The following is a 57,357-nucleotide window of genomic DNA, read 5'->3' on the forward strand; positions in this document are numbered from 1 at the left end:
CCCGCCGCCGCGCCCGCCACGCCCGCCGGGTCGCCGGCGTCCGCGGCGGCCTCAGCGGTCTGAGCCGGGGCCCGGAATCCGGGGCCCGGGACGCGGAGCCGTCAGGGGCCGGACGGGCCGGGCTCGTCGTCCGGGCCCGCCTCCTTGTCGTGCCAGCGGGGGTCCGTCTCCCACTGGAGGTTGCGGTCGGCCGCCGTCTGCATCGCGTGCTCGGCCTCGGCGCGGGTGGCGTAGGGGCCGAACCGGTCCTTGGCCGGGCAGTCGGGCCCTTCCTCGACCTTCTTGTGCTCCAGGCAGTAGAACCATTCGCCCGGCTTGCCGGCCGGCTTCTTCGCCCTGAACAGCGCCATGACTGCCTCCTGATGTACGAGTACCTGCCGCCAGCCTGCCCGATCGCCCGCCGATACACTCGTCGGCATGTCTGGTCAGTCGCTTCTCGTTCCCGGCAAGCTCTCCCCGCCGCGCCCGGTACCGTCCTCGATCCCCCGGCCCGAGTACGTGGGCAAGCCCGCGCCCACTCCGTACACCGGGCCGGAGGTGCAGGACGCCGAAACCGTCGAGAAGATGCGGATCGCGTCGCAGATCGCCGCGCGGGCGATGGTCGAAGCGGCCAAGCACATCGCTCCGGGGGTGACCACGGACGAGCTGGACCGCGTCGCGCACGAGTACATGTGCGACCACCGCGCCTACCCCTCGGACCTCGGCTACCGGGGCTTCCCGAAGTCGCTGTGCGCGTCGATCAACGAGGTCATCTGCCACGGCATCCCGGACTCGACCGAGCTGCGCGACGGCGACATCGTGAACCTGGACGTGACGGCGTTCATCCATGGGGTGCACGGCGACACGAACGCCACGTACCTGTGCGGTGACGTCGACGAGGAGTCGCGGCTGCTGGTCGAGCGCACCGAGGAGTCGCTGAACCGGGCGATCAAGGCGGTCAAGCCCGGCCGGGCGATCAATGTGATCGGGCGGGTCATCGAGTCGTACGCCAAGCGCTTCGGCTACGGGGTGGTCCGGGACTTCACCGGGCACGGCATCAACACGTCGTTCCACTCCGGGCTGATCGTGCCGCACTACGACGCCCCGCACGCCACCACCGTGATCAAGCCGGGCATGACGTTCACCATCGAGCCGATGCTCACGCTGGGCACCCACGACTACGAGATCTGGGAGGACGGCTGGACGGTGGTCACCAAGGACCGCAAGCGCACCGCCCAGTTCGAACACACCCTGGTCGTCACCGAAACCGGCGCAGAGGTGCTCACGCTGCCATGACGGGAGCGGGGGCGCGCCGCGACGCGCCCCCGCATGCGACCGGTGAGACCCGAATCACTGGACTTCATGCGACCCCGCGGGTACTACAAAGGCAAGGCTCAGATAAGTTAGGGCAGCCTCACCGGCCAGAACCCATCTCGAGCGTCCTTGAACAGCCTGGAGCCCCGTATGTCCGCAGCCCGTCTCTCCGTCGTCACCGCCGTCGCGGTCGTCGCCGCGCTCGCCGCTGTCAGCGGGTGCTCCGAGAAGACGGACGCCAAGGCGTCCGACGCGATCCAGGTCACCGCGACCGACGACTCCTGCAAGGTCTCGAAGACCAGCTTCCCGGCCGGGCACGTGAAGTTCGCGTTCGAGAACAAGGGCTCCAAGGTCAACGAGCTGTACGTCTACGCCCCGGGCGACAAGATCGTGACCGAGCGGGAGAACATCGGCCCCGGCACCAAGGCCGACATCTCCGCCGAGCTCAAGGCCGGCGACTACGAGGTCACCTGCAAGCCCGGGATGAAGGGCGACGGCCTGCGCACCAAGGTCAGTGTCACCGGCGCCGGCGCGCCGAAGAAGAACGACCCGCGGCTGGACACGGCCGTCGCCGAGTACCGCAAGTGGGCGCAGAGCGAGGCCGACGCCACGATCCCGAAGGTCAAGGTCTTCACCGACGCGGTCATCAAGGGCGACATCGAGGGCGCCAAGGCGGCCTTCGCCCCGTCCCGTACCGGCTGGGAGTCCACCGAGCCGATAGCCGAGTCCTTCGGTGACATCGACCCGAAGACGGACACCCGCGAGGACGGCCTGGAGCCCGGCCAGAAGTGGACCGGCTGGCACAAGCTCGAGAAGTCGCTGTGGGCCACCAAGGCGATCTCCGCGGAGGACAAGACGCTCGCCGCGCAGCTCCTCACCGACCTCACCGGCTGGCAGAAGCGGGTCGGCACGGCGGAGATCACCCCGACCAGCATGGCCAACGGCGCCAAGGAGCTGCTGGACGAGGTCGCCACCGGGAAGATCACCGGTGAGGAGGACCGCTACAGCCACACCGACCTCTCGGACTTCAAGGGCAACGTCGACGGCGCGCAGAAGGCGTACGAGCTGCTCAAGCCGGTCGCCTCGCAGAACAACCCCGAGCTGGCCAAGGAACTGGACAAGCAGTTCACCGCGATCAACACGCTGCTCGCCAAGTACCGCACCGGCGACACGTTCGTCTCGTACGACACCGTGAACGCGGCCCAGCGCAAGGAGCTCTCGGACGGCGTCAACGCGCTGGCCGAGCCGCTCTCCAAGCTCGCCGCGGCCGTCGCGAAGTAACGGAGTCCTCCATGTCTGACGAGAACACCACCGAAGCGGCCGCCCCCCAGCAGGACGGGGCGGACCGGGACACCACGGCGGAACGGGCCAGGGGCCCGGTCTCCCGGCGGGCCGTCATCGGCTGGACCGGCGCCGGCATCGCGCTCGGCGCGGCCGCCGCGGGTGGTGCCGCGGCGGCGGTGCGCACCGGCAATGACGTGCAGCCGGCCGGCTCCGCGGGCAATGTCATCGCGTTCCACGGCACGAACCAGGCCGGTATCACCACCCCGGTCCAGGACCGGCTGCACTTCGCGGCCTTCGACGTGAAGACCGACGACCGCGCCGAACTCGTCGCGCTGCTGAAGGAGTGGACGGCGGCGGCCGCCGCGATGACGGCCGGCAAGCCGGTCGGCGCGGGCGCCGTCGGCGGTCTGCCCGAGGCCCCGCCGGACGACACCGGCGAGGCGCTCGGCCTGCCGTCCTCCCGGCTGACCATCACCGTGGGCTTCGGCCCGACGCTGTTCGAGAAGGACGGCAAGGACCGCTTCGGCCTCAAGGCGCAGCGTCCCACCGCGCTCGTCGACCTGCCGGCGTTCCCGCACGACAACCTGGACGCGACCCGCAGCGGCGGCGACATCTGCGTCCAGGCGTGCGCGGACGACCCGCAGGTGGCCGTGCACGCGATCCGCAGCCTGGCGCGCATCGGCTTCGGCAAGGTCGCCGTGCGCTGGTCGCAGCTGGGCTTCGGCAAGACGTCCTCGACGACACCGGACGAGCAGACCCCGCGCAACCTGATGGGGTTCAAGGACGGTACGCACAACGTCGCGGGCAGCGACCGGGCCACCCAGGACGAGCATGTGTGGGCGGCCGCGAAGGACGGCGCCGCCTGGATGACCGGCGGCTCCTACCTCGTCGCCCGGCGCATCCGGATGCACATAGAGACCTGGGACCGCACTCCGCTCAAGGAGCAGGAGGACATCTTCGGGCGGAACAAGGGCGAGGGCGCGCCGGCCGGCAAGCAGCGCGAGCACGACACCCCGAACCTCAAGGCGATGCTGCCGACCGCGCACGTCCGCCTGGCGCACCCGGACAGCAACTCCGGGGTGACGATCCTGCGCCGCGGCTACTCCTTCACCGACGGCACGGACGGTCTGGGCCGGCTCGACGCCGGGCTGTTCTTCCTGGCCTACCAGCGCGATGTGCGCTCGGGTTTCATCCCGGTGCAGAAACGGCTGGCTGCGACCGACGCCCTCAACGAGTACATCCAGCACGTCGGTTCCGCGCACTTCGCCTGCCCGCCCGGCGTCCGCGACAGCGCCGACTGGTGGGGCCGCGGCCTCTTCGAAGGGAAGTGACCGGCGGTGATCGGCAACTATCTGATCGGGCTGCGCGAAGGGCTCGAAGCCAGCCTGGTCGTCTGCATCCTGATCGCGTACCTGGTGAAGTCCGGGCGCAGGGACACACTGCTGCCGATGTGGGCCGGTGTGGCCGTGGCCATCGTCATCAGTGCCGCCTTCGGCGCGCTGCTGCAGTTCGGCTCCTCGTCGCTGGACTTCAAGGCGCAGGAGGCGCTGGGCGGTTCGCTGTCGATCCTCTCCGTCTGCCTGGTCACCTGGATGGTCTTCTGGATGCGGCGCACCGCGCGGCATCTCAAGCGCGAGCTGCACGGCAAGCTGGACGCCGCGCTCGCCATGGGGACCACCGCGATCGTCGCGACCGCGCTGCTGGCGGTCGGCCGCGAGGGCCTGGAGACCGCGCTGTTCGTCTGGGCCGCGGTGCAGGCCGCCGGTTCCGAGGACGGGTCGACGCAGCCGCTGATCGGCGTCGCGCTGGGCCTGGCCACCGCGGTGGTGCTCGGTTGGCTCTTCTACCGCGGCGCGCTGAGGATCAACCTGGCGAAGTTCTTCACCTGGACCGGCGCCATGCTGGTCGTGGTCGCGGCGGGCGTGCTCGCCTACGGCGTGCACGATCTGCAGGAGGCCGACTGGCTGCCCGGCCTCGGCTCGGTGGCCTTCGACATCAGCTCCACTATCCCCCAGGACAGCTGGTACGGCACCCTGTTGAAGGGCGTCCTCAACTTCCAGCCGGATCCGACCGTCGTCCAGGTCACGGTGTGGGCGCTGTATCTCGTACCGACGATGGCCTTCTTCCTCGCCCCCGGTAGGGTTGCGCCGACCGCAGCAGCCCCGAAGGAGCCGACGCCCAATGACCCGCCGCAGGTTGTCCCTGACAGCCGCAGTTCTGCTGCTCGTGCTGATGCCGGTGACGGGGTGCGTGACCGTGCACGGGGAGCAGGCGCTCGTACCGGCGGTGACGAAGGCTGAGGCCGCCAAGGCCCTCGCCCGTTTCACCCAGCTCAACAACGACGCCAAGCGGAGCTACGATCCGGCGACGCTGGCGAAGGCGGAGACCGGCGCGCTCGGCGCGATGGACAACGCGGGTCTGACGGCGCGGCACACCAACCACCCGGAGGGCAATCCGGCGGCGGTGCCGCTCAAGCTCACCGACGCGCGCTACCTGATACCGAAGCAGCGCGGCTGGCCCAAGTGGTTCGCCGCCGACGCCGTCAGCAGTGCCGGCAACGGCGCCCACTGGCTGCTGCTCTTCCAGCGCTCCGCCGTGAGCGACCCGTGGAAGGCCTCGTACCTGGCGGTGGTCGCCGCCGACCGGATGCCGAAGTTCGTGCTGGACCAGGACGGCTACGCCGAGCCGGTGCCGCTGGACGGCTCGGGGCTGCTGGTCGAGCCCGGCCGGCTCAGCGCCGCGTACACCTCGTATCTGCAGACCGGCACCGCGGCGACGCTGGCCTTCGCCGACGGCACCCAGACCTCGCAGGTGCGCCAGCAGCGCCGCAAGGGCGCGGGCACCTCGGCCGCGGTCACCGAGTACGCCGACCAGCCGGTGGGCGCGGGCGAGTTCCCCCCGGTGGGGCTGCGGACCACGGACGGCGGGGCGCTGGTGTTCTTCGCCTCCCGCCACCAGTCGCGGCTGACCACGCCGGGCAAGCCGTTGAAGGTCGACGACCCGGACACCAAGGCGCTGATGACCGGCACCCCGAAGAACTCGGTCACGCTGATCCGGGTGGCGGAACAGGCCGTCACGGTCCCGCCGGCGAACGACGCCCAGGGGAAGGTCGTCTTCCTGAGCCGTCTGCTGGGTCTGGTCTCCGCCAAGGGCGAGTGAACCGGTGGCCGGGTCCCGCGCGGAGCCGGCCTCGGGCGGTCAGAGCCGCCAGCCCACCGTTTCGGGGACGTACTCCACCTGGGCGCAGGAGTCCATGAGGACCTCCAGGAGCGGCAGCGGGTCGGGCAGCGGGCGGTCGGGACCGCGGCCGGGCAGCCAGGTCACGGCGCCGCCGGTGGGCAGCTTGGCGGGCGGCAGCAGGACGTAACTGCCGCGGCAGTGCCAGCGCAGACCGGGGTGTTCGTCGACGGTCTCGGGATGGCAGTCCAGCTCGCAGGGCCACCACTCGTCCTCGTCGACGGGGGTACCGCGGGTGGCGGTGAAGAACAGCAGGCGGTCGTCCCCGTAGGCGGCGACCGGACCGGCGTCCCCGCCCTCGGCCGCGAGCCGGTCCAGCGCGATGCCGCCCGCGTCGGCCGGCACGTCCAGGACGTCATGGCTGGCGCCGGTGGCGGAGATGAAGTTCGCGAGCGGCTGGGTGCGCAGCCAGTGGTCGATCTTCTGCGGATCCGTGGTGGCCTGGGTGTGCCAGGCGAACGAGACCGGGTGCATGCCCGGGGTGGGACAGCCCACGCGGTCGCACGAACAGCCGTATCCGGAGGGGTGCGCGGCCGGTGCGACGGGGAAGCCTGCGGCGGCCGCGGCCTTGATCAGATCCTCGCGGGCCAGGGCGGGAGCAGATCCGGGATCGGTGTCCGAGCCTGCCGATCGGCGGCGCAGCCACTCGGACAACCTGCTCTTGCCTGCCATCGGGCTCCTTCCCTCGCCCCCGCGTCCATGGTCCACGGTACGCGGGTGGTGGGCATCATCCTGCCTCTTGTCCGGAATGAACGCACAGCCGGGGTGGAAGAACTGGAGTAGCGTTGTTCCCGACAGGCTGTCGGCATCCTCTTAACTTAGGTATACCTAAGTTGCAAGGATCGCGGCACGCCCGAAGCAGGAGGTTCCCTTGACGCCGTCCCCGTTCTCCACTGTGATCCGCACCGCCAGCCACGCTCAGCACACCGAGGCCGAGAACTCGACCTTCATGAGCGACCTGCTCGGCGGACGGCTCGGCGTGGACGCGTACGCCCGTTACACCGAGCAGTTGTGGTTCGTCTACCGGGCCCTGGAGGACGCGGCGCAGTCGCTGGCCGCAGACCCGGTCGCCGGCCCCTTCGTCCGCGCCGAACTGCTGCGCGTCGCGGAGCTGGAGCGCGACCTGGACCATCTGCTCGGCGCGGGCTGGCAGCAGCGCTCGGTGCCGCTGCCCGCCACGGCGGCGTACGCGGAGCGGGTCGCCGAGGTCGCCAGGACGTGGCCCGCGGGGTATGTCGCACATCACTACACCCGCTATCTGGGGGACCTGTCCGGCGGACAGGTGATCCGTGGCATCGCGGAGAAGACCTGGGGGTTCGAACGCAAGGGCGACGGCGTGCGCTTCTACGTCTTCGAGGGGATCGGCAACCCGGCCGCGTTCAAGCGCGAGTACCGCGAGCTGCTGGACGCCCTGGCCGTCGACGACCTGGAGAAGCAGCGCGTGGTGGACGAGTGCCGCACCGCCTTCGCCCTGAACAGCGCCGTCTTCGCCGACCTCGGTGCCGCCTACCCGCTGAGCGCGTAGGGAGTGTCTTCGAAGTAGCGTCGTCCGCCCGGAGGGCGGGGCCGGCGGGGTCTGGTGCCCGGCAGCGCGCTCGGCGGTGCGCTGGTGCTGGTCGCCGCCGACCTCGCCGCCCGCACCCTCGCGGCCCCCGCGGAACTGCCGCTCGGTGTTCTGACCGCCCTCGTCGGCAGCCCGTTCTTCTTCTGGCTGCTGCGCCATACCCGCAACCGGCAGGGAGGCTGGGCGTGAACAAGCCGCTCGTCAACAGGTTCTGGAGCCGCCGCGCCCAGGCCGGCGGGGGCCGCGCCGTGGTCGTGGTGCTGCACGACCTGGGCCTGGCGGCCGCGCACGCCGACCGGATCGCGGTGCTGGCGGACGGCCGGATCGCGGCCGACGGCGCCCCCGCCGACGTCCTGTCCGAGGAACTGCTGAGCACGGTGTACCGGCATCCGGTCGAGGTGTTCGCCCACCCCAGAACCGGCGAACCGCTCGTACTCCCCCGCCGCTGACGGTCGCGGCGTGGGACAGGGCCGGTGCGATAGGCCGCCGTGTATGAAAACGATCGTGCGAACCACCCAAATGGTTCGATGCGTTTCGGCCGCCGAGGGTGGACGATTTGTGCGCGTACGTGACCCCGATGCGCGTACGCAGCCCCATCGGCGTTCCGCCGGAGCCTCAAACGACGAGGAGCCCGCATTGCGCACAGTCCGCACCGCCACACCCCGGCGGTACCTGATGTGCCCGCCCGAGCACTTCCGGGTGACCTACTCGATCAATCCGTGGATGGACCCGGCCAAGCCGGTCGACCCCGTACTCGCGCTCTTCCAGTGGGAGGAACTGCGGGACCGCTACCGCTCCCTGGGCCATACCGTCGAGGTCCTCGACCCGGTGGCCGACCTACCCGACATGGTCTTCGCCGCCAACGGCGCCACCGTCGTGGACGGCCGGGTGCTCGGCGCCCGGTTCTTCAACGCGGAGCGGACCGACGAGGCGCCGGCGCATCTGGCGTGGTTCCGCCGCAACGGATTCACCGAGGTGCGCGAGCCGCAGCACATCAACGAGGCCGAGGGCGACTTCGCCGTCACCTCGCAGTGGATCCTGGCCGGAATGGGATTCCGCAGCAGCCCGCTCTCGCACTCCGAGGCCCAGGAGTTCTTCGGCCGGCCCGTCATCGGGCTGGAACTGACCGACCCCCGCTACTACCACCTCGACACCGCGTTCGCCGTTCTCGACGACGCGGCGGGCGAGGTCATGTACTTCCCTGACGCGTTCTCGCCCGGCAGCCGCAAGGTACTGGCCCGGCTCTTCCCCGACGCCCTGCTCGCGACGGCGGCGGACGCCGCCGCACTCGGGCTGAACGCCGTCAGCGACGGACGCCATGTGGTCCTCCCGCGTGGCGCCACCGGCCTGTTCGCACCGCTGCGCGAGCGCGGTTTCGAACCGGTCGCGGTCGATCTGTCGGAGCTCCACAAAGCGGGCGGCAGCGTGAAGTGCTGCACCCAGGAGCTGCGGTAGCTACCGTGCCTGCATGTCCTCCACCACCGCATCGTCCCGCGTACCGAAGCGTTCCTCGTACGACGCCGTGATCGTCGGCGGCGGCCACAACGGTCTGGTGGCCGCCGCCTACCTGGCCCGCGCCGGCCGCAGCGTGCTGCTGCTGGAGCGGCTGCCGGCCACCGGCGGCGCGGCCGTGTCCGCCCAGGCGTTCACGGGGGTCGACGCCCGGCTGTCGCGCTACTCGTACCTGGTCAGCCTGCTCCCGAAGAAGATCACGGAGGAGCTGGGGCTGCGCTTCGCGGTGCGCCGCCGCCGGATCTCCTCGTACACGCCGTACGGGTGGGGGTCCCCCCGGCCGGAGGTTGGGGGAGGCCTGCTGGTCGACTCGCAGGATCCGTCCAGGACCCGGGAGGGCTTCGTGCGCCGCACCGGCTCGGAGCGGGACTTCGACGCGTGGCAGCGGTTCTACACGATGACGCGGCAGGTGGCGGAGCGGGTCTTCCCGACGCTGACCGGGCCGCTGCCGTCCCGGGCGGAGCTGGAGCGGATCGTGGACGATCCGGCGGCCTGGGAGGCGCTGTTCGAACGTCCGCTGGGCGAGACCGTGGAGGCGGTGTTCGAGGACGAACTGGTCCGGGGCATCGTGCTGACCGACGCGCTGATCGGCACGTTCACCCACGCCCACGACGAGACGCTGCGGCAGAACCGCTGCTTCCTCTACCACGTCATCGGCGGCGGGACCGGGGACTGGGACGTGCCGGTGGGCGGTATGGGCGCGCTGACGGACGCGCTGGCCGGGGCCGCCCTGGCGGCCGGCGCGGAGATCGTCACCGGCTGCGAGGTGACGGGCATCGCGACGGACGGCGGCTGCGCCGAGGTCTCCTTCGAGGGGGGCCGGGTGGGCGCCGGGCACGTGCTGGTGAACGCCGCCCCGCACACCCTCGCCGGACTGCTCGGCGAGCCCGAACCGTCCCGGCCGGAAGGCGCCCAGCTCAAGGTCAACATGCTGCTGCGGCGGCTGCCGCGGCTGCGGGACCGTTCCGTCGACCCGCGCGAGGCGTTCGCCGGCACGTTCCACATCGCCGAGTCGTACGGCGAGCTGGCGACCGCGTACGAGGAGGCCGCGGCGGGCCGGATCCCGGCCGCCCCGCCGTCCGAGATCTACTGCCACTCGCTGAGCGACCCGTCGATCCTCTCCCCCGCCCTGGCCGGCCAGGGCGCGCACACCCTCACCCTCTTCGGCCTGCACGCCCCTGCCCGGCTGTTCGCCGCCGACCCGTCCGGTACGAAGGAGGCGCTGCTCAAGGCCACCCTCGCCCAGCTCGACGCGGTACTGGCCGAGCCGCTGGCCGACTGCCTGGCGCTCGACGCCGACGGCCGGCCCTGCATCGAGGCGAAGTCCCCGCTGGACCTGGAGCGCGAGGTCGGCCTGCCGGGCGGCCATATCTTCCACCGCGACCTGAGCTGGCCGTACGCCGCCCCCGGCACCGGCCCCTGGGGCGTGGAGACCGGGGACCCCGCCGTGCTGCTGTGCGGCGCGGGCGCGGTGCGCGGCGGCGGTGTCAGCGGGATCCCCGGGCACAACGCGGCGATGGCGGTCCTGCACGGGACGCCGGGAGCCTGACCGGGGCCGCACGGCAGGGCGGACGGACGGGCCACCTGCCCGATCGGCGATACTTCCTCGGATACGTACCGAGGAGGGCACGATGACCGGTCGGCAGTGGCGCAGAAGCGGGAGCGGGGGCAAGTGGCACACCCTCGACGAGAGTGGCGGCGCGCTGCCCGCGCCCCGCAAGTGCACCGCGGACGTGATCGTGGACTGCGCGGTGTACGAGGACGGCAAGCGCTCCGCGACCCTGCCGCCGCGTGAGGCGCTGGCGGCGGCGAGGGAGCGGCCGGGCGGTTTCGCCTGGATCGGGCTGTACCAGCCGGACGCCGAGCACCTCGTGGAGATCGCCGATGTGTTCGGCCTGCACCCGCTCGCCGTGGAGGACGCCGTCAAGGCGCACCAGCGGCCGAAGCTGGAGAGCTACGGCGACACGCTCTTCCTGGTGCTGAAGACGATCGTCTTCGTGGAGCACGAGAAGCTGACGGCGACCAGTGAGGTCGTCGACACCGGCGAGATCATGATGTTCCTGGGCAAGGACTTCGTCGTGGTCGTCCGGCACGGCAGCGCGCCGGGCCTGTCGCGGGTGCGCAGTTCCCTGGAGGCGCGGCCGGACCTGCTGGCGCAGGGTCCGGCATCGGTGCTGCACGCGATCGCGGACCAGGTCGTCGACGACTACCTGGACGTCGCGGACCGGGTGGAGCTGGATGTGGACCAGCTGGAGTCCGATGTGTTCTCGGCCGGGCACGGCGACGACGCGGAGCGGATCTACCAGCTCAAGCGCGAGCTGATCGAGTTCAAGCGGGCCGTCCATCCGATGGCGCGGCCGCTGCAGCGCCTCGCGGAGGACCCGCACCCCGCCATCGGGCCCGAGGTGGGCCGGTATCTGCGGGACGTCGCCGACCATCTGTCCCATGTCCGGGAGCGGCTGGCGGGCTACACCGAGTTGGTGGACGGGCTGTTGTCGGCCAATCTCAGCCAGCTCGCCGTGCAGCAGAACACCGATATGCGGCGTATCAGCGCGGCGGCCGCGATCCTCGCGATCCCGACGATGATCGCCGGTTTCTACGGGATGAACTTCGAGCACATGCCGGAACTGAAGTGGACCTTCGGCTATCCGCTGATGGTCGGGGTGACGGCCGTGCTGTCCGCGGTGGTCTACCGGGCCTTCCGGCGCTACGGCTGGCTCTGAGCCGGCCGGCTCAGGAGTCCGTCGCGTCTGCCGCGGGCGGCCAGGGGTCGCCCGAGTCCGCGTCGCGGGCGGCGCGGTAGAGGTCGCCGTGCCGCTTCTTGGTGATGATGCTGCGGGAGAGTCCGTCGTCCCGGGTGCACAGGTCGAGCAGCACCTGGCCCTTGCGGATCTGCGGGTGCCGCACGACGCGCCCGGCCGCGGGCGCGGCCGGGAAGCGGGCGGCCGCGACGTAGCTGAACTTCTCGTCCTCGTACGGCAGTGAGCCGCCCTTGATCTGGCGGTGCAGCGAGGAGCGGTTCACCCGGGCCGCGAAGTGGCACCAGTCGGTGCCCTCTATCGGGCAGGTCCCGTTGTGCGGGCAGGGGGCGAGCACGGTGTACCCGGCGCCGAGGAGCTGGTCGCGCGCGGCGATGACCCGGGCGTAGCCGTCCGGGGTGCCGGGCTCGACGATCACCACGGCGCCCAGTGCCGCGCGGGCCGCCTCGGCGACGACGGAGACCCGGGCGGCGGCGTCCAGTTCGCCGAGCACGTACGAGACGGTGACCAGGTCGGACTCGGGCAGCCGTACGGCGCCGCCCAGCGGGGCCCGGCGCCATTCGGCGTCCCGTACCGCCGCGGAGTCGGCGCCCGCGGCCAGTTCGCGGCCGAGGGTGAGGGCGGCGTCCGACCAGTCCAGGACGGTGCTGGTGTGGGTGTCCTGCTGCCAGGTGTCGGCGACCGCCCAGGTCGCCGCTCCGGTGCCGCCGCCCACGTCCAGATGGGTGGCCGGGGCCCAGGTGCCCGCCCGCGCCTGGAACTCCGCGAGCGCGGAGCGCACGGCGGCGTAGGTGGCGGGCATCCGGTACGCGGCGTACGCGGCGACGTCGGAGGCGTCCCGCAGGATCGGGGCGTCGGTCGGCGTGGCGCCTCGGTAGGCTGCGATCAGCCGGTCGACCGCCTGGGCCGCCCGGTTCGGCGGCAGACCGTCGAGCAGGCCGTTCAGCGCGGCGCGCAGGTCATCGGGGGCTTGCAAGGTGGACACAAGCGACAACTGTAAGGGGCGCCGTCCTGGGCGCCGGACGCTTACCCTCCGCATGCGGTCCGGTACCGGGACGGTACGTTCCGGAAGGTGTCCCTCCCCGGTGGTAACCATGATGTGGACGCCCGCCATACTCCGTATGGCCACGTTGTGCAGCTGAGCTATTAACTTGGACACAACAACGGCTCGAATATACGTAAACCGCAGCGGATGACCACCCTTTTGGCCTAGCGTTCCGGTTTATCACGGCGCACTGCTGCTTGGGGAAGTGGCAACCGCGCTCAGTCGGTCGCGATGTGCCTGGGGGGTCCATGCGGCGTGTCGAAGTACCCAATGGTCTGATCGAAGCCGAACCGAAACCCGTGCGGAGCAAGGCTCCGCGCGGACTCAGTGACAAACCGACGTGGTACCTACCGGTGGCGCTCGCCGTCGACCTGGTGGGTATCGCGCTGCCCGTGGCGCTCGTGTTCCAGGCGACGCGTCAGCCGTACCCATGGGCATGCGCAGTGGTGGCCGCGGTGGCCTGGCTGTGTGTGCAGGCGGGCAGGCACCGCTATGCGGCGCGCTCCCTGGGCGAGTCCCGGGCCGCGTTGCCGGTTCTGTACGACTGGCTGATCCTGCTCGGAGTGCTGGCCGTCGCGCGTACCGCCGTCGGCGAGATCTCCGAGCCCTCACTGGCGCTGCTCGGGCTCGCGCCCGGACTGCTGCTGACCGCCTCCTGCCGCAAGATGACGCACCGGCATCTCGCGGCGGCCCGCCGCGAGGCGCACGCGGTCCGCAAGGTCCTGGTGATCGGCGAGCCGAGCGCCGCGGACCATGTCGTCGGCCACCTGGCCGGACGCACCGACCACGCCTATGTGGTCGTCGGTGTCGTCCCGGTCGGGAACGCCAACCTCGAATGCGGCGCGCCGGTCAGTGCCCGGCTGGGCTCCGTGATGCCCAGCGCCCCGAGCGGCGACTCCGCGCTCGTGCTGGGCGCCGCCCGGGACCACCGCGCGGAACTCGTGCTGGTGGCACCGGGACCGCGGATGGCCGGAGAGCGGCTGAAACGTTTGTCCTGGGCGCTGCACGACGCGGGACTGCCGCTGGCGGTCCTGCCGGGACTGGTGGACGTGTCCATGCGCCGCGTCCAGCTCGCCGCGCCCGCCGGGCTGGCGATGCTCCACATCGCCCCGCCCACCCGGCGCGGAGTCCAGATCCAGCTCAAGTCGGCCATGGACCGGGCCGGCGCCGCCGCCGGGCTGCTGGTGCTGGCACCGCTGTTCGGGCTGATCGCCGCCGCCATCCGGCTCGGGTCACCCGGCCCGGCCTTCCACAAGCAGGTCCGGCACGGCCAGAACTGCGCGCCTTTCACCATGTGGAAGTTCCGCACCATGGTCGTGGACGCCGAGGCCCGCAAGGCCGAACTGACGGCCGCCAACGAGAACGACGGCCTGATGTTCAAGATGCGCCGGGACCCCCGGGTCACCAGCGTCGGCCGGCTGCTGCGCCGCTGCTCGCTCGACGAACTGCCGCAGCTCGTCAATGTGCTGCGCGGTGAGATGTCACTGGTCGGGCCGCGCCCGCCGCTGCCGGAGGAGGTGGCCCGCTACGACGAGATCGAGCTGCGCCGGCTCGCCGTCAAGCCGGGTATCACCGGACTCTGGCAGGTCAGCGGACGTTCCGACCTGTCCTGGGACGAGACGGTCGCACTCGACCTGCAGTACGTCGACAACTGGTCGTTCACCAGTGATGTCGACGTGATGGCCCGCACGCTCCGTGCCGTGGTCGACGGACGAGGAGCGTATTAGACCGGTGCCCTTCGTTCCTCCATCCGCCAACCCCTCACGCCTCGGACCGCCACTGGGTGTACACCGAGGCGATGCCGTCCCGCAGCGGGATCGTCGGCTTCCAGCCGAGATCCGTCAGCCGGGACACGTCCAGCAGTTTCCGCGGGGTCCCGTCGGGCTTGGTCGAGTCCCAGGCGATGGCACCCTCATAGCCGACGACGTCCCTGACGGTCTGCGCGAGTTCGCGGATCGTCAGGTCGTCGCCGCAGCCGACGTTGACCGGCTCGTCGCCGTCGTAGGTGCGCAGCAGCAGCGCGCAGGCGGCGGCGAGATCGTCCACGTGCAGGAACTCGCGCCGCGGGGAGCCGGTGCCCCAGAGCTCGACGCTCTCGCGCCCGTCCCGCTTCGCCTCGTGGAAGCGGCGGATCAGGGCCGGCAGGACGTGCGAGGTCTCCAGGTCGAAGTTGTCGCCGGGACCGTAGAGATTGGTCGGCATCGCCGAGATGTACGAGGCGCCGTACTGCCGCCGGTAGGACTGGATCTGGACGATGCCGGCGATCTTGGCGAGCGCGTACGGCTCGTTGGTCGGCTCCAGCGGGCCGGTGAGCAGCGCGTCCTCGCGGATCGGCTGCGGGGCGAGCTTGGGGTAGATGCAGGACGAGCCGAGGAAGAGCAGCCGGCCGACCCCCGCCGCGTGTGCGCCGGCGATGACGCTCAGCTGGATCCGCAGGTTGTCCTCGATGAACTGCACCGGATAGGTGCTGTTGGCCATGATCCCGCCGACCTTGGCGGCGGCGAGTACGACCGCGTCGGGCCGGACCTCCGCCAGGAACTTCCCGGTCTCCGCGGCGTCGCGCAGGTCCAGTCCGTCCCGGCCGCGGGTGATCACCTGGTAGCCGTCGGCGGTGAGCCGGCGGGTGACCGCCGAGCCGACCAGTCCGCGGTGTCCCGCGACGAAGATCCGGGCGCTGGGCGGGAGCAGTTCCCTCGTAGCCTTCATGACACCGGATTATGCCCTGTGGCATCACCCATTCGGGTCTGAGCCCAGCTTTCCGTACGAAACAGCAATATATCCGGATCCCTAAGGGGGGACCGCGTGAGCAAGAGCGCACTCATCACCGGCGTCACCGGCCAGGACGGCTCGTACCTGGCCGAACTGCTGCTCGCCAAGGGCTACACGGTGCACGGTCTCGTGCGCCGGTCGTCCAGCTTCAACACCGAGCGGATCGACCACATCTACCAGGGCCCGCAGGAGGCGAATCGTTCCCTCGTGCTGCACCACGCCGATCTGTCGGACGGCGTCGCCCTGGTGAACCTGCTGCGCGACCTGCAGCCCGACGAGGTGTACAACCTCGGCGCGCAGTCGCACGTCCGGGTCTCCTTCGACGCGCCGCTCTACACCGGCGACGTGACCGGTCTCGGCGCGCTGCGCCTGCTGGAGGCGGTCCGCGCGAGCGGTATCAGCACCCGCGTCTACCAGGCCTCGTCGTCGGAGATGTTCGGCGCCGCGCCGCCGCCGCAGAACGAGAGCACGCCGTTCCACCCGCGCAGCCCCTACGGCTGCGCCAAGGTCTTCGGCTACTGGTCGACGGTGAACTACCGCGAGGCGTACGGAATGTTCGCCGTCAACGGGATCCTGTTCAACCACGAGTCCCCGCGCCGTGGGGAGACCTTCGTCACACGGAAGATCACCCGGGCGGTCGCCCGGATCCAGGCCGGCCTGCAGGACCGGCTCTACCTCGGCAACCTCGACGCGGTCCGCGACTGGGGCTACGCGCCGGAGTACGTGGACGCGATGTGGCGGATGCTGCAGCGCGACGAGCCCGACGACTATGTGGTCGCCACCGGTGAGCCTGCTACGGTGCGGCAGTTCGTGGAGACCGCGTTCGCCCATGCGGGACTGGAATGGGCCGAATATGTTCGCTACGACCCCAAGTACGAGCGGCCCAGCGAGGTCGACGCACTCATCGGGGATGCGAGCAAGGCCCACGACCTCCTTGGCTGGAAAGCATCGGTCAAGGTGGAAGAACTGGCTCGGATCATGGTGGATGCCGACATTCAGCACGTATCCGATCAGTTGGCGGGCGCAACTGTGCGCATAGATCGCTAAATCTCGCCAAAACTGCAGACTGGGGCCTACCGAGCGCCCTACTCTGCCCTGCACCGTCGGCTGTACGAGCCACGGGCAAACGCTAGGGGCCTGGGGGGCTACGCATGCGTAAATTGGGGGTGTTCTCGGTTGCCACTGCATTGGCGGCCGCGACACTGGGAGTGATGACGTCGCAGTCCGCGACGGCACTGACTCCGCCGGTCGCCATCACGGCGGACGACCTTTCGACCTGGCAGACCAACGGGATCGTCTGGGCCTTCGCCCAGGCGGACGGAGTGGTCTTCGCCGGGGGTACGTTCTCGGCCATCCGGCCGCCCGGCTCGGCTGCCGGCGAGAACGAGCAGCCCGCGGTCAACTTCGCCGCGTTCGACACCACGACGGGCGCACCCACCGGGTGCCACCTGTCCTTCACCGGCGGCACGGAGACGGTCCGCGCGCTCACCGTCTCACCGGACCGCAAGACGCTCTACGCGGGCGGCTCCTTCGGAGCGGTCAACGGCGTCGGGGTGAGCAACCTGGCGGCGATCGACATCGCCACCTGCACCCCGCGCAACGACTTCCACGTCAACGTCACCGCCACCGTGCGCGCGCTGACGGCGACCGCCGACACCGTCTACCTCGGCGGCGACTTCCAGTCCGTCGAGGGCCAGACCCGCGGCCACCTGGCCGCGGTCACCACCGCGGGCGCCCTGAAGCCGTGGACGGCCGACACGGACGAGACGGCGCGCGCCGTCGAGGTCGCGGCCGACGGCACACATGTGATCGTCGGCGGTGACTTCTACACCGTGAACGGCGCGAACTCGCACGCCCTGGCGGTGGTGGACGCCACCACCGGAGCCGTCACCAAGAACTACCCGAACGGCTTCATCGACAACACGTCGGTCGTCAAGGACATCATCACCGACAGCACCGGCTTCTACGTCGCCAACGAGGGCACCGGCGGCGGTGTGTTCGACGGCCGCATCGCCTTCAACTACAGCGACTGGAACCAGCGCTGGCGGGACACCTGCCTGGGCGCCACCCAGAACCTGGCGCTCTACCAGTCGGTGATCTACAGCGGTTCGCACGCCCACGACTGCTCGACCATGGGCGAGTACCCGGACGGCACCCGCCACCACCTGCTGGCCGAGTCGGTCGACAGCCCGACGCTGCTGCCCTGGTTCCCCGACACCAATGACGGTCTCGGCGAGCTGGTCGGCCCGCGTGTGCTGATCGTCGCGTCCGGCGGCGGCAAGGACTACCTCTGGGCCGGTGGCGGTTTCACCACCACCAACCTCAAGGCCCAGCAGGGTCTGACCCGCTTCTCGAACGGTCCTGACACCGGGGCGCCCAGCATCCCGCAGGTCGTCGCGTCGAGCGTGGAGCCCGGCAAGGTCCAGGTCCGCTGGCAGACCAGTCTGGACCTCGACGACGGCAACCTGACCTACAACGTGTACCGGAACAACGGTGCCACCCCGGTCTACACCGTCAGCGCCTCCTCGCTCCCGTGGGTGCGGCCGCAGCTCACCTTCACCGACACCAACGTGGTGGCGGGCACGTCGTACACCTACCGGGTGTCGGCGAGCGACGGCACCAACGTCAGCGCCAAGTCGGCCAACGCGACCACCGTCGCCGCGGCCACCGCCGAGTCGTACCCCGCCAAGGTGATCGCCGACGGCGCCAACCTGTACTGGCGCTACGACGAGACGGCCGGATACCTCGCGGACGCCTCGGGCAACCAGGCGGCCGGCGACAACGTCGGGTACTCGACCCGCCGGGTCGTCCCCGCCGCGGTCCAGGGCAACAGCACGGCGGTCACGTACAACGGCACCAGCCAGTACTCGTACAGCGACCGCTCCTACCCCCGCCCGGCCTCGTACAGCGTCGAGACGTGGTTCAAAACGACCACCACGCAGGGCGGAAAGCTCGTCGGCTTCGGCAGCAACACCAACGGCCGGCTCAGCTCCAACTACGACAAGCACATCTACATGACCAACAACGGTCAGCTGATCTTCGGCGCCTACCTCAACGGGACCCGCACCATCGCCAGCGGCACCGGCCTGAACAACGGCCAGTGGCACCACGTGGTCGGTACCCAGGGCTCCAATGGCATGCGGCTCTACGTCGACGGAAACCTCGTGTCCAGCAACAGCGCGTACACCGCCAGCCAGGACTACACCGGTTACTGGCACGTCGGCGGCGACCAGCTCAACGGCTGGCCGAGCCAGCCCGCGAGCAACTACTTCGCCGGCTCCATCGACGAGACCGCGATCTACCCGAGCGTTCTGACTCCCGCGCAGATCGCCCAGCACCGCACCCTGGGGCTCACCGGATGATCCACCCGCTCCGGGCCACCGCCGCCGCCGTCATCACGACGGCGGCGGCGGTGGTGTTCCTGACCGGCTGCTCCAGCAGCGACCCGAAGGCCGCCGCGCCTCCGACCGCCTCCGCCCCCGCCTCCGGGGGCCTCGACCAGAACCCCACCGCCACCGCCGCTCCGACCACGCCCGGACCCACCGTCCCGGCGGCGGAACTGACACCGGCGACGGGCTCCTTCACCAAGCAGCAGAAGCAGTACCTGACCGGCCGGGTGCCGAAGGGATCGGACCCCGCGGCCGTGCTGGAGCTCGGCCAGGAGTCCTGCGACAAGATCAAGTTCATCGCCAAGCGGGACCCCGACGCGGCGGCGAGCGGCATCGTCCTCGGCCAGATCTCCGGCGCGCACGACGCCGTCACCGCACTCTGCCCCGACCAGAAGCCGGTACTCGCGGCGGCGGAACACGGCTTCACCGACGGCACCTTCACCGTCGGGAGCAAGGTGAAGGCCGGCAGCGTCATCACCCCCGGCACCTATCACGCGCCGACCCCGTCCAAGGGCTGCTCCTGGAAGCTCACCGGCGCGGACGGCAAGGCGGTCTCCGGCAGCAAGGCGCTGGTCACCGTGCCGGCCGGCGCACGCGGCTTCACCAGCACGGGCTGCTCCGTCTGGCTCTTCTCGAAGGGGGAGTGAACGGGGTATGCGGGTCCTGCACGCCGTCACGCTGCACACACCCAGCCACGCCTTCGGCGGTCCGACGCGGGTGGCGCTCAGCCTCTCGCGCGGGCTGATCGAGCGCGGGGTCGACGCCCGGCTGGTCACCCTCGGCGACGAGTTCGAGGGGCCGCTGCCGACCGAGGTGGAAGGGGTACCGGCGCAGCTGTTCCAGGCCCGGCACCTCATCCGGCGATTCGGCGTCGCGGGGATCACCTCCCCGTCACTGCTGGCCAGGGCGCGCCGGCTGGTGAAGTCGGCGGACGTCGTGCACGTCCACCTCATGCGGGACCTCGTCACCCTGCCGATCGCGCTCGCCGCCCTGCAGTGCGGCCGGCCACTGGTCCTGCAGACGCACGGGATGATCGACCCGACCGAGCGGCTGCCCGCCAAGATCTCCGACGCGTTCGGGGTGCGGCGGGTGCTGCGGCGGGCCGACGCGGTGCTGTGCCTCACCGAGACCGAGCGCCGCAACGTCAACGCCGTGGTGGAACCGGTCGAACTGACCAACACCATACGGCTGGCCAACGGCGTCGAACCGCAGGGCGAGTACCGCCCGGAACTGCGGGCCTCCTCGCACGGCGGGCCGCCCACCGTGCTGTATCTGGCCCGGGTGCACCCCGCCAAGCGGCCCGAGGACTTCATCGAGGCCGTCCCCGGCGTGCTCGGCAAGCACCCGGAGGCGCGCTTCGTGCTCGCCGGGCCCGACACGGGCGGCCTGGAGGCGACCCTGGCCCGCGCCCGCGCGCTGGGGGTCGACGGGTCGGTGGAGTACGTCGGCGCGCTCGACAGGACCGCGGTGTACGAGCAGCTGCGGCGGGCGGACGTCTACGTCATCCCGTCGATCCAGGAATCGTTCTCGCTGTCCGCGGCCGAGGCCATGTCCGTGGGCACACCCGTGGTCGTCACGAAGACCTGCGGGCTGGCCCCCGACATCGAGGCGGCGGGCGCGGGCCGGCTCGTGGACAGCCGCGAGGAGACCGGCGGCGGGAACAGTGCCGAGAACGGCGCCCGGATCGCCGGTGCGATCCTGGAGCTGCTCGACCCGGCGGTGCACGCGGCGGCCTCCGTCGCGGCCCGGCGGCTGATCCATGACTCCTTCACCATCGACGCGATCGTGGACCACCTGCAAAAGGTGTACGCGGACGTGCGACGCTGACGGGGTAGCGGGGAAGGGGGACTGCAGCCATGGCGGTTGTCGACACACGGGTGGCCGAGACGCGCACCAGGCGGCCCGAGGTGCCCGCGGTGTCCCCCCGGGCCGTGCTGTCCCGTGCCCTGGCCGTGCCGCTGGTGCTCGGCCTGGTCGTCTTCCTGCCCGCCACCGTGGCCCTCCAGCCGGGCGCGGGCGTGCACGACGAGGCGTACTGGCTGCAGATCGCACTGACCTGCTATGCCGGGGCCCGGCTGTCGTCGATGATCCTCACCACCCGCCGCCGGCGGCTCATCCAGGGGTCGTTCTGGCTGTTCGTCTACGCGGCGATGGGCGTCGCCTCGCTCGCCCAGCTCGTCCTGGGCCGCGTCCCGACGCCGCTGGTCGGCCCGCGCAGCGATCTGTCGGCGGCCCTCGCACTGACCCTCGTCGGCTGTGTGGCCTTCGACGTCGGCGTCCTGCTGGCCCGGCACCGCCCGGTGCGCACCGGCCGCAAGGAGCGCCCGGCGGCCTCCGTGAGCCCGCGCCGGCTGTATCTGCTGGTGCTGCTGGCGTTCGTGGCCAGCAGCTACTACGTCATGAAACTCGGCGGGCCCGCGGTGCTGTTCAGCAGCCGCCAGGAGATCAGCGACACCCTCGCGGAGACCGGGGTGGCCACCGCCGGTTCGCACGCGGGCTCCGCGACGCTGCGCGGCTTCGGGACGGTACCGGCGCTGCTGGCGCTGCTCTTCCTCACCCGCTGGCTGGTGACCTCGCGCATCGCGCGCCGGCGGCCGCTGCCGATCCTGCTGTGGATCGCCACCGCCGGGCTGAACATCGTCGTCAACAACCCGATATCCAACGCCCGGTTCTGGTTCCTGACCGTGCTGTTCTCCTTCCTGTTCACCGCGTTCCCGCGCAGCCCCGTGATGTACCGCTCCGCGCTGGCCCTGGGCGTCGTCGCGGCGCTGCTGGTGTTCCCCTTCATGGACCGGTTCCGCTACGACGCGGCCGACTACAAGCCCATGGAGACCAATTCGGTCCTCGAACCGCTGGCGCGCAAGGACTACGACCAGACGGTGATGTTCGCCAACGCGATCACCGAGGTGCACTCCGGCGCGGGCCACACCTACGGCCGCCAGCTCGCCGCCGCGGTCTTCTTCTACGTGCCCCGCTCCGCCTGGCCCGACAAGGCACTGGACACCGGCATCATGCTCGGCGAGTGGATGGGCAACAAGAACACCAACCTCTCCTCACCGCTGTGGTCCGAACTGTGGCTGGATTTCGGACCGCTCGGGATGACCGGCGGCTTCCTGGGGGTCGGCTACCTGGCGGCGCGCGGCGACCGGCGGTACGCGCTGCGCACCGCGGACGGCGGACGGCCGGGCGACATGACGGCCATCATCGTGCCGCTGATCGCCGGCTACTCCTTCATCCTGCTGCGCGGTTCACTTCTCCAGGCCTCCGGCCGGATCGGGATCGCCGTGCTGTGCCTGGCCATGGTCGCTTCCTTCCGCACCGACCCGCGCAAGCTCCTGCGCTGACGCCGCCGAGGCGCTGACCGAGCCGATCCGCAGCCAGGTGGCGACCGCCTTGGCGACGGAGCCGAGACCCAGGCCCCAGGCCGCGCCGAGGACCCCGCCCAGCGCGTAGCCGGTGAGCATGAACGCCACCGCCGCCAGGGAGAAGACCACCTGGATCGGCAGTGTGGTGCGCGGGCGCAGCACCCGCAGCGTCAGCAGTCCGCAGGTGCCGACCGCCATCGCGGTGTACTGGCTGCCGCTGGCCGGCAGCAGATGGGCGGCGTTGGGCCAGGTGTCGCCGAGGAGTTGTCTGCCGATCCGGTCCGGCAGCAGGTACAGCACGGTCGCCCAGCTCGCGGCGACGGTGGCCAGTACGGCGGCGAGCACCGCGGTGGCGCGGACCTGGCCGCGTACGCTCTCCGTCCGGTTCAGCAGCGGCGGGCCGAAGGCCGTCGAGGCGTTGAACAGGACGTTCAGCGGTCCGAAGAGGGTGGTCGCGCCGCGCAGCGCGCCGACCGCCAGCGGGGTGGCGAACAGCCCGAGGCCGAGGATCGCCAACTGGCTGGATCCGTTGCCGACGCCGAACTCCACGACGAAGCGCTGCCCGAGGTGGCCGCGGCGCACATACGTCCGCAGGTCCGCGGGCAGGCCGCGGAGCAGCGGGGCGAGCAGGGCGATGGCGGTGAGCAGCGCGGGCAGCGCCGACAGGCCCCAGACGGCCACCAGCCGGGCGGGGCCGGCTCCGTGCGGCTGCACCGCCAGCGCGGGCAGCGCGACGGCGAGCCGTACGAGGTCGGCGGCCAGCGCGTAGTGCGGCAGCCGCAGCGCCGAGAAGCAGTAGCGGATCCCGTCCTGGGTCAGGGCGATGGGCAGGATGAGCCCGAGCACGGCGAGCGCGGCGGCGGTGTCGCCGGGCACGAAGGCCAGCACGGCCGCGGCCGTGAACCCGATGACGGTGGACGCGACGACGGTGAAGACCGCCGCGGAGCGGCAGGCGGCCCGGATCACCCGGTCCTCGCCGCGGACCAGCACCAGCGCCTGGCCGACGTAGCTGACGCCGACGCCGAGCAGGATGGTGAAGACCATGTAGACCATGGAGAAGACGGCGAACCCGGCGGCGCTGGACAGCCGCGCGGCGACCACCAGCACCAGGATGTTGGTGAGCGCCGACACTCCCTGGTCCGCGACGGAGCACGCTATGGAGGCTTTCGCCCCCGGGACTCTCATGACACCGGCGACCGTTCGGGTTCCGGGAGGACGGCTTCCAGCAGGTCCGTCGCCGTGGCCGCGGGGGCGCTGCCGGCGTCCTCCGCGGGAGCCATGGGGAGGGGGGCCGTACGGTCCTCGTTGCGGCGCCACGGCAGGGTGAATCCGGTGCTGCCCGACGAGTGCAGCACCGCGCCGAGCACGGTGCCGCCGGCGCCGCTGATGAGTTCGCGGACCCGCTCCAGGTCGGCCCGGTGCACCTCGCGCGGGTCGCAGACCACCAGGACGCCGTCCACCCGGTCGACGAGTGCGAGGGCGTCGGCGTAGGCGAGCACGGCGGGCGCGTGGACGATGACCGCGGACTTCGGGGCGTCGGCCTCGGAGATGAGCCTTGTGGCCGGTACCGAGGTCAGCGCGCGGGCGACGTTGCGGACCCGGCGGCCCGGCACCAGGTCGAAGGAGCCGGACTCACCGGCGTCGATGGAGATCTGGTGCCCGGCCGGCCAGCCGCCGTCGCCCACCGAGGGCGTACGGGCCCAGGCCGGGCGGGAGCCGTCGCCGGAGCGCAGCCGGTCGGCCAGCGTCGGGGTGCGCAGGTCGGCCTCGATGAGCAGGACCTCCATGCCGGTCTCGGCGAAGGAGGCGGCCAGGTTGACCGAGACGGCGGTGGCGGTCTCGCTGGAGCCGCGCGGCGCGACCACCAGCAGCCGCCGGCGGTCGGCGAACCGCTGGTCGTACGCGAGCCGGAAGGCCACCGAGCGGTACGCCTCGGCGAGCCGGCTCTCGGTGTTGTCGAGGGCGAGCAGCGGAGCCGGTTCACGGCTGTCGCGGACCCGCGGCAGCGTCCCGAGGACGGGGGCCCGCAGCGCGCGCACCACATCGCTGTCGGAGCGGGCCGCCGGGTCGAAGACCAGCCGCACCCAGGCGGCGAGCAGGCCGATGGCGATACCGACGCCCAGGCCCAGGCCGAGGGAGATCGGCAGGCCGAGCCCGGCGGGCGAGGTCGGCGGGACGGCCGTGCGGATCACGTTGCCCGAGGTGGTGTCGAGGGCCTTCAGTTCGCTGATCTTGCCGTTGAGCTCGGAGATCCGGCCCAGCAGGTTGGTCTGCGCGTTGGTGTTGGTGGCGACGCTCGACGGGTCCTTCTGCTTCTCGATCGACTTGCGCAGCGCCTCGGACTGCTTCACCAGCGGGTCCAGCTGGGTCTTGTAGCCGTTGACCATGATCGTGATGCTCGACGCGGTCTGCTGCTGCCGGTTGTCCAGGTAGGCCTGGGTGAGGGCGTTGGCCCGGGCCGCCGCCTCCTGAGGGCTGTGGCCGGTGTACGCGAAGTCCAGTGCCGTGGTCTGCGGGGGGTTGGTCACCTGCAGGTTGGCGAGCAGTTCGGTGGCCGCTTCCGGCTGTCCCAGCGCCTTGGCCGCGCGCTCCGCGACGACGCCGCTGGCGGCGGTCTGCCGCTCCGAGCCCATGTTCAGGATCTTGTCGGGGGTGGCACCGGTGGCGAACGGGTTCACGGAGGCGGCCCGGACGGTGATCTCGCTCGTCGCGACGTACTTGTCCGCTCCCGACAGCGCCAGCGCGGCGCCGCCGAGCAGCCCGATCAGCACTCCGGCCACGATCAGTGCCCGGTAGCGGATCAGCTGGCGGAACTGGTCGCGCAACAGGTCCGGTTCGTCATGTTGCTCGATCACGTGCGTGAAACCCCCTCAGGCGCGCGCTCCCCATGCGCTCGCTCATTATGCGCGTTCGTCACCGGATCAGGTGTCCGAATGTGCGGGCTCCGCGGCCTGCGCGGATTCCGCGAATGGTACTGGTGGCGCCGACGGGGCCCGCGGGGCGGTGTCCAGGGCCTCGGCCACGAGGGCGTCGATCCGGTCCAGGCCCGCGGTGCGGCTGAGGTGCGCGTCGGCGTAGCGCGGTCCGTTGGACCCCAGCGCGTCGGCCGACTCCGGGTCCTCGGCGAGTGTCAGCACCGCTTTCAGCAGCGCGTGCGGGTCCTCGGGCGCCACCAGGACGCCCGCGCCGGAGCGCAGCACCTCCTCCGCCGTGCCACCCTTGGCGGCCACCGAGGCGACGACCGGCCGGCCGGTGGCGAAGTACGAGGTGAGCTTGGAGGGGATGCTCATGTCGAGGACGGACGCGCGCTGGGTGACGGCGAGGACGTCGGCCGCGGCGAGGACGTCGGGGAAGTCCGCGTCGTCGACCGGTTGCATGAACTCCAGGTTGGGCATTCCGCCGGCCAGTGCGCGCAGCTGCTCGCGCTGGTTGCCGTCCCCCATGAGGACGACGCGGACGGCCGGGTCCAGCCGGGCGGTCTCGACCAGCACCTCCAGGCCCTGCTTGAGTCCCATGTTGCCGGAGTGCAGGACGACGGTCTGGCCCTCCCGCCAGCCCAGCCGGGCGCGCATCTCGGCGCGGGGCCGCGAGGGGCGCGCCACATGCGACCAGTTGGGGACCACGCGTATCCGCTCACGCGGTACGCCGAGCGCGGCGACCTTGTCGGTGAAGCTCTCGTGGATGACGCCGACCAGCGTCGCGCGCTTGAGCACGTACGCCTCGACGGCGCTGGCGGCGGCCGCCGCCCGGTCCCCGCCGCTGATGCCGCTCTGCTTGGCGGCGGCACCCATCAGGTCCTGCACGATGGGGACATAGGGGACACCGTGCCGCCGGGCGGTGCGCGCCGCGAGGACGCCGCCGGCCAGGCTGGGCAGCTGCGCGACGACCACGTCGGGCCGGACGCGCGGCGGCGCGAGCAGTCCGTGCACGAGCACCGACGCTTCGAACAGGGCGCGGCGCACCGCGGTCTGGCGCGGTGGCACGGTGTGCCGGCGACGGTACACCCGCACCCCGCCGCGCTCCTCCTCGGTCCGCCAGACACCCCGGTAGGCGGGGTCGGTCTCCCAGGCGGGGTAGTGCGGCATACCGGCGAGCACCGCCACGTCGGCCCCGCCCGCGGCCCAGTGTTCGGCGATCTGCGTGGCGTACGGCCCGATACCGGTGTGTTCCGGCGCGTAATTGGTTGAAACCAAGAACAGCCGTTTGTGGCGAAAGCTGTCAAGAGCCGACACGGCGCGCCCCGTTCCCCCCAGAAGTGACCAAGCGTCCACCCTAACTGTTCACCGGTGCTACATGTTGACGATTCCAGCCGGTCTTCGTTTCGCAAATCGTCGCTTAGTATCTGCGACGTCCGGCTATCGTCGGAGACTCACCATCGCCTTGGGCATTACCGGGCGGGGCAGTACGGCTGGGGGTCGTTTCGTGGCACACCGTGTCGGCTACGCGCCAGGGGTCTACGACCTCTTCCACGTGGGGCATCTCAACATCCTTCGGCATGCCCGCAGCCAGTGCGACTATCTCGTCGCGGGCGTCGTCTCCGACGAAATGGCCGAATTGGCCAAGGGGCGCCGGCCCATGGTTCCGCTGATCGAGCGGCTGGAGATCGTCCGCAGCGTGCGCTTCGTGGACGCGGCCTTCGTCGAGACCGTCCCCGACAAGGTGGAGACCTGGCAGCAGGTGCGCTTCGACGTCATCTTCAAGGGCGACGACTGGCGCGGCACCGAGAAGGGCGCCCGCCTGGAGCGGGACTTCGCGGCGGTCGGCGTCGAGGTCGTGTACTTCCCGTACACCGTGCACACGTCCAGCACCCAGCTGCGCCGGGCGCTGGACGTACTCACCGAGCCCGTCACCCCGGAAGGCGCCGAGCGCCACGGTTGAACGGCCCGACTCCCCGGAGCCGGGGATCGGACGGCGGGGGATCAGGAGGCCGGGGCGCCCACGGCCTTCAGTTCGCGGAACCACTTCGCCAGGAACGCGCCCAGGAACAGCACGTACACCCCGCCCAGGAACGCGTAGGCGTACAGGAACGCCCGTCCGCCGCCCAGCGCCAGGAAGACCACGCAGAAGACCCCGTAGTCGACGGGCAGCAGGCCCACGGCCCTGATCCGCGACGGGGCGGCCGGCGCGGATCCGGGCGCGGATTTCGGCTTGAGCTTTTCGGTCAGCAGCCCGCCGACGTAGATCATCACGGCGGCGAACTGGAAGCCGAGCGGCAGCAGCAGCCAACCCTCGCCCGGCAGATCGAAGAAGCGGTAGAACGAGATCAGCACCGCGGCGTGCACGCCGGTGATCTTCCCGCAGTCCACCACATGGTCCAGCCACTCCCCCGCCGGACTGCCACGGCGCAGCAGCCGTGCCAGCTGGCCGTCGGCCGAGTCGAAGGCGAAGCCGATCACCAGCGCGAGGTAGACAGCGACCGACAGCGTCCAGGACGGGCGCACCAGCGCGACCGCCGCGATGGCGCCGTAGGTGAAGGCCATGCTGACCAGCGTCACCTGATTGGGTGTGAGTCCGACCCGGTAGGCAGCCGCGGCGAGCACCCGGCCGGCCGGCCGGTTGATGTAGCGCGAGTACAGCGACACGCCCTTCGCCGACTTCTGCGCGGTGCGCAGTTCTCGCAGCGCGGTGCCGAAACCGGCCTCCCGAACTGCCGTTGTTCCCGCCACGTAGCCCCCCACGTCGTCCTGTCTGCGGCATACCCCTGGCACACCAATGGCCGCTCGCGTACCGCGGGTCCACATCATGTCAGCCGACTCCGCCACGCGCCGCGCCGCCCCAATAACATCAAAAGATCGGGCATTGCGCCCTAAAGTGGTCCTCAATGTCCATGACCCGCCGTACCGTGCTGCAGGTCGCCGCCGCCGGAGCCCTGCTCACCGGCTGTGCGGACGGGACGGCCCCTCCGCCGCCGGGGCCTCCCCGGACCCCGCGGCCAGCCAGGCGCCCCCCGAGCACCCGCCCGCCGCACCCTCCCTCCGCTCACCCCGCACTGCCACCACTGCCGCCCGGCCTGCCCGCGCAGATCGAGCACGGGCCCAGAAACCGCCCCCAGGTCGCGCTCACCTTCCACGGCCGGGGCGAACCGGCCATCGCCACCGCCCTGCTGACCGAGGCGGAGCGGGCCGGGGCGCGGCTGACGGTGCTGGCCGTCGGCGAGTGGCTGGACCAGTACCCGCAACTCGCCCGCCGGATCCTCGACGGCGGTCATGAGCTGGGCAACCACACCCAGACCCACGGCAACATCTGCGCGATGGGCGCGGCCGCCGCGACCGCCGAGATCACCGGCTGCGCGGACCGGCTGCGCAAGCTCACCGGTTCGCCCGGCCGCTGGTTCCGGCCGTCCCAGGCCCGGCTGGCCACCCCGCTCGTCGAACGCCTCGCCCGGCAGGCGGGATACGAGCACGTCCTCGCGTACGACGTGGACTCCCTCGACTTCACCGAACCCGGAACCGGGGCCGTCCGGGCCAAGGTGGCCAAGGACGTCGGCCCCGGATCCGTGGTGAGCCTGCACTTCGGGTACGCCGGCACGATCGCCGCACTGCCCGGGATCCTCGACGACCTGAAACGGCGCGGGCTGCGCGCCGTGACCACGACGGAGCTACTGACCTGATGCGTCCTGTGAACCGTGTGCGCCCCGCCGTCCTGCTGGCCGCCACCATCGCCCTCGTGACCGCCACCGCCGGCTGCGGGAAGGACGGCACCGAACAGCACGCGCCCTCCCCGGCGGCCACCAAGGCCGCCGTCAGGTCGGCCCCGGCCAAGATCCTGCCCCAGGGGCTGCCGGGTATGCCGCCGGTGCTCGACCCGAAGGACGTCTACGCGGCGGACCGCCCCAACGCGCTCTCCCCGGTGGTGAAGAACTTCCCGTCCCGGGTGTACGTGCCGAACACCAACTCCAACACGGTGTCGGTGATCGACCCGGCGACGTACAAGGTCATCGAGACGATCCCGGTCGGTGAGCAGCCGCAGCACGTCGTCCCGTCCTGGGACCTCAAGACGCTCTGGGTCAACAACGACGTCGGCAACTCGCTGACCCCGATCGACCCGGCGACCGGCCGGGCCGGCTCCACCGTCCAGGTGCACGACCCCTACAACCTGTACTTCACCCCGAACGGCAAGTACGCGGTGGTGATGGCCTCCCTCGACCGCGAGCTGGTCTTCCGCGACGCGCACAGCATGAAGGTCAAGAAGACCGTCCCGGTGTCCTGCTACGGCGTCAACCACGCGGACTTCTCGCCCGACGGCCGGTACTTCATCGTCTCCTGCGAGTTCTCCGCGGAGCTGCTCAAGGTCGACACCGAGAAGATGGAGATCGTCGGCCAGCAGCGGCTGCCGTTCGACGGCGCGATGCCGCAGGACGTGAAGATGTCCCCCGACGGCAAGACCTGGTACATCGCCGACATGATGGCCGACGGCATGTGGGTGCTGCACGGCGACACGTTCTCCAAGCCGTATCTGATGCCCACCGGCAAGGGCTGCCACGGCCTCTACGTCAGCCGTGACTCCAAGTCGATGTACATCTCCAACCGCGGCGAGGGGTCGGTGTCGGTGCTGGACTTCGCCACCAACAAGCTCATCCACAAGTGGGAGATCCCGGGCGGCGGCAGCCCCGACATGGGCGGGGTGTCCGCGGACGGCAAGGTGCTGTGGCTGTCGGGGCGCTACAACGCCGAGGTCTACGCGATCGACACCAGCGACGGCCACACGATCGCCAAGATCCCGGTCGGCTCGGGCCCGCACGGCCTGGCCGTCTACCCGCAGCCCGGCCGCTACTCGCTGGGCCACACCGGGATCTTCCGCTAGGACCCCGGGGTCCCCGAGGCCTTCAGGACGCTCCGGGCCAGGCAGGTGGCGGCCGCGGCCCGGGGCGCGCTGCCCTCCCGCCAGGTACGGCTGGGATGCACCGAGTTGGTGAGCAGCACCAGGAACGTGTCGGTGGCGGGATCGATCACCAGGCTCGTACCGGTGAAACCGCTGTGCCCGACGGCGCCGTGGCCGGCCAGCTCGCCCATCAGGCCCGGCTGGTCGGTCTCGAAGCCGGGGTAGGGCCCGCCGGCGTCGAGCAGCGACCGGCAGAACAGGGCGAGGTCCCACGCGGTGGAGAAGAGCCCGGCGTGCCCGCTGACCCCGCCCGCCGCGTAGGCGTTCTCGTCATGGACGACGCCGTGCACCATGCCGCGGTCGAGCTTGCCCCAGGGCCGCCGCTGGTCCTCGGTCGCGGCGATCCGGGGCAGCAGGGCGGCGGGCGGGTTGTAGCCGGTGTCCTTCATGCCGAGCGGCCCGGTGATCCCGTCCCTGACCAGGACGTCCAGCGGCGTTCCTGTGGCCCGTTCCAGTACCTGCTGGAGGGCGATCAGATTGAGGTCGGAGTAGATCCGGACGGTGCCGGGCGGGTGCAGCGGCCGCTCGTCCCACGGCAGCCGCAGCCGGGCCGCCGGGGTGGGCAGGTCGTAGAACGGCAGCTCGGGGCGGAAGCCGGAGGTGTGGTCGAGCAGCTGCCGTACGGTGATGTCCGCCGTGCCCGCGGCGGCGAACTCCGGCACGTACGAGGCCACCGGCCGGTCGAGGTCCAGGAGCCGCGCCGCGACGACGGCTGTGCAGAGCTTGCTGACGGACGCCAGGTCGAAGACCGTGTCGGGCCGCATCGGCACCCACCGCTCCGGCGGCAGCTCCACACCGCGGTCGGCGGCCGCGTCGTAGCCCGCGTACCGCACCGCCCAGCCGACCGCCTCGTGCAGCGCGACGACCTGGCCGCGCCCGGCGAGCACGACCGCGCCCGCGCACCAGGGGTGGACGGGCGACGGCTCCAGGGCCGTCCTCAGCCCGGGGACGAGCCGCCGCAGTTCCCCGGCGTCGAGGCCGGCCTCAGGGCAGGTACCTCTCGACAGCGGCGGCGCCATGCTCCTCCAGCTCCTTGCGGGCCCTCTCGATCCGGGCGGGAGTGGGTTCGCGGCCGGAGAGCATCACCAGGTCCTCCGGATCCACCGCGTTCTCGGACCCGGTGTGCAGCACGCTGTCGGCGGTCTTGAACGCCCAGCGGTTCCCGTCGATCGGCTCGGACATTCCTGCCTCCAGATGACTACGGTGCATCCACCCTACGACGCCACGGGCGGCACAGCCCGGCGAAGCATCCGACGGCGATCAGCGCGCAGGCCAGCTGGACCACCGCCATCGGGACCGCCGTGTGCTCCCCCGCGATCCCGACCAGCGGCGAGACGACCGCGCCGATGAGGAACGAGGTCGTGCCGAGCAGGGCGGACGCGGAGCCGGCCGCGTGCTTGGTGCGCATCAGCGCCAGCGCGTTCGTGTTCGGCAGCGCCAGGCCCATGGCCGACATCAGGACGAACAGGCCCGCCGCCATCGGGACCAGTCCCACCCGGCCGAACATCCCGGAGGCCATGACCAGTAGCGCCACGGCGGCCAGCGTGATGACCGCGAGGCCCACGCCGAGCGCCTTGTCGAGGCTGAACCGGCCGATCAGCACCTTGCCGTTGAGCTGACCGACCGCGACCAGACCGACCGAGTTCAGGCCGAAGAGCAGGCTGAAGGTCTGCGGGGAGGCGCCGTAGATGTCCTGCACGACGAAGGCCGAGGCGGAGATGTACGCGAAGAGCGCGGCGAAGGCGAAGCCGCCCGCGAGCATGTAGCCGGTGAAGACCCGGTCGGCGAGCAGCCCGCGCATCGCGGAGAGCGTCTGGCCGAGGCCGCCGCTGTGCCGGTCCGCCGGGGCCAGGGTCTCGTCCAGCTGCCGCCAGACCAGCAGGGTGAGCAGCACCCCGATCACCGTCAGAACGCCGAAGACGCCGCGCCAGTCGGTGAGCCGCAGCACCTGGCCGCCGATGACGGGCGCGATGACCGGGGCGACCCCGGAGACCAGCATGAGGGTGGAGAAGAACCGGGCCATCTCGACGCCGTCGTACAGATCGCGGACGACGGCCCGGGCGATGACGATGCCCGCGGCGCCCGCCAGGCCCTGGAACAGCCGGAAGGCGATCAGCAGCTCGGCGCTGGGCGCGAAGGCGCAGACGGCGGTGGCGATGACGTAGACCACCATGCCGGCGAGGAGCGGCCGGCGGCGCCCCCACTTGTCGCTCATCGGCCCGACGACCAGCTGCCCGAGCGCCATGCCGGCCAGGCAGGCGGTGAGGGTGAGCTGGATGGTCGCGGCGGGGCTGTGCAGCGCGTCGGTGACCTTCGGCAGGGCCGGCAGGTACATGTCCATCGAGAGCGGTGCCAGCGCGGTCAGCCCGCCCAGCACCAGCGTGACGAGCCACCCGGTACGGCGCTGCGCGGTGAGCCGTTGCGCGTCGGATATGCGCGCGTCGGCGCTCGGACCGGCTTCCTGCATGGGGCACCCCCGATAATCGTTGAATCCTTGCCTATCCTTTCAGGCATACACACGTGGTCGAGACCTGATGGGGCGGACGCATGGTGCACAGCGGGCACGACGAGCATGGCGCAGACGGCGGACACGGCATAGAAGGCGTTTCCGGCTCGTCCGGACCCGCGGGTGGCGCTGTGGGCGGCGCGGAAGGCGCGGAAGGCGCGGGCCGGCCGATCCGGTGGGGGATCCTGGCGACCGGCGGCATCGCCGCCACCTTCACCGAGGCCCTGCTGACCCTGCCGGACGCCGAGGTCGCCGCGGTCGGCTCCCGCAGCATCGGCTCCGCCAAGACCTTCGCCGACCGCTACGGCATCGACCGCGCCTACGGCAGCTGGGCCGAGCTCGCCCAGGACGACAGCCTCGACGTCGTCTACGTCGCGACCCCGCACTCCGCGCACCGCGCCGCCGCCGGGCTGTGCCTGGAGGCCGGCCGCGCCGTGCTGTGCGAGAAGGCGTTCACGGTCAACGTCCGCGAGGCCGCGGAGCTGACCGCCCTCGCCGCCGACCACGGCAGCTTCCTCATGGAGGCCATGTGGATGTACTGCAACCCGCTGATCCTGCGCATGGCCGAGCTCGTACGGGACGGCGCCATCGGCGAGATCACCACCGTCCACGCCGACTTCGGGATCGCCGGCCCGTTCGCCGCCGACCACCGGCTCCGGGACCCCGCCCAGGCCGGCGGCGCGCTCCTCGACCTCGGCGTCTACCCCGTCTCCTTCGCGCACCTGCTGCTCGGCGAGCCCGACACCGTCCGGGCCACCGCCCACCTCACGCCCGAGGGCGTCGACGACAACACCGGCATCGTCCTGGGCTGGGACAGCGGCGCGGTCGCCCTCCTCAGCTGCTCCATCACCTCCGGCACTCCCGTCACCGCCTCGGTGACCGGCTCCACGGGACGCATCGAGATCCCGCACGGCTACTTCCACCCCGACCGCTTCACCCTCCACCGCGACGGCCACGAGCCCCGGGAGTACCTGCTCTCCGAGGTCACCGACGTCCCGGAGCGCGACAGCCTGCGGCACGAGGCCGCCGAGGTCATGCGGTGCCTGCGGGCCGGCGAGACCCAGTCGCCGCTCGTGCCGCTGGCGGGGACGCTCGCCGTCATGCGCACCCTGGACGCGGTCCGCGAGCGGATCGGGGTGCGGTACCCGGGCGAGTGACGGGTCGGTGAGGGTCGTCGGGATCCTCCGGAGGACCCGGTGCGCGGCGCCCGGAGAATGAGGATCGGGTCCATGGCTGAGTTGCTGACGCACGACGGGACCTGGACGTTCGACGACAAGGTCATCCGTATCGTCCCGGGCCGTGACCGGGGGCCGAGCCGCCGGTGCCGTCGCCCGAGGACGCCGTCCCGGCGCAGGTCTCCGACCGCGCCGAGGACCCGGACGCGCTGCTGCGGCGGCTGCGCGAACTGGGCGACCTCAAGCGCGACGGGATACTGACGGACGAGGCGTTCACCGCCGCCGAGTCCGCCCTGCTGCGCCGGTTCGGCTGACCGTCGCCTTCTGCGCCCTGAGGGCCGGCTACTGCGCTCCGTGGGCCGGGGCGATGGCCGCGATGCGGGCGGCCAGACCGAAGTCCTTCGCCGTCAGCCGGCTGCCGGCCGAATGCGTGGTGATCGACACGCCGAGCGTGTCGTACCCGAGGGTGAGATCCGAGTGGTGGTCCAGCTCCGCCTGCACCTGAGCGATGTGCACCGCGAGGATCGCGGCGGCCAGGTGCGCCAGCCGGTACGTACGGACGAGAGCGGTACCGTCCGCGGAGAGTTCCCAGCCCGGGAGTTCCGCGAGACGGTCGGCGATCTCCTTGTCGGACAGCGGGTCGACGATCGGCATAGGGCCTCCTGCGGGACGGTGGTCACCTTCGGGGCTGCGGTCACCTTCGGGGCTGCGCTGATCTCCATCCTCGCACCGCATACCCTGCGATGCCATGAGTGAGATCCAGAAGGTGGCAGTGGTGACGGGCGCCGGATCCGGCGTGGGGCGCGCGGTGGCGCTGGCGCTGACCGGGGCCGGCTGGTCGGTGGCGCTCGCGGGCCGCCGTCAGGAAGCGCTGGAGGAGACGGCCCGGCTGGCGGCGGCTCGGCCGGACGGGGACGCGGGGGCAGCCGGGGACACCGGGGCGCCGCCGGGCGGCCGCACCCTCGTCGTGCCCGCGGACGTGACCCGGCCCGAGGACGTCGACCGGCTCTTCGCGTCGGTGCGGAGCGGCTTCGGGCCGCTCGGCCTGCTGTTCAACAACGCCGGGATGTTCGGGCCGCCGGTGCCGCTGGAGGACCTCACATACGAGCAGTGGCGCTCGGTCGTCGACGTCAACCTCACCGGCGCGTTCCTGTGCGCGCAGGGGGCGTTCCGAGCGATGAAGGAGCAGGACCCGCAGGGCGGCCGGATCATCAACAACGGCTCGATCTCGGCGCATGTGCCGCGCCCGAACAGCGTCGCGTACACGTCCACCAAGCACGCGATGACCGGTCTGACGAAGTCGCTGTCCCTGGACGGCCGCGCGTACCGGATCGCCTGCGGCCAGATCGACATCGGCAACGCGGCGACCGAGATGACCGCCCGGATGACGACCGGGGTCCAGCAGGCCAACGGCACGACGGCGGTGGAACCGGTGATGGACGTGACCGACGTCGCGCGCACGGTGCTGCACATGGCCGGGCTGCCGCTGGAGGCGAACGTGCAGTTCGCGACGGTGATGGCGACGGCGATGCCGTACATCGGGCGCGGCTGACCGGCCCGACTCCGCCGGACGGCGGTTTGTTGACTATTCGTCAGCAAGGCTGTTCCGCTCTCAAGATCCTCGCGCTACGGTCCCGCTCCCGACCAGGAAGGGACCCCCGTATGCGGACCGGAGCACGCGCCGCCACCGCGCTCGCCCTCGCACTCGTCCTCGCAGGACCGCTCGTCCCCGCCGCCCAAGCGGCGGGGACGAGCCCTCCGGCAGCCCGAAAATCCCAGGCACCCTCACCGGCCACGGCGCACAGCCGGGTGCTCACCGTCCCCGGCACCGTCAACGCCCGGGACACCGGCGGCTACCGCACCTACGACGGCGCCACCACCCGGTGGAACACCCTCTACCGGACCGAGAGCCTGGCCAAGCTCCCGCCGGCCGGCGTCACCGCGCTCGCCGGGCTCGGACTGCGCGCCGTCATCGACCTGCGCAGCCCCTCGGAGGTCCGGGTCGACGGCGCCGACCGGCTGCCGGCCGGACCGGTACCGGTCGCGCTGCCCGTCGACGACACCGGCCTCTACCTGTTCATCGCGCAGGTCGTCGGCAGTGCCGACCCGGCCGCCCAGGAAGCGGCCCTCGGCGGCGACCGGGCGGCGCAGCGGATGCGGACCGCCTACCGCGGCTTCGTCACGTCCGCGGCGAACCGCGCCGCCCTCGGCGCCGCGATCCGCCGGATCGCGGACTCCACGGGCCCGGTGGTGGTCCACTGCACCGCGGGCAAGGACCGTACGGGCGTACTGATCGACACGGTCCTGCGGGCCGTCGGCGTACCGCAGTCCACGACCACCGCCGACTACCTGCTCTCCAACGACCTGCGCGCCGCCGCCGACCGGGCCGTGCGCGACCAGGTCAAGCAGCTGGGCCTGATGCGGAACCCTGACCTCCTCATCCCGCTCCAGGAGGTCAGGACGGAGTACCTCGCGGCCTTCCGGGACCAGGCGGAGCACGACTACGGATCCTTCGGCCGCTTCCTGACCGACGGCCTCGGCCTGGACCCGTCGACGCTCGTACGGCTGCGCCTGCGGCTGGTCGCCTGACCCGCGAAGGCCCCCACGAAGTGCGGACGAAGTCCTTGTACGGGCGCGGGAACATCGCGGCGGTGGTCGTCGTTGGTGCAGGTCATGACGTCGATTCACGGCACCGAGGTGCTTCGCTACACCGCTTTCTCCGACGACCCGGCCGGGGGCAACCCGGCCGGTGTCGTCCTGGACGCCGCCGGCCTCGGCGAGACGGAGATGCTCGCCGTCGCCGCCGAGGTCGGCTACTCGGAGACGGCCTTCATCACCGCCTCGCAGGGGCGCTCCCTCACCGTCCGCTACTTCAGCCCGAAGGCCGAAGTGCCGTTCTGCGGCCATGCCACGGTCGCCACGGCGGTCGCCCTCGGCGAGCGGATCGGTGTCGGTGACCTGCTGTTCTCGACAGCCGCCGGTGAGGTTCCGGTCACGGTCGCCGCAGACGCCTCCGGCGCGCTGCGCGCCACGCTCACCAGTGTCGAGCCGAAGGTCGAGGAGATCCCGGACGCGGCCGTCACCGAGGCGCTCGAAGCCCTCGGCTGGCCGGCCGCCGACCTCGATCCCGCCTTCGCACCCCGGATCGCCTACGCCGGCGCCCGCCACCTCGTGCTCGCCGCCGCGACCCGTGAGCGGCTGGCCGCGCTCGACTACGACTTCGAGCGGCTGGCCGCCTTCATGCTCAGCCTCGACCTGACCACCGTCCAACTGGTGTGGCGCGCCTCGGACTCCGTCTTCCACGTCCGGGACCCGTTCCCGGTCGGCGGCGTCGTCGAGGACCCGGCCACGGGCGCGGCCGCCCTGGCACTGGGCGCGTACCTCCGCGACCGGAAGCTGGTCACCGCGCCCGCCGTCCTCACCCTCCACCAGGGCGACGACCTCGGCCGCCCGGGCGTCCTCACCGTCGAACTGCGGGCGGACGACCCCCGCATCCGCGTCAGCGGAACGGGGGCCGTCATCCCGGCCTGATGTCTCGTCAGGCCTTGTTCTCCCAGGGCCACTTGGCGTCATGCCCGGCTTCCAGCAGCGGAACCGTGCGGAACGCCGCGTCGGTGAGCCCGCCGAACGTGTGGCGGTTCGCGCTGCCGGACGGCGCGTGGCCGGCGCGGTAGCCCGCGAGGTTCCAGGTGTACATCGGCACCGTGGCCGGGATCGCCGCGGTGACCTCCTGGGTGTCCGTACCGGCCTGCTCGTCGGTGACGATCACCACCCGGTCGTGCCCCTTGAACTCCAGTCGCAGCGCGGCGGCGGTGTCCGTGCCGCCGCCCAGGAACCAGCCGCCGTCCTTCCACCGGCCGACGGCCTTGAGCAGCGACTCGCCCCGCGGCTGCGGGAACGCCTTCGTGCGCGCTCCCGGCTTGTCGCTGACGTAGTAGCGGGCGCTGGAGAACGACACGACATCGCCGCCGGCACACCGCTGGCCCAGCGCGATCCCGAAGAGCGCGGCCGCGTCCCAGCGCATCAGCGTGCCGTCCCGGGAGAAACCGGCCTCCATGGACGAGCTGGTGTCCACCATGACCAGCGTCCGGCCGCCCAGCACCGGGATGTTGGCCAGCGACGCGGTGAGCGCCTTCTCCAGCGCGTAGCCCCAGCGCAGCGACGGCGCCGCGTTGTACGCCGAGTAGAACCGCATCGGCAGCTGACGCGACCGCGCCACCTGCTCCGGGTCGGCGAGCCGCTTCGCGACCCCCTCGGCGACCTCGTCACTCACCCCGGCCTCGTCGAAGTTCCGGAGATTGCGCAGCAGCGCCATGTATCCCATGGACGGGATCACGGCCTCCCACGCGGCGGCGTCCATCGGCCCCTGCAGCCACCCCGCCAGCGCCTCCCACGTCATCCCCGCGTCCGCCAGTCGCGCCGCCCCCTCGGGCCCGGTCACCAGCGCCCGCCGCTCCGCGACCGGCACCGCCATCAGCGCGCGGTGCGCGGTCAGCGTCCGATTGGACGCCGGCGGCACCGCCGTGTCGGGGTTGTGCCGGCGGTCGAGCGCATAGCGGAACAGCTCGCCCTGCCACGCCTTTCCGGCGTCCGGCGCGGCGTGCACCAGATTGAGGATGTCGCCGAACCGGTAACCCTTCGACGCCGTGTCGTACTTCAGCAGCGACTTCCCGCTGTAGAGCCGCTGCACCGAATCCGCGATACCGCGCTTGACCGGCTTGGGCACATTACGGCCGTACCGAGCGGTCCAGTACGCGAGCAGCTCACCGGGCTCGTCAGGACGCCGCAGCACGGAATCGACGACAGCCCGGTTGGAAACACCCGGAACGGCCGTCTCGCCCTTCCCGTCCTCGAGCCGCGCCTTGACGAATTCCGCGGCCCCGACAATCGCCGCCGTCCGCATGTTGCCGTCCCCCCGCAGCCACCCGAGCAGCCCGGCCGTCCACAGCGGGTCCTCGACAGCGAGCTGCCGGACCAGAGCGCTGAAACGGTCGTCGCGCTGCCCGCCCGTCTCGTAGAAGGACTCCTGCGCAACGAAGTTCGCGACCGCGAGCAGGAACAGCTCGCTCTTGGCATCACGCAGATATCCGGCTCCACCCTGATGCGTGACACTCCGCTCCCCCGAGCTGGTCACGGGCGAGACAACGGACGGCTTGGCCGTACGGGTATTGAAACGGGACATGAAGAAACCCCTCACAAAGGAGGGGAGGCGCCACACACCGGACATGCCGGTGTTGTTGCCTCCCGAGATCAGTCCTGGCGGCGGTCGAGGGGATGTGAACCCCACGCGCGAACGCGTTTCAACCAGAGAAGTAACCGTCGCCTTCGCACCGGGAGGTGCAGAGAACAAGCGTCCAGAGATCAGAGTCGGCTGAGGTGACAATGTGCTCTACCAACTGAGCTACACCGGTCTCACAACCGGCGACGGGACTCGAACCCGCGACACCACCATTACCATTGGAAGTAACCCCGGCCTGCGCACCTGGACATGCCCGACTCTAATGACCAACCGCCGTGGATTCACTCGGTTTTTATGCCGCCCGGCCCGGACGGCTACGTCAGCTCCAGCAGCCCGGTCCCGGAGTGGAGCAGCGCGAGGACCGCGGCAGTGGTGAGGGCGGCGGTCAGCAGGGCGCCCAGGAGGGTCGCCCGGCGCTGCCGGATCCTGTAGGTCGGCAGGAGCGCGGCCGGGACCGCCAGAACGAGCAGGAACAGGGCGAGTTGTGCCAACGGCCCGATCGCGTAGTGCTCGGCCGCCCCCCAGGGGTGATGCCACGAAGTGGCGTGGCGCGCCCACAAGGGGCCCGCCGCGAGGATCGTTGCCAGCGGCGCCGCGTACAGGGCGTCGCCGAGCCCGCCGGCACCGTGCAGGGTCAGCAGCACCACCAGGCAGACGAGCCCCGCACATACCGCGGTCCACCAGTCGAACTGGGTGCTGTACACGGCGTTGTGCCGGGCGAGCGGTGGTTCCACGGCCCAGCGGGTCGCCACGGCCGCAGCGGCGGCGACCCCGCCCAGCGTGACCGCGTACAGGTTGATCCGCTGCTCCTGTCCGGGCAGTGCGGGTATCCGTCCGGGCAGGCCGGGCATCTGTCCGGGCAGTGCGGGCATCTGTCCGGGGAGGGCGGGCGGACCGATCGCGTGATCGGGGCGCAGAGCCGACCGGAGAGCGAGCAGGGCGACACCGCCGAGACCCAGCGCCGTCGAGGCCGCCGACACCGAGTACAGGCCGCTGAGCTCGATCACGTCGATCACGTGGCTCCACCCCGGCGCCGCGAAGAACAGGGCACCGTCCTGCCCGATCCGCAACGCGCCGACGAACAGCGCGACATTGGCGCCGACAGCGGCCCCCCATCCCCACGAAGACCCGTGCGGGCCCCCACGCCGCCACCCCCACAGCCGGGCGAGCGCCACGCTCAATGTCCCCGCACCCAGTGTCAGCAACGGCACCGTGCCCACCAGGCTCCAGCCGAACAACGACCCTCTCGCAGCCGTGCCGGTCCGCTCGAGCTGCACCAGCAGTCCCGCCGCCATGCTGATGCCGAGTACCAGAAGGGCCAGTCGCGGCAGCGGCGCCGCCGCCCGGTCGGCCAGGATGCCGCGCCAGACCGCGACGCCCCAGCCGACGGCCAGCAGCGATCCGGCGACCAGCGCGCCGGTCAGGCGGGCGTACGGAATCAGGGGGGTGCCGGTGAACCCGGTCTCCGCCATGTTCGTCACCGCGTCCATGGCCATGGCGCTGAGCAGTCCGATCACCGCGGCGTCGAGCAGTGAGACGCGCAGCGGCAGATGTGCGCGTCGCAGAACGGCGAGCCGGCTCTCCGTCGCGGGGTGGTTGGCCAGGCCCCGCTGCAGCCATGTCCGGGTTCGCGGTGGCTGCCCGGCCAGCAGCGCCTCCAGTCCCGCGGTGGGCCGTCCTCGTACGGACCGCAGATCGGCCTCGTGTTCCCGTGAGCGCAGTACGAGCTGCGACACCAGGGCGGCGACCGCCAGCAGCAAGCCCGCGCGCAGCGCGTACTCCCAGAGGAAGCCGTGGCTGAACGTGGGGACGAGCGGGTTCCTTCGTGTCTGCAGCCAGACTTGGAGCACGATGCCGGCCGCCGGCACCAGCAGCACCGGCGGAAGGGCCCACCACACCCCGCGGGTCAGCCAGACCAGCGTCACATCGCCCGCGGCGACATGCGCGACCTCGTGCCGCAGGATCGCGTCCGCCTGCGCCGGTGGCAGAGCGCGCACCCCGAGCGGCAGGACGATCCTGATCCGGCCCGGGCGGCCCGCGGTGAAGGGCTGGTTGAGCCACGCCGATCCCCACATCACCTCGGGCACCCGCTTGACCCTCATCTCCGCCGCCACCGACGCCGCGTGCTCCTGCCACTGCGCGGAGGCCACGCTCATCGGTCCCGCCCGGCGCAGCAGCCGCAGCGGCAGCACCCACAGACACGCCACCCCCAGCGCCATCACCACCGACGCCCCCGCCAGCGACACCAGCGCACGACGCTGCTCCGCCGGACCGGTGCAGTTCTGCAGATAGTCGCTGAATTCCGCCGGCGTACCGGCGGTCGGCGCTTCCCCCAGGCAGCGGGACATCGCGGCGCCCCACGAGCTCCCCAGGAGCACGTTGTGCATGATCTGTCCCGCGAAGGCACCGGCAAGCAGCAGCACGGCCACGAGCAGCAGGTACCGCGCCCGGGTCGGCGAGAAGAGCCCTGACATGTGCTCGGGTAACGGGGCTGTCGGCGCCTCGCCCTCGGGAGCCGGCGATCCGGCCCCGGAACCGGGTGGCGGCGCGGGTGCGACAGCGCCGGCCGGGTCCTTCACCGGTCCTCACTCCCCCGCCGGAGCAGCGCCTCGATCACCGAGTCCGCCAGCTGCCCGGCCGCGTCCGCCTCCATGCGCATCCCGACTCCCCAGCCCAGCAACACGGCATGGAGCTGACGCTCCTCATCCGCGCCCAGCTGTTCCGGCTCGCCCTCCGCGTCGGTGGGATCGGCCGGGTCCCGGCGGTGGTTCTCGAGCAGGCGCGCGATCTTCCGGCGGGTGGTGCTCTCGATGAGGTCGATCGCACGGTTCGAAACCCGCTCCCCCACGACCCCCAACAGCATCGACACCACCGGCAGCAGATAGGGACGGCGGAGACCAGCGCCACGCCCGTGCCCACAGCAGGCTCGAGCTCCCGCGTCCGGCGCACCCGTTGCGGATTCCTACGGAATTCGGCCAGCGTGTTCTCGAACACATCCTGGTCGTCCGCATGCGCCACCGCGAAAACCTCCCGGCCGAAATGCGTGAAGACCTCCCAGCTTCCCAAGCCGTCGGCTCCTTCCGCATCGGACGGCACTGGAATGGGATCCGCCAATGCCTTGTTCCGCGCCCACTTGAACATGCGCCACCCCCAACTGGAAGACCGCCATCCCCCGACGGCCACAACGTCACACGACAGACAACGTAGTGACCGGCACGGCCTCAGTGATGACCTTTCAGCAAACCGGGCAGGAATCGAGACACGACCCCGCCAGCCCCGATTGGTGTCAATTTCTCGCATATACAGAAAGGAAATTGTCAGAAGTGCGATCGTAAGCACCACTGTGGGATCGCACGTTCTCGCACCGCGCGCACCGACTCCAACGCGATCCCCGTGTGCGAAAGAGCGGATTCGATCCCGCCGATCCCGCCGAAATGCATCCGCCTCGAAGAGGCGTGCTCCGACCCGCGGGCGGTACAGGCGGCGGACGAGTCGGCCTGTACGCCGGGTTCTGTCCATCGCGTAGCTGATCATGCTCTGACCTGTATCTTTAGCCGATCCCCTCGACCGAATCGCGTCCCTGGGACTTCTCAGGGACTTTCAGTCGAGGTCCGTGAACCACGTCTCGATCGCGGAGAGTCCTCGGGCACCCGCCTGGGGCATGAAGTGGGTGTAGGTACGCAGAGTGAAGGCCGGGTCGGAGTGCCCGAGCCACCTCGCCAGGGAGACGACCGACTCCCCCGCTTCGAGCATCACAGAGGCGTAGGTGTGCCGCAGGACATGAAATCCGTGTTCCCGACTCGGCTCCCAGGTCCGGCTCACCTTCTCCCCCGGCTCGCGCTTCTGGAGGTGGGAGATCACCCCGGCGTCGGCGAGCGCCGGCTTCCATGCCTTGGTGTTCCAAGTGGTGCGGTTGACGGCCCCGTGTCGCGTCGTGGTGACCAGGAGCGGGACCGTAACAGTGCGCCGCTCGTCACGCGGGAGGTCGGGCTCCTCCGGATCGAGCCACGGCAAGGTGATGAGGACAGCCGGGAACTGCTTCTCATGTGCAAGGAGCCGCTTAGCCAGAGCTGCCGTCAAAGGCGCGTCCCGCTCCTTGCCGCCCTTCGGCGGCCCGAAGTACAACTGCGACTTGTAACGCAGGATCTGGCGCTCGATGTGCACTGAATCGCCCTGTACGTCGAGCGGGCTGAAGGCGAACGCCTCACCCTGGCGCAGGCCACACCCAACACCAAGATCGAGCGTCGGCTGATACCGCTCCGATAGTGCGCTGCGCACCGCGTCGACTCGATTCCGTTCCCAGGAACGAGCCTTCCGCTCCGGCCTCCTGGGCGGCTTGATGGTGCTATTGCCGATACAGGGGTTGCGGAAGAGCCGCTTGTCCTCGACCGCCGCCTGCATGATCGCCTTCAGATAGATCCAGGCAGTGTGGGCCGTTCCGACCCCGACGGAGCGCTGAACGTCCGCTGACCACCTGCGGAGTTCAGCAGCACCGATGCCCCGCAACGGCATCTCCCCGAGGTATGGGAGCACGTGTCCCCAAATGCGGTACTTCATGCTTTCCAGCGTCGGCGCTGGATGGATCTGCGCAGGCCACCAGTGATTCTCCACATAGTCGCGGAAGGTGATCGCCCCTTCCCTCACATCGACGAACTCTCCTCGATGCGAATCGGTCTGGGTCGCAGCCAGCCATGTCTTCGCGTCAGTGACGGCATCGAACGAGCGGTCCCGAACGTCCGGTATGCCCTTCACCCGGTAGCGAGTGCACTTCCCCCACATAGCCGTTCGTTCGCGCTTACCCGTCTCCTTGTCGGGGCGCTTCCGCAGCCACCTATCCTCTATGTAACCCGACATACACGGCCTCCTTGTATTTGGGCAGCTGTCCCGTTCCGCACTCCATACGCTCTGCTCACTACACAGACGACCTTCGCCAGCATGAAATTCCGGATACCGTCCAGGTTTTTATCTGGATACTTGCGAAGCCGACGTGCGCCCCCGGTCAGGCTGCACGGCGTGGCGACCGACGCTGTGGAGCCTTCATCAGCGGACTGAGCGCCGTATTCGAACGCGAATCGGCTTCTTGCTGCTCGGTCAGCCATGTATCCAACAGGTCGCGTCGATACATGACGCGACCTCCCGGCCCCATCCGAAAACTAGGCGGCCCTTGCCTCCGATGACGCCAGACATACAGGGTGTTCGTCGAGATGCCGAGGTACGTCGCCGCATCCTCCACATTGAAGAACGCAGCCTCGACCTTGGAGTTCCGCTGATCGCTCATTGCATGTCTCCGGGTGTACGACTCCACACCAGCAGGAGTGCCGGCGGCCCGCCACTCGTTCAGAGACACCTTGTCGGGCCATTGGTGGCAGGCGACGCCAGTGTCCGGAGAGAAGCCAGTTTGGACTGGCCACGATTAAGTGCTACGTAATGGATCGTCGCAGCAATCCGCCTGCTTCCGTGCGGAGGACGCTGCAACTCCAGGCTCTTCCGCCAAGGACACGAAGGAGTTGGGGACCGACCTAGGGCCAAGTACATGGAGACTGGTCCATATCAGCCTGCAGGGACACCTGCTGACGACCATCGCCTCGAGGACCTCGCTGGGCGAGTTGGACAAGCTGCAGGACAAGTTCCAGGCCCGGTCGACAGGACCATCGCCAGCGGCACCGACGCGACCCTGTTGCCGCGGCCGGATCCATCTGCCGCCGGGGATGGCGGTCGAAGTCGAGCGGACGGTCGACCGCTACGGCATTGTCAGTCTTGGAGACTGCGACGTCATGGTGCCCCGCGTGAGTCCTGGGGCCTCACATATCAGCGCTACAGGTCGACTCGGGCACTCCTCGATCCGGTTCGCCCCAACATTTACACGAGAGTGCGGCACGAGGTCGAGCGGGAGGCAGCGACTGTCGCCGTCGTTCCAAGGACCCTAAAGCGGGTGCTTCCCAAGGTCGATGAAGAGCCGCACGACGAGGCGGCCGAGGAAAATGAAGAGGAGCAGCTGGACGCCGACGAAGACGCACAATCCATTCAAGAGGGACAGACGGCCTTTTCGCCCCCCATGCCTAGATCCACGGCACTGGCTCGATGTCACCGACCCATCCCCGTGTCCTTCTCAGATCCCGGTACGAGCCTCGATAGCCCACGGAATGGAGAATCAACAGCACCAGGTAGTGCCGGGTCAGAAGCCACGCTTCAGTCAGCAATCCTTCCAGCCGGTACACGGACTCCTGGGCACCCTTCGGGTGCATAAGCCGGTTGCGGATCCGAGTCACCGCCTCCGCTCCGTCCAGCACTGTTTGTCCTTGGGATGGCTGCTCCTCGGCCACGAACTGCGCCATCACCGGAAGAAGACTCGGATCGATGCCGATCGGGATCTGCGCAGCGTTCAGTACCTTGCGAAGTAGCTTGTGTGCGGGCCAAGCGCTGTACTGATCCTTCGTGATTTGTTGGCCAAGCACGAGGGTCTGCCACATGATGTGCTCAAGCCCAGCGGCACCCATCGTGACCCGCTGTTCTACAAACCCCCGATCATTCGTCGATGTGATGGCGAACATCATCTGCAGCCGTAGCGGTGCCAGCCTGTCCGGATCCGCAAACGCCTTGACCACGTGGTCCAAGAGAATCGCGAGGGACTCAGGATCCCTCTCGTACCACCAACCAGGGCTGGTATTCCGCGCTGGATCGCAGTGGGAGGGACGCCATTCTTCCCACACGGCGTCGCCGTCGCCGTTCTGACCCACCGGCAACATCGGAGCAGCCCAGCGACCAAGGGCAAACGACACGCCTACGTGCAAGGCGGTCAGCACTGGCTCAGCCTCGATCGCCGTGAACGAGGCTCCATCCGCCCGGCGGAGTTCCATCACGTGCGTCATCACGAAGACATGCGCCTCGTGTAGGTCCGTCCAAACCTGCGCGTGATCGGGTCGGACGTCGAGGGTGATCTTCCATCCGTCGACGTCGTGTACCCAGCGGCCCCCCGACCACGAGCGTTGGCCGCCATCTTCGGTCGGCGCTGTGAGGTTGATCGTGCCGGGCCAGCAGGGCAGATTGAACCAGTGCGCAACAATCCGCTTGAGCGGGGCGTCCACGCTCCCAAACACGGCACCGTTCGACCAGCCGCCGCCGATCCCTCGTGGGACGCCGCGAACTGGCATATCGCCTTCCGGACGCCGGAGTTCCAGCATCACTTCGGAGTGATTGGCGAAGAAGGGCGGCGCATCGGGCCTGACGCTCCAGTCAAGGCCGAGCCCGGTTAGGCAGGAGAGCTGCACTACGCCAGGCACGTCGGTGGACCCCAGCCCGCCGAAAGGCCCGTCGTAGAGCACGATCGGCTGTCCTGGTTCATTGAATGGGTACACCGGCGATAGGGGTGATTCCGCTGCGTTCAGAAACGGAGTAGGCACGGAGGCCACTCTATGACTTCAGCAGGATGGCCACGTCATGAAGCTAGATAGGCGCGACACTCAATTAGCAGGGGAGCAAACGCTCTTGGGAGCGCTCGTTCCGATGTCAATGACCGTTCGTGCTACGCCCGGCGCGCCCGTGGCCCCCACCGGCATGTTCCCAGGGCGTTCCCAACTGCTCACACAAAGCTCTTCCGTGATCTTCGCGGAGGGGCTTGTTCGAGTTTTTTTACCTGTTCAACTGAGTGAATATCTCTTCGGGATTCGAACTCGAGACCTACGCATTACGAGACCGTGAGCGATCATGTTGCACGGTGCCCCGCGGTGCCACCTCGTGACGTTCTGCCTGATCAGAACAGGTGCACCCGGCTGAGCCATGCCGCCCCGTGCTGCACCGTCCAAAGGCGTCCGGCCACCGAATGGCCACCGAGGCCGACCTTATCGCCCCCAATGCCGCTCAAAAGCTTCTTGTCGACCCCCTACAGGAGCCCTGTCGGGGGCGGGCCGGTATCAGTCTCGGTTGTTGGCGGCCCAAGACAGCGTGATGGAGACGGTGTCAATGGTCTGGTCGTCGGTTGCCCATTCACTGCTCCCACTGTTGCCTGATCGGAGCCTCACGCAACAGTGGAAGCCACTGTGACGGCAGCGCACGCTCGACTCGGAAGACCTCGGCCAACTCCACGGGGGCCAGCGAGGAGATGGTGCGGCCCCGCGCCGTGCGCCAGGCGCGCAGAAGCCGATCCAAGACAACGAGAACCGTCTGCGGGCCCACGAGGTACAGGTGCTCCTCGGCAAGGGCGCGAGCCTCTGGCATGACGGCGGGCTTGGGCGACATAAGCATCGAGACCGAGTCGCTCGGCGCGGAGATTGCTCGCTCGGTCTCGACGGTCCGCAAGTGCGATCCAGCTTGGCGCACATCGTTGGGGCCGACCGCCCCCTTCGGCTGGGCTTCGCTCTTAGCCTCCCACGTGACCCAACGCGCATCATTGAAGATCCACACCGCGTCAGGGGCTGCCGGGTCCTCGTCTCCGTCGTTTCCATAGCTTTCCGAAGCACCAGCAAGCTTACCGAGGGATACCAGGGCCGCTTCGTAAGCGCGGAATTCCGTGCCTACGAGACCCGAGCGAGTCGAAGAGGCGATCTGTTCAATTGCATCCCCGACCCCCGACTCCTGTGCCCGAATGCAGCGCATGGCAGCCTCGTCGAGTTCGTCGAGCTGCGGAGTGGGAGGGGCGATGGCCTTGTCACTGGGCGAAGCGAGATGGGACAGCCACATCGTCCCCGTGCTCATCCGCTGAGCATCGCGAAAGTAGTCTGCGCTGGCGGTGAGGTAGGTCTGGTCACCGGTCTGCTGCGCGAGACGTTGTGCGACGCTGAAGCCGAGGTAGCTCCAGAATGCTGCGTAGCGTCTGGGAGTCCGCTCACCCTTGAGTTGATCAAGGACCTGTCGGACTGCGGTCAGGGCCCAATCCCACTGGTTGTTCCAGATCGCCTGCCACGCCTCGACCTCATGTTTGACGGCGCGCTGCAACTCCCGCGTGCTGGGAGCCATCGTACGAGCGTACTTCTCGCGCTCCCGGACGATGTCTCCGTCAACCTCAGCCCACTCCTCGTCGTGCCGAAGGAAGACCCGTAGGTTCTGGATCATGTTTTCGGAGTCGTACCTCCGACTGTTGTCCCAGCCGAACTCGAGCTCTGCGTGGACCTCGGGATGCATAGCGGCTTGGATGTCACGGCCTGAAAGGTAGGAGGTCAGCGACTGTCCAAGGATCATCACGGCCGCGAAGTCCCGCGTGTTGCGCGTGGCGCGACCGGACCCCTGCAAGATGCGGGCCCGGATGCGCTCCTGGAGCACTTCCACCGCTCCGAGAGATTCGTGGAGGAACCGCTCCTGCAGGTCCCCTCGGGCCGGTAGGCCATTGAGGATGACGAGACGGCAGTTGCCATTTGGGAGATCGATCCCGTCGTACCGGTTAGTCAGGACGAGTGCCGCTCTAGGTTGAGCCGTGAACGAAGACAGATTTTCCTCAACACCGTCGGCTTCGAGGACTGGGTATCCGTCAGGAAGCATGGAGTCGATGAACGAGTCGTGAGAGCGGGAGTCAGGGGTCAGGACGATGGCGCGGCCCGCTTCGCTGATGACCCTTGAGACGAAGGCCGGCAACTGGGCAGGGGCAGCAGCGAGGTCCGTGGCCAGCTCAGGGAAGATGAAGAAGCGTCGGCCGGTGCCCTGCTTCTCCCATCCGTCTGGAACCGGGATGCGGTCGATCTTCCTGCGACCGAAAGCCCGTTCCAGCTCGCCGCCGGCACCGAGGGTGGCGCTCATGTAGATCCGCCGCTCTGGGTCGCTGAAGGCCGCAAGCTGCGTGGTTGGCGGGATGAAGGGCCGGATCACGATCTGCCGATGAGCTACGTAAAACAGGGAGCGGTCCAGGTGGCCCTGGAGGAACTTCCAAACGTGCTGGGCCGACTTCGCTCGCCCTGCTCCTAGCTTGCCGCCGCTGATGGCCGAGCCGATCACTTCTTCGAGTTGTGCCGCGAGGGCGGCAGTCCCGATGGGCGACGCGAGGTATACGTAGGACCAATATGTGCTGTCGGGATCCACGCGCTTCAGCCGCGGGACGACGAGAGGGTCGAGTGCCGGTTCGAGGGCGGAGAGCAGATCCTGGTAGGCGCTTTCGTCCTGGCGGCTGACGGTGAGGCGCCACGGACTGGCGACGTATCCCTCGGCAGCATGTGCATCGTCCAGCACCAGCAGGTTGGCATTGGCCAATGCCGGGTTAGAGTTGAAGACGTGGCTGTAGACGCTTACCGCGACCGCTTCAGCCGCTTCGTAGCGCGCGCGGTCAGCAGGGTTCCACGTGGTGACTCGATCAATGAGCAGGGCATTCGGAATGCCGTAGTCACTGAACGCAGCAGAAGTCTGCTGCGCTAGTTGACGGGTCGGACACAGGTATGCAACCCGCTCGCGAGATGTGAGTCGGCGAAATTCGGCGATCAAGCCACCGACGAGCGTCTTGCCTGCGCCAGTGGGAAGCTCGATGGCTACGTCTGACGCGTCAGGCTTCTCGTGGTGCCAGGATCGCAGCACGTCTTGCTGGTGTCCCCACACAGCCTCCGGGCCGCGATTGGTGACCGCAAGCATCCTGTATAGGTGCAACGGGTCATCGGGTAGCCGGGAATCAGTGGACTTGCGTGCGAACGCCACGAACTGCTCCATCCCGCTGAACTTCAACGACTCAGCCTGATCCATCACTACAGCAGTGAGGGCCAGGGCCTTGGCTGCTCAATCCCGCCCGCCAGACTAGTCGTCAAGGCATCGACGGCGATCCGGAATACTCGCTGCCCGGTTTCGATTGCTTCTCCTGTAGTCATCATGGGAGGGGGACGCTGGTGGCCGACCTGATGCTGTTCCGGCAGGATGCCGATGGCCGAGACGTCGAACTTCGAGGCTCGACGGTGGCGCTGGAGGTGGAGCTGCATCGGCGGGTCGAGGCGGGGCTGGAGTCGATGCTGGGCATCCGCTTCCTGGCTTCCGAGTACCCGACGGGGCCGTGGCACCGGGGGCGAATCGACACCCTCGGGCTCGATGAGAACAACACTCCGGTGGTGATCGAGTACAAAAAGGGCGTCGATAGCGGGGTCATGTCCCAGGCCGTCTCGTACTTGTCGTGGCTGGACTCGGCACATCATGAGTTCAAGGCGCTGGTCAAGGAGCAGCTGGGCAGCGAGGCCGCCGAGGCGATCGACTGGCGGAACCCGCGGGTGGTCTGTATCGCGGCCAGTTTCTCTCACCAAGACCGGGTCGCGGTGCAGCGACTGCGCGAGCGGATCGACCTGGTGCGCTACCGGGTGTTCGCCGGTGGACTGCTGAGCCTGCTGCTGATCGAGTCCGATCTTGGGGTGCCGGGTGCCGCTCCAACGCGGCGGCAGCGTCGCAATCGGGAGCTGGTGGCTGATGCTGGCGACGCCGATGGGAAGCCGTCGGTCCAGGTGACCTCGGGCGTGGTTCCGCCTTGCCTGCAGGATCTGTACGGCGAGCTAGACGAGGCTCTCACCGCGTGGGGCGAGGTGGAGGTGGTTCCGCTGCTGCACTACGTCGCCTACCGGCGCATGGTGAACCTCGCCTCGGTGGTCTTCCGCCCGAAGCACGAGGTGATCCTGGTCTACCTCAGAGTCGATCCGGACAGGGTCGAGCTGGAGCAGGGCTTCTCCCGTGACATGCGCGGTATCGGTCACCTCGGAACGGGCGACCTGGAGGTGCGGATCGCCTCGGCGGCGGACCTGGAGAGGGCGGGGCCGTTGATCCGGCGGGCGTTCGAGGCGGCCTGACGCAAGGGGAAGGGCGGCTGGTGCATCGATTTCTCGATGCACCAGCCGCCCTTTTGCGTCGGGGATCATCCGTTCCCGGTCTGGTTGGTCTCATGCTCATGCCTCAGGTCCTGCGAGGTCGAAGTCGTCCTGGGTCAGTTCCGCTCGGAGCCTGCGCTCGGCGACGTTGGCGTAGTGCGAGGACAGCTCGACGCCGACGAACTGCCGGCCCTCGCGCAGGGCGGCGACCCCGGTGGAGCCGCTGCCGGTGAAGGGGTCGAGGACGGTGCCTCCTTCGGGGCAGATCTGCACGAGCTGCTGCATGATTTCGACGGGCTTCTGGGTGATGTGTACCCGGTCCTTGCGGGGCTGTGAGGCGACGAAGTAGCCGGGCAGGTAGAGGTCGCGGTCCTTGGCCAGGCTGCCCTTGACGCCCCAGGTGATGAACTCCGCGGACTGCTTGAAGCCTCCCTTGCGGGGTCGGCTGGCGGGCTTGATCCACGGGATCGTGCCGCACCAGGTCCATCCCGCCATCTGCAGGGCGTCGCTGGTGGTGGGTTCCTGGCGCCAGTCGGAGAAGACCATGGCCACCGCGTGCTCGGTCGCGGCCCGGTAGGACTCGGTGAGCAGGGCGGTCAGCCAGCTCCGGTAGGAGCGCTGATCGCGGTTCTCGCCGGGGAAGTTCTGCAGGTCGTGCGCGGATCCGCTGGTGACGTACTTGGCGCGCGCGGTGCGGCTGGTGCGGTCCGAGCTGGTGCGTCCGCCGGAGTTGTACGGCGGGTCGGTGATGACGGCGTGGACGCTCTCGTCGGGCAGGGTCTTGAGCACGGTGAGGGCGTCGCCTCGGTGCAGCGTGTAGCTCATGCGCAGGGCCTCTTTCAGGGCATAGGCGGGTGTTTCCCTGCGAAGGGTGTCCCGACGGATCTCCTTCGGTGTGGGGCTGCGCCGGAGGTTAGCCGGTTTTTCCGGCAGCGCCGTTGATCGGCCGGGGTGCTTCGAGGGTTCGTTTGGTGCGACCGGAATTCGCGTCTACTGTCTGGCCACGTCACCGAGGCGGAAGCCAACTCCACCCCGGTTGACCGGTGTTCTTTCGTGTTGCCGCGTCGGTACGAGCGGTGCGGAGGTCTCGTTCTTTTCCCTGTTCTCGCATCTTGAGGAGGTCCTGTGTACCGGCTGAGATTACGAGCGCGGCTGGCTGCCGCGCAGGACCTGAGTCCGGCGTCCGGGAGCTACCAACTCCTCTGACCCGGGCCCGTCCCCATCGGGCGGATTCACACTGGCGCGGTGCCGGCGGCTTTGCACGAGGAACCGGCACCGCGCCTCCTACAACCCTGCAAGGAGCCGCAGCGATGCTGCACGCCCTGACACACCCACGCCCCAACCCACCTTTGTCCGCCTGCGCCGTTCATCCCGGTACGGGACAGCGGCGATGAGTAAGGCCGCAGGAGCCGCAGTCGGGCTGCTCGCCGCCGTACCGATGCTGTTCGCAGTGCCCGTCCTGGCCATCTCGGCCGGGAGCGCCTCCGCCTCTTGCTCCTCCAGCGGTGCACAGGATGTGGATACCGCGGCGGTGGCCGCGCAGGTGAAGGCGATCCTGGTCGGCGGCGGCACCGGCACGGTCGCTGTTGCCGGCCTGGATGACCCGGCGGAGCAGATTCCCCACGCCAAGACCATCCAGGCCACCGGCGTCGCGATGCACATCCCCGCACGAGGTCAGATCGTGGCGCTGGCCACCGCCTTGCAGGAGAGCGGCCTGCGCAACCTGAACTACGGCGACCGCGACAGCCTGGGGCTCTTCCAGCAGCGGCCCTCACAGGGATGGGGAACCGCGGCGCAGATCCTCGACCCGGTGCACGCCAGTACCAGCTTCTACACGGCCCTGAAGGAGGTGTCCGGGTGGGAGTCGATGACTGTCACCCAAGCCGCTCAGGCCGTGCAGCGCTCGGGATTCCCCGACGCCTACGCCAAGTGGGAGCCGCTGGCCACGGCGCTGCAGACGGCGATTGCTCCGCTGCTCAGCCCGAGCGGCGACTCGCCCTCGCCCGGTCCCACAGGTTCTGGTGCTCCACCTGTTGCCGGTAGTACGGGCTGTGGCCCAGGCAGTGAGTGGCAGGATTTCGGAGCCATCCCTGCCGGATCTGTGCCCGCCGGGTACGTCATCCCGGCCGACGTACCGCCGAAGGTGCAAACGGCGATCCGCTGGGCCATGGGACAGCTCGGCACTCCGTATCAGTGGGGTGGTTCCTGCTCGGACTCCCACGGGCCGGACCCGATGGGCCGCTGTGACTGCTCCTCGCTGATGCAAGGGGCCTACAAGGCAGCCGGGGTCACCCTGACTCGGACGACCTATACGCAGGTCACCGAGGGTCATGCGGTGTCGGTCGATGCGCTGCGGCCCGGCGATCTGCTCTTCACCGTGGGCACCGCCCAAGTCCCGGAGCACGTGGGCATGTTCATCGGCTCGGGCCTGGTCATTCAGGCCCCGCATACCGGCGATGTGGTCAAGATTTCGACCCTCGCTTCCTGGAAGCCGCAGATTCTCGCGGCCCGCCGGCTCCTCTGACGGCGCTTCCCTCCCTCCCCCTTCACCGCACTGCCGCCCCGCCCTTGCGGGCTTTGGCGGCGCAGATTCGAACTGGAGTTCCCTATGTATCTCGCTGACAAGGCCCTGCAGCTGGCCTACGACCCGGGCATTGCGCCCAACGAGGGTGGCCTGCCGGGGCTTTCGGTCCTGAAGCAGGTGATCGGTTCGATCAACCTCTTCGGACTGGTCGCCGTGGTCGGTGCCCTCGCGGTGAGTGGCTGCGTGTGGGCTTGGGGCCACCACTCCGGCGGTCACCAGGCCGAAGCCAACGGCAAGAAGGGCGTGCTCGTCGCGTCTGCCGCAGCTCTCCTGCTGGGCGCTGCGAACGGTGTGGTCGCGTTCTTCTCGACGCTGGGAACGCAGGTCCACTGATGAAGAACCGACTCCTCGCCCCCGCTTCCCTCAGCGATAAGCCCGGCGGCGCATCACGCGTGCGCCGCCGGGCGCTGCTCGGCACCGCTCTCTTGGCCGTCCTGGTCATCCTCGCCGGGCTGGGTGCCTACCTCACCCGCGACGGCAGGAGCGGGTCCAAGGCTCCTGCAGCGCAGTCGAGTTCACCGTCTGTCTCTCCGTCGGGCGCTGGGCCGTCGGCGCCCACCGCCGGGAGCCGGGCTGTGCTGCCGGTGCCGCCGTCCACACACGATCCGATCGTCTTCGGGAAGGCGGCAGCCGTTGCGCTGTGGTCCTATAACACCCGCGCCTCGTCCCAACCGGAGTTGCTGGCGGCCCTGCACAAGTGGCTGACCGGCGAAACCAAGTACGCCGATGCGCCGTCGGTCGATCGGCTGGTCGCCTCGCCGGTGCTGTGGGGGCGGATGGCCGACAACGGCCAGTTCGCCACCGCCACCGTGAACGAGGGCCACTTCCCCGAAGCGTTCACCCGCGCCCTGCAGGCGGATCCCGGCGCGATCACCACCGCCTACGTGTACGCGGTGACGGTCTCCGGCAAGCAGGCCATCGCTTGGACCGGGTCACCCGCCGGGGGCGCCGAAAGTCGCGTGATCACCCTCGCGGTCCAGTGCCGTCCCTCCCAGCCCTGCGCCCTGGCCGGCGTCCTGCCGGCCGTCGCGCCCTGACCTCGTACGGGAAAGAAAGGAGGTACTGCCATGGGAGTCTGTGACCTCCCGCTGATGGGCAGCGTCTGCGACGCCGTCGACTTCGTCAGCAACCCCGCCGGAACCGTCACCGACGGCATCGGCGCGTGGATCGCGAAATCCGCTGGCGAGCTGGCGGCCAGCGCCGCCGACCTCGCGGCCAGGGCCGTCAACGAAACCACCGCCATCAACCTCAACGCCCCGTGGTTCCGCGAGAACTACGAGCTGCTGCTACCCATCGGGCTCGCCCTGACCGTGGGCACCTTCTGCCTGCAGCTGATGTTCGCCGCCTGGCGCCGCGACGAACGTGCCCTCGCCCAAGCCGTCATCGGCACGATGACCGGCGTCCTGTTCTCCTTCTGCGCCATCGCGTTCACCTCGGTGGCCATCACCGTGGTCGACGCGTTGTCCGACGGGTTGTTCCACGCGGCCAACACCTCCACCGACGACGCGATCCGCCGCGTGGTCAAGGTCAATGAACTGGGGGCGATGTACGGCCTGGGCTGGACCATCCCAGCCGTGGTCGCCGTGGGCTGCGCGATCGGCGCATTCATGTACTGGGGCGTGATGGTCGCCCGCAAGGTCGGCGTCCTGGTCCTGGTCGCTCTCGCAGTGTTCGCCGGATCCGGTGGTGGTTGGGAGGTCGCCAAGCGCTGGCGGCGCGGCTGGATCGAAGCCACCGCCACCCTGGTCGTCAGCAAGCTCCTGATGACCGTGGTCTTCCTGATCGGCATCTCCGCGATGGGCAAGTCCGACCCCCAGGACGGCATGGCCGCCCTGTCCGACGCCATGGCGGGCATCGTCGTCATGATCCTGGTGCTGCTGTGCCCGTACACCACCTACAAGTTCGTCCACTGGGCCACCGACGGCAGCGGCCACGACGACCTACACCGCACCGGCGTCGCCGGAATAGCCGTCGCCGCAGGAGCAGCCAAGACCGCGGGCAGCCTCGCCATGCAGGCCAGCACCGGCACCCCCGCCCCCCAAGGGCCCAGCCAGGTCCCCGGCACCGGTACCGATGGCGTCGACTCCGGCATCGACCCCTCCGGCAACACCAGCGACGAGGGCATCGACCCCGGACCGCAGCAGCCGCAGAGGAACTTCCGCTTCGGCGAAGACCCTGGCGCACCGGGCGACAAGGGCCAGCCCCTCATCCAGCGCCCCGGTCTACCGCCGCTGATCAACCGACCCTCCGAAGGCTCCGAGGGCGGGCCCACCGCCCAGCCCGCCATGGCACCGCCCATGCCCGTGCCCGCTACACCGCCCACGCCCGATACCGGTCCGCCGGCGACCGGCTCCCCGTCCCAGACGAGCTGGGTCTTCCCCACCCAGCCACCGTCCGGGTCCTAACCACCACCCCGGGGGGCGGGCTGCATCGCACCAACCCGCAGCCCGCCCCCACTCCCTCGCAACGGAGTCCTTCGATGACCTTCAGAAGAGCGCCGCGCCCGGTGACTTTCCCTGCCCGTTCCCACTGTTTGGAACCGCCATGCCCGACAACCCCCAGGCTGAAGCCTCGGCCACCGTGAAGTTCCCTCACCGCTCCCGGCGCGGCGTCCTGCTCGGCTTGACCATCCCGCAGCTGCTTGTCGTGGGCCTCACCGGTCTCCTGCTGCTCGCCGTCATCCTCACCGCTGGCGTGGTCGGGGCGCTGGAACTCATCCCCCTGTGGGCCGCCATCACGCTGGGCGTCTTCCTCCGCTACCACGGCAGGTCGTTGGCCGACTGGACACCGATTGTCACCCGCTACCTGCTCCGCCGCATGCGGGGCCAGCTGATCTGGCTCACCCGGCCCGCGCAGCGCCCGGTGCGCGAGGGTCTGCTGCACCTGCCCGGCACCGCTGCCAGCCTGCGCGTGGTCAGCGCCCCCGACCGCCGCTACGGCGCGGTTCACAATCCGCACACCGGCACGCTGACCGCGGTCGTCAAGGTGTCTTCCCGCGCCTACGCGCTGCTCGACCCCGTCACCCAGAACCGCAATGTTTCCGGGTGGGGGCGTGCGATGGCCGCGCTGGCGCGCACCGGGCAGGTCGCCAGGATCCAGGTGATCGAGCGCACCGTGCCGGACTCCGGTGACGCGCTGCGCCGGTACTGGGCCGAGCACCGCAACCCCCAGGCTCCGATGGCCGGGAAGATCTACAGCGAGCTGATCGCCTCCGCCGGACCGGCCGCCGCCCCGCACGAGGCGTACGTCGCGATCTCCCTGGACGTCAAAGCCGCCCGGCGGCTGATCAACCAGGCCGGTGGCGGACTGACCGGAGGGTTCAGCGTCCTGTCCCAGCTGACGTCGACGTTCGACCAGGCCGCCCGCACTGCCGGGCTCAACCCCACCGGCTGGCTCTCGGCGACCGAGATCGCGGCCGTCGTGCGGACCGCCTACGACCCCAAATCCGGTGCGGCCCTCGACCGCTGGTCCGCCTCCGGCCGCCCCGCAGCCGACCCCGCCGCTGCCGGCCCCGTGGTGGTCGTCGAGAAGGCCGACCACATCGCGACCGACACCGCGTTCCACACCACGTACTGGGTGGAGAACTGGCCGCGCACCGAGACCAGCGCGGGCTTCCTACACCAGCTGCTGTTCACCGCCGGAGTGAGGCGAACCATGTCGCTTGCCTACGCCCCGAAGAGCCTGGACGCCGCGCTGCGCGACGTCCAGCGCAAGAAATCGTCCGTGATCGCAGACGCTGCCGAGCGGGCCCGGCGCGGCCAGGTCGACTCCGAGGCCGACTCAATCGAGTACCAGGACATCAAGACCCGCGAACGCCAGCTCATCGCCGGCCACGCGGATGTCGCCCTGACCGGCCTGCTGACCGTCTCCGCCGATTCCGAGGAGCAACTGCGCTCCGCCTGCGCCGTGGTGGAGACCGCGGCGGTTGGCGCCCAGCTCGACCTGCGCCCCCTCACCTGGCAGCAGGCCGAAGCCTTCACCGCCGCCGCCCTGCCCCTCGCCCTC

At 70.0% G+C, this 57,357-nt stretch carries 48 protein-coding genes and 4 pseudogenes (2 of these 52 cut by a window edge); 32 read left to right on the forward strand and 20 right to left on the reverse strand.

Annotated elements, in window-relative coordinates:
• A protein-coding gene (locus C8250_RS15020) for an MFS transporter (RefSeq protein ID WP_187145287.1) crosses the window boundary here: on the forward strand, window positions 1-63 show its 3' portion. It extends 1,254 nt beyond the left edge of the window; only the last 63 of its 1,317 coding nucleotides appear in the window; the start codon falls outside the window, past its left edge; it ends in the stop codon at window positions 61-63.
• Window positions 64-101: 38 nt separating this feature from the next.
• Here the strand turns inward: C8250_RS15020 and C8250_RS15025 are convergent, their stop codons facing one another.
• Window positions 102-350 (reverse strand): hypothetical protein, encoded by a 249-nt coding sequence (locus C8250_RS15025; protein WP_138353788.1) that lies wholly within the window; start codon window positions 348-350, stop codon window positions 102-104.
• A 67-nt stretch (window positions 351-417) separates the two neighbouring features.
• Here C8250_RS15025 and map point away from each other — a divergent pair, with 67 nt between their 5' ends.
• The 5 genes from map to C8250_RS15050 all read left to right on the forward strand — a co-directional run bounded on the left by map (window position 418) and on the right by C8250_RS15050 (window position 5,736).
• On the forward strand, window positions 418-1,275 hold the full coding sequence (map, locus tag C8250_RS15030) for a type I methionyl aminopeptidase (protein WP_138353789.1): 858 nt from the start codon (window positions 418-420) through the stop codon (window positions 1,273-1,275).
• Between the two features lie 168 nt (window positions 1,276-1,443).
• Window positions 1,444-2,574: an iron uptake system protein EfeO gene (gene efeO, locus C8250_RS15035; protein ID WP_138353790.1), complete on the forward strand. Its 1,131-nt coding sequence runs from the start codon at window positions 1,444-1,446 to the stop codon at window positions 2,572-2,574.
• A gap of 11 nt (window positions 2,575-2,585) precedes the next feature.
• Window positions 2,586-3,908, forward strand: coding sequence for an iron uptake transporter deferrochelatase/peroxidase subunit (efeB, locus tag C8250_RS15040; RefSeq protein WP_138353791.1), 1,323 nt, complete (start codon window positions 2,586-2,588; stop codon window positions 3,906-3,908).
• Between the two features lie 6 nt (window positions 3,909-3,914).
• Complete coding sequence (gene efeU / locus C8250_RS15045; protein WP_138353792.1) at window positions 3,915-4,877, forward strand: iron uptake transporter permease EfeU; 963 nt, start codon at window positions 3,915-3,917, stop codon at window positions 4,875-4,877.
• Window positions 4,759-5,736 carry a hypothetical protein gene (locus C8250_RS15050; RefSeq protein ID WP_138353793.1) on the forward strand — a complete coding sequence of 326 codons (978 nt, stop codon included), beginning with the start codon at window positions 4,759-4,761 and terminating at the stop codon, window positions 5,734-5,736. The genes efeU and C8250_RS15050 overlap by 119 nt, the downstream gene beginning before the upstream one ends.
• 39 nt (window positions 5,737-5,775) lie before the next feature.
• Here the strand turns inward: C8250_RS15050 and C8250_RS15055 are convergent, their stop codons facing one another.
• Window positions 5,776-6,486 carry a bifunctional DNA primase/polymerase gene (locus C8250_RS15055; protein ID WP_138353794.1) on the reverse strand — a complete coding sequence of 237 codons (711 nt, stop codon included), beginning with the start codon at window positions 6,484-6,486 and terminating at the stop codon, window positions 5,776-5,778.
• A 199-nt stretch (window positions 6,487-6,685) separates the two neighbouring features.
• On the opposite strand from C8250_RS15055, the gene C8250_RS15060 reads away from it, so the two are divergent.
• The 6 genes and pseudogenes from C8250_RS15060 (at window position 6,686) to corA (ending at window position 11,613) form a co-directional block, all read left to right on the forward strand.
• A complete protein-coding gene (locus C8250_RS15060; protein WP_138353795.1) occupies window positions 6,686-7,339 on the forward strand; it encodes a biliverdin-producing heme oxygenase in 654 nt (217 codons plus the stop codon).
• A gap of 51 nt (window positions 7,340-7,390) precedes the next feature.
• Window positions 7,391-7,567, forward strand: a pseudogene (locus C8250_RS15065) (iron chelate uptake ABC transporter family permease subunit); the annotation flags it as partial.
• A gap of 32 nt (window positions 7,568-7,599) precedes the next feature.
• Window positions 7,600-7,827, forward strand: a pseudogene (locus tag C8250_RS15070) (hemin ABC transporter ATP-binding protein); the annotation flags it as partial.
• 187 nt (window positions 7,828-8,014) lie between these two features.
• Entirely contained in the window at window positions 8,015-8,833 is an 819-nt protein-coding gene (ddaH, locus tag C8250_RS15075) for a dimethylargininase (RefSeq protein WP_343241175.1), read from the forward strand.
• 13 nt (window positions 8,834-8,846) lie between these two features.
• Window positions 8,847-10,439, forward strand: coding sequence for an NAD(P)/FAD-dependent oxidoreductase (locus C8250_RS15080; protein ID WP_138353796.1), 1,593 nt, complete (start codon window positions 8,847-8,849; stop codon window positions 10,437-10,439).
• A gap of 82 nt (window positions 10,440-10,521) precedes the next feature.
• A complete protein-coding gene (gene corA, locus C8250_RS15085) occupies window positions 10,522-11,613 on the forward strand; it encodes a magnesium/cobalt transporter CorA (RefSeq protein ID WP_138353797.1) in 1,092 nt (363 codons plus the stop codon).
• Window positions 11,614-11,623: 10 nt separating this feature from the next.
• Here corA and C8250_RS15090 read toward each other — a convergent pair whose 3' ends face one another.
• Window positions 11,624-12,688, reverse strand: a complete 1,065-nt coding sequence (locus C8250_RS15090; RefSeq protein WP_138353798.1) for a small ribosomal subunit Rsm22 family protein — start codon at window positions 12,686-12,688, stop codon at window positions 11,624-11,626.
• Window positions 12,689-13,047: 359 nt separating this feature from the next.
• On the opposite strand from C8250_RS15090, the gene C8250_RS15095 reads away from it, so the two are divergent.
• Window positions 13,048-14,421, forward strand: coding sequence for a sugar transferase (locus C8250_RS15095; protein WP_244809148.1), 1,374 nt, complete (start codon window positions 13,048-13,050; stop codon window positions 14,419-14,421).
• A 34-nt stretch (window positions 14,422-14,455) separates the two neighbouring features.
• Here the strand turns inward: C8250_RS15095 and C8250_RS15100 are convergent, their stop codons facing one another.
• On the reverse strand, window positions 14,456-15,400 hold the full coding sequence (locus C8250_RS15100) for a GDP-L-fucose synthase (RefSeq protein ID WP_138353800.1): 945 nt from the start codon (window positions 15,398-15,400) through the stop codon (window positions 14,456-14,458).
• A 96-nt stretch (window positions 15,401-15,496) separates the two neighbouring features.
• On the opposite strand from C8250_RS15100, the gene gmd reads away from it, so the two are divergent.
• The 5 genes from gmd to C8250_RS15125 all read left to right on the forward strand — a co-directional run bounded on the left by gmd (window position 15,497) and on the right by C8250_RS15125 (window position 22,196).
• A complete protein-coding gene (gmd, locus tag C8250_RS15105) occupies window positions 15,497-16,510 on the forward strand; it encodes a GDP-mannose 4,6-dehydratase (RefSeq protein WP_138353801.1) in 1,014 nt (337 codons plus the stop codon).
• A 164-nt stretch (window positions 16,511-16,674) separates the two neighbouring features.
• On the forward strand, window positions 16,675-18,825 hold the full coding sequence (locus tag C8250_RS15110) for a LamG-like jellyroll fold domain-containing protein (protein WP_232485467.1): 2,151 nt from the start codon (window positions 16,675-16,677) through the stop codon (window positions 18,823-18,825).
• Window positions 18,822-19,499: a hypothetical protein gene (locus tag C8250_RS15115; protein ID WP_138353803.1), complete on the forward strand. Its 678-nt coding sequence runs from the start codon at window positions 18,822-18,824 to the stop codon at window positions 19,497-19,499. The genes C8250_RS15110 and C8250_RS15115 overlap by 4 nt, the downstream gene beginning before the upstream one ends.
• A 7-nt stretch (window positions 19,500-19,506) precedes the next feature.
• Window positions 19,507-20,679 carry a glycosyltransferase gene (locus tag C8250_RS15120; protein WP_138353804.1) on the forward strand — a complete coding sequence of 391 codons (1,173 nt, stop codon included), beginning with the start codon at window positions 19,507-19,509 and terminating at the stop codon, window positions 20,677-20,679.
• A 29-nt stretch (window positions 20,680-20,708) separates the two neighbouring features.
• Window positions 20,709-22,196 carry an O-antigen polymerase gene (locus C8250_RS15125; RefSeq protein ID WP_239070110.1) on the forward strand — a complete coding sequence of 496 codons (1,488 nt, stop codon included), beginning with the start codon at window positions 20,709-20,711 and terminating at the stop codon, window positions 22,194-22,196.
• On the opposite strand, the gene C8250_RS15130 is transcribed toward C8250_RS15125, so the two are convergent.
• From C8250_RS15130 to C8250_RS15140, 3 genes are all read right to left on the reverse strand, one after another.
• Window positions 22,101-23,402, reverse strand: a complete 1,302-nt coding sequence (locus tag C8250_RS15130) for a hypothetical protein (RefSeq protein ID WP_138353805.1) — start codon at window positions 23,400-23,402, stop codon at window positions 22,101-22,103. The two genes, C8250_RS15125 and C8250_RS15130, sit on opposite strands and share 96 nt — an antisense overlap.
• A complete protein-coding gene (locus C8250_RS44465; protein WP_187144846.1) occupies window positions 23,399-25,072 on the reverse strand; it encodes a polysaccharide biosynthesis tyrosine autokinase in 1,674 nt (557 codons plus the stop codon). The genes C8250_RS15130 and C8250_RS44465 overlap by 4 nt, the downstream gene beginning before the upstream one ends.
• Before the next feature lie 66 nt (window positions 25,073-25,138).
• Window positions 25,139-26,410, reverse strand: coding sequence for a glycosyltransferase family 4 protein (locus tag C8250_RS15140; protein ID WP_138353806.1), 1,272 nt, complete (start codon window positions 26,408-26,410; stop codon window positions 25,139-25,141).
• Between the two features lie 229 nt (window positions 26,411-26,639).
• Between C8250_RS15140 and C8250_RS15145 the strand changes: the two genes are divergently transcribed.
• On the forward strand, window positions 26,640-27,095 hold the full coding sequence (locus C8250_RS15145; protein ID WP_138353807.1) for an adenylyltransferase/cytidyltransferase family protein: 456 nt from the start codon (window positions 26,640-26,642) through the stop codon (window positions 27,093-27,095).
• A 41-nt stretch (window positions 27,096-27,136) separates the two neighbouring features.
• Here the strand turns inward: C8250_RS15145 and C8250_RS15150 are convergent, their stop codons facing one another.
• The gene (locus C8250_RS15150; protein WP_232485478.1) at window positions 27,137-27,829 is read right to left on the reverse strand and encodes a CDP-alcohol phosphatidyltransferase family protein; all 693 of its coding nucleotides are present in this window, start codon (window positions 27,827-27,829) and stop codon (window positions 27,137-27,139) included.
• 209 nt (window positions 27,830-28,038) lie between these two features.
• On the opposite strand from C8250_RS15150, the gene C8250_RS15155 reads away from it, so the two are divergent.
• Both C8250_RS15155 and C8250_RS15160 read left to right on the forward strand, forming a co-directional pair.
• Window positions 28,039-28,827 carry a polysaccharide deacetylase family protein gene (locus C8250_RS15155; RefSeq protein ID WP_187144847.1) on the forward strand — a complete coding sequence of 263 codons (789 nt, stop codon included), beginning with the start codon at window positions 28,039-28,041 and terminating at the stop codon, window positions 28,825-28,827.
• Window positions 28,827-30,020, forward strand: coding sequence for a YncE family protein (locus C8250_RS15160; RefSeq protein ID WP_138357606.1), 1,194 nt, complete (start codon window positions 28,827-28,829; stop codon window positions 30,018-30,020). Before C8250_RS15155 ends, C8250_RS15160 begins: the two co-directional genes overlap by 1 nt.
• 26 nt (window positions 30,021-30,046) lie before the next feature.
• Here the strand turns inward: C8250_RS15160 and C8250_RS15165 are convergent.
• From C8250_RS15165 to C8250_RS15175, 3 genes and pseudogenes are all read right to left on the reverse strand, one after another.
• Window positions 30,047-31,117, reverse strand: a pseudogene (locus C8250_RS15165) (serine hydrolase domain-containing protein); the annotation flags it as partial.
• Entirely contained in the window at window positions 31,083-31,280 is a 198-nt protein-coding gene (locus tag C8250_RS15170; RefSeq protein ID WP_138357608.1) for a hypothetical protein, read from the reverse strand. The pseudogene C8250_RS15165 and the gene C8250_RS15170, both read right to left, overlap by 35 nt.
• A gap of 16 nt (window positions 31,281-31,296) precedes the next feature.
• On the reverse strand, window positions 31,297-32,565 hold the full coding sequence (locus C8250_RS15175; protein ID WP_138357609.1) for a multidrug effflux MFS transporter: 1,269 nt from the start codon (window positions 32,563-32,565) through the stop codon (window positions 31,297-31,299).
• A gap of 170 nt (window positions 32,566-32,735) precedes the next feature.
• Between C8250_RS15175 and C8250_RS15180 the strand changes: the two genes are divergently transcribed.
• Together C8250_RS15180 and C8250_RS15185 are read left to right on the forward strand one after the other, a co-directional pair.
• Window positions 32,736-33,761: a Gfo/Idh/MocA family oxidoreductase gene (locus C8250_RS15180; protein WP_244809149.1), complete on the forward strand. Its 1,026-nt coding sequence runs from the start codon at window positions 32,736-32,738 to the stop codon at window positions 33,759-33,761.
• Window positions 33,762-33,970: 209 nt separating this feature from the next.
• A pseudogene (locus C8250_RS15185) lies at window positions 33,971-34,093 on the forward strand (Tat pathway signal sequence domain protein); the annotation flags it as partial.
• Window positions 34,094-34,121: 28 nt separating this feature from the next.
• Here the strand turns inward: C8250_RS15185 and C8250_RS15190 are convergent.
• A complete protein-coding gene (locus tag C8250_RS15190) occupies window positions 34,122-34,433 on the reverse strand; it encodes a 4a-hydroxytetrahydrobiopterin dehydratase (protein WP_138357611.1) in 312 nt (103 codons plus the stop codon).
• A gap of 94 nt (window positions 34,434-34,527) precedes the next feature.
• Between C8250_RS15190 and C8250_RS15195 the strand changes: the two genes are divergently transcribed.
• The 3 genes from C8250_RS15195 to C8250_RS15205 all read left to right on the forward strand — a co-directional run bounded on the left by C8250_RS15195 (window position 34,528) and on the right by C8250_RS15205 (window position 37,310).
• Window positions 34,528-35,331, forward strand: a complete 804-nt coding sequence (locus tag C8250_RS15195; RefSeq protein WP_138357612.1) for an SDR family oxidoreductase — start codon at window positions 34,528-34,530, stop codon at window positions 35,329-35,331.
• 110 nt (window positions 35,332-35,441) lie between these two features.
• Complete coding sequence (locus tag C8250_RS15200; RefSeq protein ID WP_138357613.1) at window positions 35,442-36,368, forward strand: tyrosine-protein phosphatase; 927 nt, start codon at window positions 35,442-35,444, stop codon at window positions 36,366-36,368.
• 84 nt (window positions 36,369-36,452) lie between these two features.
• Window positions 36,453-37,310, forward strand: a complete 858-nt coding sequence (locus C8250_RS15205; RefSeq protein WP_138357614.1) for a PhzF family phenazine biosynthesis isomerase — start codon at window positions 36,453-36,455, stop codon at window positions 37,308-37,310.
• A 7-nt stretch (window positions 37,311-37,317) separates the two neighbouring features.
• Here the strand turns inward: C8250_RS15205 and C8250_RS15210 are convergent, their stop codons facing one another.
• The 7 genes from C8250_RS15210 to C8250_RS15240 form a co-directional block, all read right to left on the reverse strand.
• Window positions 37,318-38,961, reverse strand: a complete 1,644-nt coding sequence (locus C8250_RS15210; RefSeq protein WP_138357615.1) for a TROVE domain-containing protein — start codon at window positions 38,959-38,961, stop codon at window positions 37,318-37,320.
• A 371-nt stretch (window positions 38,962-39,332) separates the two neighbouring features.
• A complete protein-coding gene (locus tag C8250_RS15215) occupies window positions 39,333-41,492 on the reverse strand; it encodes a hypothetical protein (RefSeq protein WP_187144848.1) in 2,160 nt (719 codons plus the stop codon).
• Window positions 41,493-41,593: 101 nt separating this feature from the next.
• Window positions 41,594-41,887 carry a hypothetical protein gene (locus C8250_RS15220; RefSeq protein WP_138357617.1) on the reverse strand — a complete coding sequence of 98 codons (294 nt, stop codon included), beginning with the start codon at window positions 41,885-41,887 and terminating at the stop codon, window positions 41,594-41,596.
• Between the two features lie 731 nt (window positions 41,888-42,618).
• Entirely contained in the window at window positions 42,619-43,872 is a 1,254-nt protein-coding gene (locus tag C8250_RS15225; protein ID WP_187144849.1) for a tyrosine-type recombinase/integrase, read from the reverse strand.
• Between the two features lie 145 nt (window positions 43,873-44,017).
• Window positions 44,018-44,296, reverse strand: a complete 279-nt coding sequence (locus C8250_RS15230) for a helix-turn-helix domain-containing protein (RefSeq protein WP_138357618.1) — start codon at window positions 44,294-44,296, stop codon at window positions 44,018-44,020.
• Window positions 44,297-45,077: 781 nt separating this feature from the next.
• A complete protein-coding gene (locus C8250_RS15235) occupies window positions 45,078-46,340 on the reverse strand; it encodes a hypothetical protein (RefSeq protein WP_138357619.1) in 1,263 nt (420 codons plus the stop codon).
• Window positions 46,341-47,001: 661 nt separating this feature from the next.
• Window positions 47,002-49,671 (reverse strand): DEAD/DEAH box helicase, encoded by a 2,670-nt coding sequence (locus C8250_RS15240; protein WP_138357620.1) that lies wholly within the window; start codon window positions 49,669-49,671, stop codon window positions 47,002-47,004.
• A gap of 140 nt (window positions 49,672-49,811) precedes the next feature.
• Between C8250_RS15240 and C8250_RS15245 the strand changes: the two genes are divergently transcribed.
• Window positions 49,812-50,750 carry a DUF5655 domain-containing protein gene (locus C8250_RS15245; protein WP_164294694.1) on the forward strand — a complete coding sequence of 313 codons (939 nt, stop codon included), beginning with the start codon at window positions 49,812-49,814 and terminating at the stop codon, window positions 50,748-50,750.
• A gap of 96 nt (window positions 50,751-50,846) precedes the next feature.
• Here C8250_RS15245 and C8250_RS15250 read toward each other — a convergent pair whose 3' ends face one another.
• Complete coding sequence (locus tag C8250_RS15250) at window positions 50,847-51,593, reverse strand: site-specific DNA-methyltransferase (protein ID WP_138357621.1); 747 nt, start codon at window positions 51,591-51,593, stop codon at window positions 50,847-50,849.
• Between the two features lie 565 nt (window positions 51,594-52,158).
• Between C8250_RS15250 and C8250_RS15255 the strand changes: the two genes are divergently transcribed.
• The 5 genes from C8250_RS15255 to C8250_RS15275 all read left to right on the forward strand — a co-directional run.
• Window positions 52,159-53,292, forward strand: coding sequence for a C40 family peptidase (locus tag C8250_RS15255; protein ID WP_138357622.1), 1,134 nt, complete (start codon window positions 52,159-52,161; stop codon window positions 53,290-53,292).
• Window positions 53,293-53,376: 84 nt separating this feature from the next.
• Window positions 53,377-53,685, forward strand: a complete 309-nt coding sequence (locus C8250_RS15260) for a DUF6112 family protein (protein WP_138357623.1) — start codon at window positions 53,377-53,379, stop codon at window positions 53,683-53,685.
• The gene (locus C8250_RS15265) at window positions 53,685-54,389 is read left to right on the forward strand and encodes a hypothetical protein (RefSeq protein WP_187144850.1); all 705 of its coding nucleotides are present in this window, start codon (window positions 53,685-53,687) and stop codon (window positions 54,387-54,389) included. The genes C8250_RS15260 and C8250_RS15265 overlap by 1 nt, the downstream gene beginning before the upstream one ends.
• A gap of 30 nt (window positions 54,390-54,419) precedes the next feature.
• Window positions 54,420-55,757, forward strand: coding sequence for an ATP-binding protein (locus C8250_RS15270; RefSeq protein WP_138357624.1), 1,338 nt, complete (start codon window positions 54,420-54,422; stop codon window positions 55,755-55,757).
• A gap of 139 nt (window positions 55,758-55,896) precedes the next feature.
• Window positions 55,897-57,357: the 5' portion of an SCO6880 family protein gene (locus tag C8250_RS15275; protein WP_138357625.1), read on the forward strand. 9 nt of this gene lie beyond the right edge of the window; 1,461 of the gene's 1,470 nt are visible here — the first part of the coding sequence; it begins with the start codon at window positions 55,897-55,899; its stop codon lies off the right edge, out of view.

Origin of the sequence: Streptomyces sp. So13.3 (assembly GCF_005860785.2) — a bacterium.
Lineage (GTDB): Bacteria > Actinomycetota > Actinomycetes > Streptomycetales > Streptomycetaceae > Actinacidiphila > Actinacidiphila fildesensis.

What these genes read in the sequence shown, in the direction of transcription:
- C8250_RS15025 (WP_138353788.1), bottom strand. Translation starts at nt 350, where the DNA reads ATGGCGCTGTTCAGGGCGAAGAAGCCGGCCGGCAAGCCGGGCGAATGG.
- map (WP_138353789.1), top strand. Translation starts at nt 418, where the DNA reads ATGTCTGGTCAGTCGCTTCTCGTTCCCGGCAAGCTCTCCCCGCCGCGC.
- efeO (WP_138353790.1), top strand. Translation starts at nt 1,444, where the DNA reads ATGTCCGCAGCCCGTCTCTCCGTCGTCACCGCCGTCGCGGTCGTCGCC.
- efeB (WP_138353791.1), top strand. Translation starts at nt 2,586, where the DNA reads ATGTCTGACGAGAACACCACCGAAGCGGCCGCCCCCCAGCAGGACGGG.
- C8250_RS15050 (WP_138353793.1), top strand. Translation starts at nt 4,759, where the DNA reads ATGACCCGCCGCAGGTTGTCCCTGACAGCCGCAGTTCTGCTGCTCGTG.
- C8250_RS15055 (WP_138353794.1), bottom strand. Translation starts at nt 6,486, where the DNA reads ATGGCAGGCAAGAGCAGGTTGTCCGAGTGGCTGCGCCGCCGATCGGCA.
- C8250_RS15080 (WP_138353796.1), top strand. Translation starts at nt 8,847, where the DNA reads ATGTCCTCCACCACCGCATCGTCCCGCGTACCGAAGCGTTCCTCGTAC.
- corA (WP_138353797.1), top strand. Translation starts at nt 10,522, where the DNA reads ATGACCGGTCGGCAGTGGCGCAGAAGCGGGAGCGGGGGCAAGTGGCAC.
- C8250_RS15090 (WP_138353798.1), bottom strand. Translation starts at nt 12,688, where the DNA reads ATGCGGAGGGTAAGCGTCCGGCGCCCAGGACGGCGCCCCTTACAGTTG.
- C8250_RS15100 (WP_138353800.1), bottom strand. Translation starts at nt 15,400, where the DNA reads ATGAAGGCTACGAGGGAACTGCTCCCGCCCAGCGCCCGGATCTTCGTC.
- C8250_RS15110 (WP_232485467.1), top strand. Translation starts at nt 16,675, where the DNA reads ATGACGTCGCAGTCCGCGACGGCACTGACTCCGCCGGTCGCCATCACG.
- C8250_RS15115 (WP_138353803.1), top strand. Translation starts at nt 18,822, where the DNA reads ATGATCCACCCGCTCCGGGCCACCGCCGCCGCCGTCATCACGACGGCG.
- C8250_RS15120 (WP_138353804.1), top strand. Translation starts at nt 19,507, where the DNA reads ATGCGGGTCCTGCACGCCGTCACGCTGCACACACCCAGCCACGCCTTC.
- C8250_RS15125 (WP_239070110.1), top strand. Translation starts at nt 20,709, where the DNA reads ATGGCGGTTGTCGACACACGGGTGGCCGAGACGCGCACCAGGCGGCCC.
- C8250_RS15130 (WP_138353805.1), bottom strand. Translation starts at nt 23,402, where the DNA reads ATGAGAGTCCCGGGGGCGAAAGCCTCCATAGCGTGCTCCGTCGCGGAC.
- C8250_RS15155 (WP_187144847.1), top strand. Translation starts at nt 28,039, where the DNA reads ATGTCCATGACCCGCCGTACCGTGCTGCAGGTCGCCGCCGCCGGAGCC.
- C8250_RS15160 (WP_138357606.1), top strand. Translation starts at nt 28,827, where the DNA reads ATGCGTCCTGTGAACCGTGTGCGCCCCGCCGTCCTGCTGGCCGCCACC.
- C8250_RS15170 (WP_138357608.1), bottom strand. Translation starts at nt 31,280, where the DNA reads ATGTCCGAGCCGATCGACGGGAACCGCTGGGCGTTCAAGACCGCCGAC.
- C8250_RS15175 (WP_138357609.1), bottom strand. Translation starts at nt 32,565, where the DNA reads ATGCAGGAAGCCGGTCCGAGCGCCGACGCGCGCATATCCGACGCGCAA.
- C8250_RS15190 (WP_138357611.1), bottom strand. Translation starts at nt 34,433, where the DNA reads ATGCCGATCGTCGACCCGCTGTCCGACAAGGAGATCGCCGACCGTCTC.
- C8250_RS15195 (WP_138357612.1), top strand. Translation starts at nt 34,528, where the DNA reads ATGAGTGAGATCCAGAAGGTGGCAGTGGTGACGGGCGCCGGATCCGGC.
- C8250_RS15200 (WP_138357613.1), top strand. Translation starts at nt 35,442, where the DNA reads ATGCGGACCGGAGCACGCGCCGCCACCGCGCTCGCCCTCGCACTCGTC.
- C8250_RS15205 (WP_138357614.1), top strand. Translation starts at nt 36,453, where the DNA reads ATGACGTCGATTCACGGCACCGAGGTGCTTCGCTACACCGCTTTCTCC.
- C8250_RS15210 (WP_138357615.1), bottom strand. Translation starts at nt 38,961, where the DNA reads ATGTCCCGTTTCAATACCCGTACGGCCAAGCCGTCCGTTGTCTCGCCC.
- C8250_RS15215 (WP_187144848.1), bottom strand. Translation starts at nt 41,492, where the DNA reads ATGTCAGGGCTCTTCTCGCCGACCCGGGCGCGGTACCTGCTGCTCGTG.
- C8250_RS15225 (WP_187144849.1), bottom strand. Translation starts at nt 43,872, where the DNA reads ATGTCGGGTTACATAGAGGATAGGTGGCTGCGGAAGCGCCCCGACAAG.
- C8250_RS15230 (WP_138357618.1), bottom strand. Translation starts at nt 44,296, where the DNA reads ATGAGCGATCAGCGGAACTCCAAGGTCGAGGCTGCGTTCTTCAATGTG.
- C8250_RS15240 (WP_138357620.1), bottom strand. Translation starts at nt 49,671, where the DNA reads ATGGATCAGGCTGAGTCGTTGAAGTTCAGCGGGATGGAGCAGTTCGTG.
- C8250_RS15250 (WP_138357621.1), bottom strand. Translation starts at nt 51,593, where the DNA reads ATGAGCTACACGCTGCACCGAGGCGACGCCCTCACCGTGCTCAAGACC.
- C8250_RS15255 (WP_138357622.1), top strand. Translation starts at nt 52,159, where the DNA reads ATGAGTAAGGCCGCAGGAGCCGCAGTCGGGCTGCTCGCCGCCGTACCG.
- C8250_RS15260 (WP_138357623.1), top strand. Translation starts at nt 53,377, where the DNA reads ATGTATCTCGCTGACAAGGCCCTGCAGCTGGCCTACGACCCGGGCATT.
- C8250_RS15265 (WP_187144850.1), top strand. Translation starts at nt 53,685, where the DNA reads ATGAAGAACCGACTCCTCGCCCCCGCTTCCCTCAGCGATAAGCCCGGC.
- C8250_RS15270 (WP_138357624.1), top strand. Translation starts at nt 54,420, where the DNA reads ATGGGAGTCTGTGACCTCCCGCTGATGGGCAGCGTCTGCGACGCCGTC.